The sequence below is a fragment of the Microvirgula sp. AG722 genome (genome assembly GCF_003269145.1).
Taxonomy (GTDB): domain Bacteria; phylum Pseudomonadota; class Gammaproteobacteria; order Burkholderiales; family Aquaspirillaceae; genus Microvirgula; species Microvirgula aerodenitrificans.
This window is the reverse complement of sequence record NZ_QLTJ01000001.1, coordinates 402,801-460,316: the sequence shown is the minus strand read 5'-3', so window position 1 is coordinate 460,316 and position 57,516 is coordinate 402,801. Positions and strand designations below refer to the sequence as shown.

At 64.6% G+C, this 57,516-nt stretch carries 52 protein-coding genes and 5 tRNA genes (1 of these 57 cut by a window edge); 44 read left to right on the top strand and 13 right to left on the bottom strand.

From position 1 onward, the window contains the following. The 17 genes from rsmH to moaC form a co-directional block, all read left to right on the top strand. Nucleotides 1-638: the 3' portion of a 16S rRNA (cytosine(1402)-N(4))-methyltransferase RsmH gene (rsmH, locus tag DFO50_RS02170; RefSeq protein ID WP_028498493.1), read on the top strand. 316 nt of this gene lie to the left of the window's left edge; only the last 638 of its 954 coding nucleotides appear in the window; its start codon lies off the left edge, out of view; it ends in the stop codon at nt 636-638. Further along, nucleotides 635-907 (top strand): cell division protein FtsL, encoded by a 273-nt coding sequence (ftsL, locus tag DFO50_RS02165; RefSeq protein WP_028498492.1) that lies wholly within the window; start codon nt 635-637, stop codon nt 905-907. Before rsmH ends, ftsL begins: the two co-directional genes overlap by 4 nt. Continuing rightward, complete coding sequence (locus DFO50_RS02160; RefSeq protein WP_112691954.1) at nt 904-2,667, top strand: penicillin-binding protein 2; 1,764 nt, start codon at nt 904-906, stop codon at nt 2,665-2,667. Before ftsL ends, DFO50_RS02160 begins: the two co-directional genes overlap by 4 nt. Then, the gene (locus tag DFO50_RS02155) at nt 2,664-4,136 is read left to right on the top strand and encodes a UDP-N-acetylmuramoyl-L-alanyl-D-glutamate--2,6-diaminopimelate ligase (protein WP_112691953.1); all 1,473 of its coding nucleotides are present in this window, start codon (nt 2,664-2,666) and stop codon (nt 4,134-4,136) included. Before DFO50_RS02160 ends, DFO50_RS02155 begins: the two co-directional genes overlap by 4 nt. Further along, complete coding sequence (murF, locus tag DFO50_RS02150) at nt 4,133-5,497, top strand: UDP-N-acetylmuramoyl-tripeptide--D-alanyl-D-alanine ligase (RefSeq protein WP_233495163.1); 1,365 nt, start codon at nt 4,133-4,135, stop codon at nt 5,495-5,497. Before DFO50_RS02155 ends, murF begins: the two co-directional genes overlap by 4 nt. 90 nt (nt 5,498-5,587) lie before the next feature. Next, a complete protein-coding gene (gene mraY, locus DFO50_RS02145) occupies nt 5,588-6,673 on the top strand; it encodes a phospho-N-acetylmuramoyl-pentapeptide-transferase (RefSeq protein WP_107888860.1) in 1,086 nt (361 codons plus the stop codon). Nucleotides 6,674-6,678: 5 nt separating this feature from the next. Further along, complete coding sequence (gene murD / locus DFO50_RS02140; RefSeq protein ID WP_112691951.1) at nt 6,679-8,049, top strand: UDP-N-acetylmuramoyl-L-alanine--D-glutamate ligase; 1,371 nt, start codon at nt 6,679-6,681, stop codon at nt 8,047-8,049. A gap of 2 nt (nt 8,050-8,051) precedes the next feature. After that, on the top strand, nt 8,052-9,218 hold the full coding sequence (ftsW, locus tag DFO50_RS02135) for a putative lipid II flippase FtsW (RefSeq protein ID WP_028498486.1): 1,167 nt from the start codon (nt 8,052-8,054) through the stop codon (nt 9,216-9,218). Beyond that, the gene (gene murG, locus DFO50_RS02130; protein ID WP_199489716.1) at nt 9,215-10,297 is read left to right on the top strand and encodes an undecaprenyldiphospho-muramoylpentapeptide beta-N-acetylglucosaminyltransferase; all 1,083 of its coding nucleotides are present in this window, start codon (nt 9,215-9,217) and stop codon (nt 10,295-10,297) included. Before ftsW ends, murG begins: the two co-directional genes overlap by 4 nt. A gap of 73 nt (nt 10,298-10,370) precedes the next feature. Continuing rightward, complete coding sequence (gene murC / locus DFO50_RS02125; protein WP_028498484.1) at nt 10,371-11,768, top strand: UDP-N-acetylmuramate--L-alanine ligase; 1,398 nt, start codon at nt 10,371-10,373, stop codon at nt 11,766-11,768. Continuing rightward, on the top strand, nt 11,768-12,694 hold the full coding sequence (locus DFO50_RS02120) for a D-alanine--D-alanine ligase (RefSeq protein ID WP_233495176.1): 927 nt from the start codon (nt 11,768-11,770) through the stop codon (nt 12,692-12,694). Before murC ends, DFO50_RS02120 begins: the two co-directional genes overlap by 1 nt. Further along, on the top strand, nt 12,684-13,418 hold the full coding sequence (locus DFO50_RS02115; protein ID WP_028498482.1) for a cell division protein FtsQ/DivIB: 735 nt from the start codon (nt 12,684-12,686) through the stop codon (nt 13,416-13,418). The genes DFO50_RS02120 and DFO50_RS02115 overlap by 11 nt, the downstream gene beginning before the upstream one ends. Before the next feature lie 62 nt (nt 13,419-13,480). Next, on the top strand, nt 13,481-14,692 hold the full coding sequence (gene ftsA / locus DFO50_RS02110; RefSeq protein WP_233495175.1) for a cell division protein FtsA: 1,212 nt from the start codon (nt 13,481-13,483) through the stop codon (nt 14,690-14,692). Nucleotides 14,693-14,813: 121 nt separating this feature from the next. Further along, complete coding sequence (gene ftsZ / locus DFO50_RS02105; protein ID WP_028498480.1) at nt 14,814-16,010, top strand: cell division protein FtsZ; 1,197 nt, start codon at nt 14,814-14,816, stop codon at nt 16,008-16,010. Between the two features lie 105 nt (nt 16,011-16,115). Beyond that, complete coding sequence (gene lpxC, locus DFO50_RS02100; protein ID WP_028498479.1) at nt 16,116-17,027, top strand: UDP-3-O-acyl-N-acetylglucosamine deacetylase; 912 nt, start codon at nt 16,116-16,118, stop codon at nt 17,025-17,027. A 49-nt stretch (nt 17,028-17,076) separates the two neighbouring features. Beyond that, on the top strand, nt 17,077-17,259 hold the full coding sequence (locus DFO50_RS02095; protein WP_028498478.1) for a hypothetical protein: 183 nt from the start codon (nt 17,077-17,079) through the stop codon (nt 17,257-17,259). Between the two features lie 20 nt (nt 17,260-17,279). After that, the gene (gene moaC / locus DFO50_RS02090) at nt 17,280-17,762 is read left to right on the top strand and encodes a cyclic pyranopterin monophosphate synthase MoaC (protein WP_028498477.1); all 483 of its coding nucleotides are present in this window, start codon (nt 17,280-17,282) and stop codon (nt 17,760-17,762) included. Here the strand turns inward: moaC and DFO50_RS02085 are convergent. After that, entirely contained in the window at nt 17,759-18,199 is a 441-nt protein-coding gene (locus DFO50_RS02085) for a DciA family protein (RefSeq protein WP_028498476.1), read from the bottom strand. The genes moaC and DFO50_RS02085 overlap by 4 nt on opposite strands. A 249-nt stretch (nt 18,200-18,448) precedes the next feature. Between DFO50_RS02085 and secA the strand changes: the two genes are divergently transcribed. Next, nucleotides 18,449-21,169: a preprotein translocase subunit SecA gene (gene secA / locus DFO50_RS02080; RefSeq protein WP_028498475.1), complete on the top strand. Its 2,721-nt coding sequence runs from the start codon at nt 18,449-18,451 to the stop codon at nt 21,167-21,169. A 68-nt stretch (nt 21,170-21,237) separates the two neighbouring features. On the opposite strand, the gene DFO50_RS19070 is transcribed toward secA, so the two are convergent. After that, nucleotides 21,238-21,687: a pilin gene (locus tag DFO50_RS19070; protein ID WP_036385453.1), complete on the bottom strand. Its 450-nt coding sequence runs from the start codon at nt 21,685-21,687 to the stop codon at nt 21,238-21,240. Between the two features lie 166 nt (nt 21,688-21,853). Between DFO50_RS19070 and DFO50_RS02070 the strand changes: the two genes are divergently transcribed. From DFO50_RS02070 to DFO50_RS02055, 4 genes are all read left to right on the top strand, one after another. After that, nucleotides 21,854-23,197 carry an adenosylmethionine--8-amino-7-oxononanoate transaminase gene (locus DFO50_RS02070; RefSeq protein WP_112692031.1) on the top strand — a complete coding sequence of 448 codons (1,344 nt, stop codon included), beginning with the start codon at nt 21,854-21,856 and terminating at the stop codon, nt 23,195-23,197. Nucleotides 23,198-23,263: 66 nt separating this feature from the next. After that, entirely contained in the window at nt 23,264-23,677 is a 414-nt protein-coding gene (locus tag DFO50_RS02065; RefSeq protein ID WP_028498473.1) for a hypothetical protein, read from the top strand. Then, on the top strand, nt 23,674-24,645 hold the full coding sequence (pdxA, locus tag DFO50_RS02060) for a 4-hydroxythreonine-4-phosphate dehydrogenase PdxA (RefSeq protein ID WP_112691950.1): 972 nt from the start codon (nt 23,674-23,676) through the stop codon (nt 24,643-24,645). The genes DFO50_RS02065 and pdxA overlap by 4 nt, the downstream gene beginning before the upstream one ends. A gap of 35 nt (nt 24,646-24,680) precedes the next feature. Then, nucleotides 24,681-25,391 (top strand): MgtC/SapB family protein, encoded by a 711-nt coding sequence (locus DFO50_RS02055; protein WP_107888855.1) that lies wholly within the window; start codon nt 24,681-24,683, stop codon nt 25,389-25,391. A gap of 22 nt (nt 25,392-25,413) precedes the next feature. Here DFO50_RS02055 and DFO50_RS02050 read toward each other — a convergent pair whose 3' ends face one another. The 7 genes from DFO50_RS02050 to DFO50_RS02020 all read right to left on the bottom strand — a co-directional run bounded on the left by DFO50_RS02050 (nt 25,414) and on the right by DFO50_RS02020 (nt 31,150). Then, entirely contained in the window at nt 25,414-25,968 is a 555-nt protein-coding gene (locus DFO50_RS02050) for an NADPH-dependent FMN reductase (protein WP_028498470.1), read from the bottom strand. Between the two features lie 73 nt (nt 25,969-26,041). Beyond that, nucleotides 26,042-26,875: a taurine dioxygenase gene (gene tauD / locus DFO50_RS02045; RefSeq protein ID WP_028498469.1), complete on the bottom strand. Its 834-nt coding sequence runs from the start codon at nt 26,873-26,875 to the stop codon at nt 26,042-26,044. A gap of 14 nt (nt 26,876-26,889) precedes the next feature. Then, the gene (gene tauC, locus DFO50_RS02040; RefSeq protein WP_112691949.1) at nt 26,890-27,735 is read right to left on the bottom strand and encodes a taurine ABC transporter permease TauC; all 846 of its coding nucleotides are present in this window, start codon (nt 27,733-27,735) and stop codon (nt 26,890-26,892) included. Continuing rightward, nucleotides 27,722-28,519 carry a taurine ABC transporter ATP-binding subunit gene (gene tauB, locus DFO50_RS02035; protein ID WP_028498467.1) on the bottom strand — a complete coding sequence of 266 codons (798 nt, stop codon included), beginning with the start codon at nt 28,517-28,519 and terminating at the stop codon, nt 27,722-27,724. Before tauB ends, tauC begins: the two co-directional genes overlap by 14 nt. A 9-nt stretch (nt 28,520-28,528) precedes the next feature. After that, nucleotides 28,529-29,530 (bottom strand): taurine ABC transporter substrate-binding protein, encoded by a 1,002-nt coding sequence (tauA, locus tag DFO50_RS02030; protein WP_112691948.1) that lies wholly within the window; start codon nt 29,528-29,530, stop codon nt 28,529-28,531. Nucleotides 29,531-29,641: 111 nt separating this feature from the next. Further along, nucleotides 29,642-30,904, bottom strand: a complete 1,263-nt coding sequence (locus DFO50_RS02025; protein ID WP_112691947.1) for an Hsp70 family protein — start codon at nt 30,902-30,904, stop codon at nt 29,642-29,644. Nucleotides 30,905-31,074: 170 nt separating this feature from the next. Next, nucleotides 31,075-31,150 (bottom strand) — tRNA-Ala (locus DFO50_RS02020). Between the two features lie 43 nt (nt 31,151-31,193). On the opposite strand from DFO50_RS02020, the gene DFO50_RS02015 reads away from it, so the two are divergent. Continuing rightward, a complete protein-coding gene (locus DFO50_RS02015; RefSeq protein WP_036385449.1) occupies nt 31,194-31,757 on the top strand; it encodes an O-acetyl-ADP-ribose deacetylase in 564 nt (187 codons plus the stop codon). 54 nt (nt 31,758-31,811) lie between these two features. Here DFO50_RS02015 and rpoH read toward each other — a convergent pair whose 3' ends face one another. From rpoH to ftsY, 4 genes are all read right to left on the bottom strand, one after another. Beyond that, the gene (rpoH, locus tag DFO50_RS02010) at nt 31,812-32,660 is read right to left on the bottom strand and encodes an RNA polymerase sigma factor RpoH (RefSeq protein WP_028498463.1); all 849 of its coding nucleotides are present in this window, start codon (nt 32,658-32,660) and stop codon (nt 31,812-31,814) included. A gap of 225 nt (nt 32,661-32,885) precedes the next feature. After that, entirely contained in the window at nt 32,886-33,794 is a 909-nt protein-coding gene (ftsX, locus tag DFO50_RS02005; protein ID WP_112691946.1) for a permease-like cell division protein FtsX, read from the bottom strand. Continuing rightward, nucleotides 33,791-34,444, bottom strand: a complete 654-nt coding sequence (ftsE, locus tag DFO50_RS02000) for a cell division ATP-binding protein FtsE (RefSeq protein WP_028498461.1) — start codon at nt 34,442-34,444, stop codon at nt 33,791-33,793. Before ftsE ends, ftsX begins: the two co-directional genes overlap by 4 nt. Before the next feature lie 11 nt (nt 34,445-34,455). Then, nucleotides 34,456-35,574: a signal recognition particle-docking protein FtsY gene (gene ftsY, locus DFO50_RS01995; protein WP_107888852.1), complete on the bottom strand. Its 1,119-nt coding sequence runs from the start codon at nt 35,572-35,574 to the stop codon at nt 34,456-34,458. A 100-nt stretch (nt 35,575-35,674) separates the two neighbouring features. On the opposite strand from ftsY, the gene DFO50_RS01990 reads away from it, so the two are divergent. From DFO50_RS01990 to tuf (DFO50_RS01890), 21 genes are all read left to right on the top strand, one after another. Next, entirely contained in the window at nt 35,675-37,057 is a 1,383-nt protein-coding gene (locus DFO50_RS01990; protein ID WP_028498459.1) for a pitrilysin family protein, read from the top strand. Then, nucleotides 37,047-38,378, top strand: coding sequence for a pitrilysin family protein (locus tag DFO50_RS01985; RefSeq protein ID WP_028498458.1), 1,332 nt, complete (start codon nt 37,047-37,049; stop codon nt 38,376-38,378). Before DFO50_RS01990 ends, DFO50_RS01985 begins: the two co-directional genes overlap by 11 nt. A gap of 6 nt (nt 38,379-38,384) precedes the next feature. Then, entirely contained in the window at nt 38,385-38,933 is a 549-nt protein-coding gene (gene rsmD, locus DFO50_RS01980) for a 16S rRNA (guanine(966)-N(2))-methyltransferase RsmD (protein WP_028498457.1), read from the top strand. Between the two features lie 92 nt (nt 38,934-39,025). Beyond that, on the top strand, nt 39,026-39,277 hold the full coding sequence (locus DFO50_RS01975; protein ID WP_028498456.1) for a YfhL family 4Fe-4S dicluster ferredoxin: 252 nt from the start codon (nt 39,026-39,028) through the stop codon (nt 39,275-39,277). A gap of 165 nt (nt 39,278-39,442) precedes the next feature. Then, nucleotides 39,443-39,527 (top strand) — tRNA-Tyr (locus tag DFO50_RS01970). A 53-nt stretch (nt 39,528-39,580) separates the two neighbouring features. Further along, nucleotides 39,581-39,654 (top strand) — tRNA-Gly (locus DFO50_RS01965). A 15-nt stretch (nt 39,655-39,669) separates the two neighbouring features. Next, nucleotides 39,670-39,744: transfer RNA gene (locus DFO50_RS01960), tRNA-Thr, on the top strand. A gap of 35 nt (nt 39,745-39,779) precedes the next feature. After that, nucleotides 39,780-40,970: an elongation factor Tu gene (gene tuf, locus DFO50_RS01955; protein ID WP_107888851.1), complete on the top strand. Its 1,191-nt coding sequence runs from the start codon at nt 39,780-39,782 to the stop codon at nt 40,968-40,970. Nucleotides 40,971-41,019: 49 nt separating this feature from the next. Further along, nucleotides 41,020-41,095 (top strand) — tRNA-Trp (locus DFO50_RS01950). Nucleotides 41,096-41,161: 66 nt separating this feature from the next. Beyond that, complete coding sequence (gene secE, locus DFO50_RS01945) at nt 41,162-41,515, top strand: preprotein translocase subunit SecE (RefSeq protein ID WP_028500397.1); 354 nt, start codon at nt 41,162-41,164, stop codon at nt 41,513-41,515. Between the two features lie 4 nt (nt 41,516-41,519). After that, nucleotides 41,520-42,047: a transcription termination/antitermination protein NusG gene (nusG, locus tag DFO50_RS01940; RefSeq protein WP_028500396.1), complete on the top strand. Its 528-nt coding sequence runs from the start codon at nt 41,520-41,522 to the stop codon at nt 42,045-42,047. A 92-nt stretch (nt 42,048-42,139) separates the two neighbouring features. Continuing rightward, nucleotides 42,140-42,571, top strand: a complete 432-nt coding sequence (gene rplK, locus DFO50_RS01935; RefSeq protein ID WP_028500395.1) for a 50S ribosomal protein L11 — start codon at nt 42,140-42,142, stop codon at nt 42,569-42,571. Further along, a complete protein-coding gene (rplA, locus tag DFO50_RS01930) occupies nt 42,571-43,272 on the top strand; it encodes a 50S ribosomal protein L1 (RefSeq protein ID WP_028500394.1) in 702 nt (233 codons plus the stop codon). Before rplK ends, rplA begins: the two co-directional genes overlap by 1 nt. A gap of 292 nt (nt 43,273-43,564) precedes the next feature. Then, entirely contained in the window at nt 43,565-44,068 is a 504-nt protein-coding gene (rplJ, locus tag DFO50_RS01925) for a 50S ribosomal protein L10 (RefSeq protein WP_028500393.1), read from the top strand. 45 nt (nt 44,069-44,113) lie between these two features. After that, a complete protein-coding gene (rplL, locus tag DFO50_RS01920; protein ID WP_028500392.1) occupies nt 44,114-44,485 on the top strand; it encodes a 50S ribosomal protein L7/L12 in 372 nt (123 codons plus the stop codon). A 199-nt stretch (nt 44,486-44,684) separates the two neighbouring features. Then, on the top strand, nt 44,685-48,857 hold the full coding sequence (rpoB, locus tag DFO50_RS01915; RefSeq protein WP_028500391.1) for a DNA-directed RNA polymerase subunit beta: 4,173 nt from the start codon (nt 44,685-44,687) through the stop codon (nt 48,855-48,857). Nucleotides 48,858-48,925: 68 nt separating this feature from the next. Then, nucleotides 48,926-53,131: a DNA-directed RNA polymerase subunit beta' gene (gene rpoC / locus DFO50_RS01910; protein ID WP_028500390.1), complete on the top strand. Its 4,206-nt coding sequence runs from the start codon at nt 48,926-48,928 to the stop codon at nt 53,129-53,131. Nucleotides 53,132-53,274: 143 nt separating this feature from the next. Then, a complete protein-coding gene (rpsL, locus tag DFO50_RS01905) occupies nt 53,275-53,646 on the top strand; it encodes a 30S ribosomal protein S12 (RefSeq protein ID WP_028500389.1) in 372 nt (123 codons plus the stop codon). A gap of 116 nt (nt 53,647-53,762) precedes the next feature. Next, on the top strand, nt 53,763-54,233 hold the full coding sequence (gene rpsG / locus DFO50_RS01900) for a 30S ribosomal protein S7 (RefSeq protein WP_028500388.1): 471 nt from the start codon (nt 53,763-53,765) through the stop codon (nt 54,231-54,233). A gap of 30 nt (nt 54,234-54,263) precedes the next feature. Further along, nucleotides 54,264-56,363, top strand: a complete 2,100-nt coding sequence (gene fusA, locus DFO50_RS01895) for an elongation factor G (protein ID WP_028500387.1) — start codon at nt 54,264-54,266, stop codon at nt 56,361-56,363. A 70-nt stretch (nt 56,364-56,433) separates the two neighbouring features. After that, the coding region (tuf, locus tag DFO50_RS01890) for an elongation factor Tu (protein WP_112691945.1) at nt 56,434-57,516 on the top strand (1,083 nt) is incomplete at its 3' end.

Sequence of the window (57,516 nt, the reverse complement as noted above, 5' to 3'; positions counted from 1 at the left end):
CGCAGATCGACGACGCGCAGCGTGGTTTCAGCTTCCGCTTCGACGCACCACTGGACATGCGCATGGATACCACGCGCGGCCAGACGGCGGCCGACTGGCTGAACAGCGCCAGCGAGGACGACATCCGTCGCGTGATCCGCGAATACGGCGAAGAACGCTTCGCCGCCTCCATTGCCCGCGCCATCGTGCAGAACCGCGCCGACGGCACGCTGCTTCACACCACCCGCGAACTGGCGGCGCTGTGCGCGCGCTGCGTGCGAACGCGCGAACCCGGGCAGGACCCGGCCACGCGAACGTTCCAGGCCATCCGCATCTTCATCAATCGCGAGCTGGACGAACTGGAAGCCGTGCTGCCGCAGGCCGCGGCGCGGCTGTTGCCGGCCGGCCGCCTGGTGGTCATCGCCTTCCATTCGCTGGAAGACCGCATCGTCAAGCAGTTCATGCGCGCCGCGTCGTCGCCGCCCGAACTGCCACGCGGCATGCCGATCCGCGCCGCCGACCTGCCACAGCCGCCGCTGGCGCTGCTTGGCAAACCGGTGCGCGAGGGCAGCGAACGGCTGGCGGCCAACCCGCGCGCGCGCAGCGCCATCATGCGCGTCGCGTCGCGCAACAATGTGCGCTGGGGACCGTCGACATGACCCGGAGCCACCTTCTGCTGCTGGTCGTGCTGATCGGTTGTGCCCTGTCGGTCATCACCTGCCGGTTCGAATCGCGCAAGCGGTATGGCGAACTGCAGAAGGAACAGCGTTTTGCCCACGAGCTTGACGTCGAATACGGCCGCCTGCGGCTGGAACAGGGTACCTGGGCGGCGCACGCGCTGATCGAGCGCCGCGCCACCGACGCGCTCGGCATGCACATGCCGGACACGCGTGAAATCCAGGTCATTACCCTCGGGAGCCGGCCATGACCCGCGTCGGGGCGATCCACACCCCGCGCGGCGGCATTCCGCGCCGGCAGAACCAGAGCCTGCGTCTGCCGACATCACGGGTCAAAATTGTTGGCTGCGTGCTGGGCGTGCTGTTTGGCGCGCTGCTGGCCCGCGCCATCTACCTGCAGGTGATCAAGCAGGACTTCCTGCAGGGGCAGGGCTCGGCCCGCTACAGCCGCACGCTGACGCTGGAAGCCACGCGCGGGATGATTACCGACCGCAACGGCGAACCGCTGGCCATCTCCACCCCGGTACAGTCGATCTGGGCCAGTCCGGCCGACATGGATGCGGTGCCGGTCGAGAAGATCAATGCGCTGGCGCGGCTGCTGGACCTGAAGCCCGAGGACATCGCGCGCAAGTTCGCGGACAAGCGGCGCGAGTTCGTCTACCTGAAACGCCAGATCCGCCCGGAACTGGCGGATGAAGTGGTCAAGCTCGCCATTCCCGGCGTGTCGACCCAGCGCGAATACCGCCGCTACTACCCGGCCGGCGAGATCATGGCCCAGGTGGTCGGCTACACCGGCATGGACGGGCGCGGCCAGGAAGGCATGGAGCTGTCGCGCGACAAGATGCTGGCCGGCCACGCCGGCAGCCGTCACGTGATCAAGGACCGTCGCGGTCATATCGTCGAGGACGTGGCCGCCATCGAGCGCCCGCGTGACGGCCAGACCCTGGCGCTGTCGCTGGACCGCCGCGTCCAGTACCTCGCCTATCGCGAACTGAAGGCCGGCATGGAAGCCAGCGGCGCCAAGGCCGGCGGCATCGTCGTGCTCGACGCGCAGACCGGCGAGACGCTGGCCCTGGTCAACCTGCCGACCTACAACCCGAACAACCGCTGGGACCTGAAACCGGCGGAGATGCGCAACCGCGTGCTCAGCGACCAGTACGAACCGGGCTCGATCATGAAGCCGCTGGTCATCGCCAAGGCTTTCGACGACCACCTGATCCGTGCCGAGCAGGTGTTCGATACCAGGAGCTATACCATCGGCCCGGCGCTGATCAAGGATACCCACCTGTATCCGGAGCTGGACATCGGCGGCATCCTGCAGAAATCGTCGAACGTCGGCGCCAGCAAGATCGCGCTGCTGCTGCAGCAGAAGACCATGTGGCAGTTCTTCAACGACATCGGCTTCGGCCGGCGGCCGCAGACCGGCTTCCCCGGTGAAGCCGCGGGCCACGTGCGGCCGTGGAAAACCTGGCGCCCGATCGAGCAGGCGACAATGGGCTACGGCCACGGCATTTCGGTCAGCCTGATCCAGATGGCGCGTGCCTACACCGTGTTTACCAACGACGGCGAAATGCTGCCGATCTCGTTTACCAAGCTGGATGCGCCGCTGCCGGGCAAGAGCATCATTTCGGCGCAGACGGCGCGCACCATCCGCCACATGATGATCAAGGTCACCGAGCCGGGCGGCACCGCGCCACGCGCGCAGGTGCTCGGCTACCACGTCGCCGGCAAGACCGGCACCGCGCTGAAGCTCGAAGGCGGGCGCTACGTGAAGAAATACGTGGCGTCCTTTGTCGGCTTTGCGCCGGCGACGCGGCCACGGCTGATCGTCGCCGTGATGTTCGATGAGCCCGGCAATGAAAGAGGCATGATTTACGGCGGCATTTCCGCCGCCCCGGTGTTCGCCAAGGTCATGGCGGACGGGTTGCGCATGCTGGGCGTCGAGCCCGATGCGCCGACCAACAACACGCTGTTCCCGGCCGATGTGCCGCTAGTGAAAGAAGAAACATGATTTCCCGCCTCATCAATCTGCCGGAATGGGACCCGGCGCAACTCGATTCGCTGGGACTGCGTCCCGATCGCGTCACGTCCGACAGCCGCCGCGTGCTGCCGGGCGACCTGTTTCTGGCCTTCCGTGGCGAATACGCCGACGGTCGCGACTACATTGCCCAGGCGATTGCCCAGGGCGCCGGCGGCGTGGCCTGGGACCCGGCCGACGGCTTCGCCTGGAACCCTGCATGGGATGTGCCCAACCTGGCCGTGCCCGACCTGCGCGCACGCGCGGGCGTGATCGCCAGCCACCGCCTCGGCGACCCGAGCCGGGCCATGACCGTCATCGGCGTGACCGGCACCAACGGCAAGACCTCGATCACTACCTGGCTGGCCCAGGCGCTGACCCTGAACAATCGCAAGACCGCGCTGATCGGCACGGTCGGCAACGGCTTCTTCGGTGAACTGGCCGACAGCACCCACACCACGCCGGACCCGGTCACCGTGCAGACCTCGCTGGCCGGTTTCCGCCGCCAGGGCGCCAGTGCGGTGGCGATGGAAGTGTCCAGCCACGGGCTGGACCAGCACCGCGTCAACGGCGTCGCCTTCACCACCGCCGTCTTCACCAACCTGACCCGCGACCACCTCGACTACCACGGCACGATGGAAGCGTACGGCGCGGCCAAGGAACGGCTGTTCCACTGGGTCGGGCTGCGCCACGCGATCATCAATGCCGACGATGCGTTCGGTCGCGAACTCGCCACCCGCGCCGAAGCCGGCCGCGTCATCACCTATGGCATCGACCAGGGCGATGTGCGCACGCGCAAGTTCATCGCCAGCCTGGACGGGCTGCACCTCGACGTGGTCACGCCGTGGGGCGAGGGCCATATCGATTCGCCGCTGCTCGGCCGCTTCAATGCCTCGAACCTGCTCGCCTGCCTGGCGGCGCTGTGCGCCAATGGCGTGGCGCTGGACGAAGCCTGCCGCATTCTCGGCCGCATCCAGCCGGCGCGCGGGCGCATGCAGCGCGTCGGCAGCGGTGACGAGCCGCGGGTGGTGGTCGATTACGCCCACTCGCCGGACGCACTGGAAAAGGCGCTGGGCGCGCTGGCCGTGCTGCGGCCGGCCGGTGGCCGCCTGTTCTGCGTGTTCGGCTGCGGCGGCGATCGCGACCGCGGCAAGCGGCCGATGATGGGGGCCATTGCCGAACAGCTGGCCGATATCACCGTCGTCACCAGCGACAACCCGCGCACCGAAGCCCCGCAGGCGATCATCGACGACATCGTTGCCGGCATGCGTGCGCCGGGCCATGTCGATGCCGACCGCCGCGCCGCCATCCGCTGGGCGGTCAGCAATGCCCGCCGCGGCGACATGATTCTGGTCGCCGGCAAGGGCCACGAGGAATACCAGGACATCAAGGGCGTCAAGCACACGTTCAGCGACGTGCGGGAAGCCGAGGACGCGCTGGCCAGCTGGGGGACGCGGCCATGAGCATGCTGAGCCTGTCCGCCGCCGCCGATGCACTGTATGCCGTGCACACCGGACCGGATGCGGACTTTGCCCGCGTGGTGACCGACAGTCGCCAGGTCCGGCCTGGCGACCTGTTCGTTGCGCTTAAGGGCGAACGTTTCGATGCGCATGATTTCGTCGCCGACGTGCTGGCGGCCGGCGCCGTGGGCGCCGTCGTGCGTTGCGATTTCGAACTCGACGGCGCCTCGCTGATCAAGGTGCCGGATACCCGCATCGCGCTCGGCCACCTGGCTGCCCGCTGGCGTCGTGGCTTCGACCTGCCGCTGGCCGGCATCACCGGCTCGAACGGCAAGACCACGGTCAAGGAAATGCTGCGCGCGATTCTGGTCGCGCAATATGGCGACGCCGCCGTGCTGGCTACTCATGGCAATCTGAACAACGACATCGGCCAGCCGCTGACCCTGCTGCAACTGTCCGCCGGCCATCGTGCGGCGGTGATCGAAATGGGCATGAACCACGCCGGCGAGCTCAGCTGGCTGTCCGGGCTGGCCCGGCCGCGCGTGGCGCTGGTCAACAACGCGATGCGCGCGCATATCGGCTACTTCGGCAGTGTCGAGGCGGTGGCGCGGGCCAAGGCGGAAATCTACGCCGGCCTGCCGGCGGACGGTGTCGCCGTGCTGAATGCCGACGATCCGCATGCAGATCTGTTCCGGGTTGCGGCCGCCGGCCGCCGCCGGGTCGAGTTCGGCCTGACGCGCGGCGACGTCCATGCCCGCGATCTGGTCGCGCAGGCCGACGGCAGCCGCTTCACGCTGGTGACGGCGCAGGGCGAGGCCGCCGTGACGCTGCACGTACCCGGTGACCACATGGTCGCCAATGCGCTGGCTGCCGCTGCGGTGGCGCTGGCCCTCGGTGCCTCGCTGGCCGATGTCGCGACCGGACTGGATGCCTTTGCCGGCGTCGCCGGCCGGCTGGCGCCGGCCACGGCACTGAACGGTGCCGCCGTGATCGACGACACCTACAACGCCAACCCCGACTCGGTCCATGCCGCGATCCGCGTGCTGGCCGGCTGTGGTGGCGATACCTGGCTGGTGTTCGGCGATATCGGCGAACTGGGGGCCGAAGCCCCTGCGCTGCATGCCGAAATCGGCCGCTACGCCCGCGAACACGGCATCCGTCACCTGGTCACCATCGGCGAGCACAGTGCCGGGGCGACGCAGGCGTTCGGTGCCGGTGCCGTGCATGGCGCGGACATCGACGCGGTGCTGCAGGCGCTGGCTGCGACCGGGCGCGGTTCGACCGTGCTGGTCAAGGGCTCACGCTTCATGAAGCTGGAACGGGTGGTCGCCGCGCTGACCGGAAAGTCCGCGACCGGCCACTGAGCCGGCGGCGGAGAACAAGCGGCGACCGGACCACCGGTCGCAAACAGAAAAACAGGGTTCGCCGTACGCGGCGGACACAGGGAGTACGAGTTGTTACTTTGGCTGGCCGACTGGCTCGGGGAATATGTCCGCGCCTTCAACGTTCTCAATTACATCACGCTGCGCGCGGTGCTGGCGAGCCTGACTGCGCTCGGCATCGGGCTGTTCTCCGGCCCCTGGGTCATCCGCAAGCTGACCGAGCTGAAGGTCGGCCAGGCAGTGCGCAGCGACGGTCCGCAGACCCATCTGGTCAAGGCCGGCACGCCGACCATGGGCGGCACGCTGATCCTGATGTCGATCGGCATCACCACCCTGCTGTGGGCGGACCTGTCGAACAAATATGTGTGGCTGCTGCTGGCGGTCATGTTCGGTACCGGCGCCATCGGCTTCTACGATGACTGGCGCAAGGTGGTCTACAAGGACCCGAAGGGCATTTCGGCCCGGGCCAAGATGTTCTGGCAGTCGCTGATCGCCATCGGCGCCGGCGTCTATCTGATTACCACCGCGACGCTGCCGACCTCGACCGAATTCATCGTGCCGTTCTTCAAGAACGTCGTCTATCCGTTCGGGGTGGTCGGCTTCTGCGTTCTCACCTATTTCGTCATCGTCGGCACCTCGAACGCGGTCAACCTGACCGACGGCCTCGACGGTCTGGCCGCCATGCCGGTGGTGATGGTGGCCTCGGCGCTGGCGGTGTTCGCCTATGTGGCCGGCCACAGCGGCTTCGCCCATTACCTCGGTCTGCCGCACATTCCGGGCGCGCATGAAGTGGTGGTGTTCTGCGCGGCCATGGCCGGCGCCTGCCTGGCCTTCCTCTGGTACAACGCCTACCCGGCCCAGGTGTTCATGGGCGACGTCGGCGCACTGGCGCTGGGCGCCTCGCTCGGCACGGTGGCGGTGATCGTGCGCCAGGAGATCGTGCTGTTCGTCATGGGCGGACTGTTCGTGATGGAAGCGCTGTCGGTAATGATCCAGGTCGCCAGTTTCAAGCTGACCCGCAAGCGCGTGTTCCTGATGGCGCCGCTGCATCACCACTTCGAACTGAAAGGCTGGAAGGAGACCCAGGTTGTGGTCCGCTTCTGGATCATCACCATGATGCTGGTGCTGGCCGGCCTTTCCACGCTGAAGCTGAGGTAACGGACATGTTTGCGGATCTCGGACTCAAGCAAAAGACAGTCGGTGTGGTCGGCTTCGGCGATACCGGGCTGGCGGCGGCGGCGTTCCTCGCCTCGCGCGTCGGCCGGCTGGTAGTGGCCGACAGCCGCGACGTGCTGCCGCATGCCGATGAGCTGCGCGCCGTGGCGCCGGACGCCGACGTGCGCACCGGCGCCTTTGACGCGGCCACGTTCGCCGGCTGCGACCTGCTGGTGGTCAGCCCCGGCGTGCCGGTGGCGACGCCGGCCATCGCCGCCTTCACCGGCGAAGTGGTCGGTGATGTCGAGCTGTTCGCCCGCGCCATCCGCCCGCTCGGCAAGCCGGTGATTGCCATCACCGGTTCCAATGGCAAGACCACCGTGACCTCGCTGGTCGGCCATCTGTGCCATGCCACCGGACTGCGGGCCGTGGTGGCCGGCAATATCGGCCTGCCGACCCTGGCGGCGCTGACCGGCATCGAGCGCGAAGGCCGGCTGCCGGACCTGTTCGTGCTCGAACTGTCGAGCTTCCAGCTGGAGACTACCCGTTCGCTGGATGCGGTCGCTGCCACGGTGCTGAACATTTCCGAAGACCACCTGAACCGCTATCGCGACCTGCTGGCCTATGCCGACAGCAAGGCTGCGGTTTTCAACGGGGCGGGCGTCCAGGTGCTGAATGCCGACGACGTGTTCGTCCGCGCCATGGCCCGCCCGGATCGCCGCCACGTCACCTTCTCGCTGCGCGACCCGTCCGCCGACTACGCACTGGTCGAACGCGATGGTCGTCACTGGCTGCAGGCCGGTGGCGTCCCGCTGCTGGCGGCCGACGAGATGCAACTGGTCGGCCTGCACAACGCGGCCAATGCGCTGGCGGCGCTGGCGCTGGCCGAAGCGGCCGGCATGCCGCGCGCCGGACTGGTCGCCGGACTGAAAACCTTCCGTGGCCTGCCGCACCGGGTCGAACACGTACTGGCCCATGGTGGCGTCGATTTCATCGATGACTCCAAGGGCACCAATGTCGGTGCGACCGAGGCCGCCCTCAACGGCATGACCCGGCCGGTGGTGCTGATCGCCGGCGGTGACGGCAAGGGACAGGACTTTGCGCCGCTGAAGCCGGCCATCGCCCGCATCGCCCGCGCCGTGGTGCTGATCGGTCGCGACGCGGCGCAGATCCGCGGCGCGCTGGATGGCATTGCGCAGCCGGTCATTGATTGCGCCACGCTGGAAGACGCCACCCGCGAGGCCTTTGCGCTGGCGCAGGCCGGCGACGTGGTGCTGCTGTCGCCGGCCTGCGCCAGTTTCGACATGTTCCGCGGCTATGCCCACCGTTCCGAGGTGTTCATCGATGCCGCCCGTGCCATTGCGGCAGGCAGGAGCTGACCGTGCGCTTTGCCTTCGACCGACCCACCCCCGGCGCGCCACGCTTCACCGCGTATGACGAGGCGCTGGTGTGGGTCATCGTCGCGCTGCTGGCCATCGGTCTGGTGATGGTGTATTCGGCGTCGATCGCGTATGCGGAAGCCGATGCCGACACCCACAACCGCTTCTACTACCTGGTCCGGCACAGCATTGCGCTGACGGTCGCGCTGGCCGTGGGCTGGGTCGCCTTCCAGGTGCCGACCGCGATGTGGCAACGCCATGCCAGCCGGCTGTTCATGCTGGCCTTCGTCATGCTGATCCTGGTGCTGGTGCCCGGCATCGGCAAGGTGGTGAACGGCTCGCGGCGCTGGGTATCGCTCGGCATCATGAACCTGCAGCCGTCCGAGATCATGAAACTGGCGGCCTGCCTGTATGCGGCCGACTTCACCACCCGCAAGGCCGACTACATGCACAGCATCACCAAGGGCTTCGTGCCGATGGCGGCGGCAGTGGCGGTGACCGGCATCCTGCTGCTGATGGAGCCCGACTTCGGCGCCTTCGCCGTGGTGGCAGTGATCTCGATGGGCACGCTGTTCCTCGGCGGCATCAACTGGCGCATCTTCGCCGCGCTGATCACCGTCGGCGGCCTCAGCGCCGTTGGCCTGGTGATGAGTTCGCCATACCGGATGGAGCGCGTGGTCGGCTTCCTCGACCCGTGGCAGGACCCGTACGGCAAGGGCTACCAGCTGTCGCACTCGCTGATTGCCTTCGGCCGCGGCGAGTGGTTCGGCGTCGGCCTCGGCAACAGCGTGGAAAAACTGTTTTATCTGCCGGAAGCGCATACCGACTTCCTGATGGCAGTGATTGCCGAGGAATTCGGCTTCGTCGGCATTGCCGTCGTCGTCGGCCTGTTCGCCTGGCTGGTCCGGCGCGCGTTCCACATCGGCATGGAATCGAAAAAACTCGAACGCTTCTTCCAGGCGCTGGTCGCCCAGGCCATCGGCATCTGGATCGGCTGGCAGGCGTTCATCAACGTGGGTGTGAACATGGGCTTGCTGCCGACCAAGGGTCTGACCCTGCCGCTGCTGTCATATGGCGGCAGCGCGATCCTGGCCAACTGCATCGCGCTGGCGATCCTGCTGCGCATCGACTGGGAAAACCGTTTGCTGATGCGGGGGTACAAGGTATGAGCATGCCGACCGCCCTGATCATGACCGGTGGCACCGGCGGGCATATCTTCCCGGCACTGGCCGTTGCGGACGAACTGAGCTCGCGCGGCTGGCAGGCGGTATTCCTTGGCGCCGACGGCGGCATGGAAACCCGGCTGGTGCCGTCGCGCGGCTATGCGCTGGAAACCCTGGCCATTCGCGGCGTGCGCGGCAACGGCATCGCGCGCTGGCTGGCGCTGCCGGCCGTACTCGGCCGCGCGGTCAGCCGTTCGGTGGCGATCCTGCGCCGGCTGCACCCGGACGTGGTGATCGGCTTTGGCGGCTATACCGGCGCGCCGGGCGGCCTGGCTGCCCGGCTGCTGGGCATTCCGCTGGTGGTGCACGAACAGAATTCGGTCGCCGGGCTGACCAACCGCATGCTGTCGAAGATTGCCAGTCGCACCCTGTTCGCCTTCCCCGGTGCCTTTGCCGGCGAGGCCGGACTGGTCGGCAATCCGGTACGGGCCGACATCGCCGCCGTTCCCGCTCCCGACACGCGCTTCGATGGCCGCGACGGCCCGCTGCGCCTGCTGGTGGTTGGCGGCAGCCTGGGTGCCCGGGTATTCAATGACACCCTGCCGGCCGCGCTGGCCAGCCTGCCCGTCGCCTCGCGGCCGCAGGTAGTCCACCAGGCCGGGCAGAAGCAGATCGAGGCGCTGCGCCAGAACTATGCGGACGCCGGCGTCGAGGCCGACTGCCGTGCCTTTATCGACGACATGGCCGGCGAGTATGCGCGGGCCGACCTGGTGCTGTGCCGTGCCGGCGCGCTGACCGTGGCCGAGCTGGCCGCCGTGGGTGCGGCCAGCGTGCTGGTGCCGTTTCCGAGCGCGGTCGACGACCACCAGACCGGCAATGCGCGCTTCCTCAGCGAGGCCGGCGCCGGCATCCTGCTGCCGCAGCCGCAGATGACGGTCGAACGGGTCGCCGCGCTGATTTCCGGCCTGACGCGCAGCCAGTGTCTGGACATGGCGCGGGTCGCGCGCGGCAAGGCGAAAACCGATGCTGCCGCCCGTGTGGCGGACATTTGTGCGCAACTGGCGGGCAAAGGATGTAACAAATGACGCCACGCAAAACAGTTTTGGTTCAAAAGCCAGTATCCTTGCGGGTTTTGTGCGGTCTACGCGGAATATCGGGATGAAACACAGAGTCAGACATATCCATTTCGTCGGAATCGGCGGGGTCGGCATGAGCGGCATCGCCGAGGTGCTGCTGACGCTCGGCTATACCGTGTCAGGCTCCGACGTCGCGGCGAATGCCACCACCGAGCGGCTGACGGCTGCCGGCGCGAGCGTGCAGTTCGGCCATGACGCCACCTATGTCGGCGGCGCGGATGTCGTCGTCACCTCCACGGCGGTCAAGGCGGACAACCCGGAAGTGCTGGCGGCGCGTGCCGCAGGCATCCCCATCGTGCCGCGCGCGCTGATGCTGGCCGAGCTGATGCGGATCAAGCAGGGCATCGCCATTGCCGGTACCCACGGCAAGACCACGACCACCAGCCTGGTGGCCAGCGTGCTGGGCCAGGCCGGCATGGACCCGACCTTCGTCATCGGCGGGCGGCTGACCGCCGCCGGCAGCAATGCGCGGCTGGGTTCCGGTGATTTTCTCGTTGCCGAAGCCGACGAGTCGGACGCCTCGTTCCTGTACCTGTCGCCGATCATGGCCGTCGTCACCAATATCGACGCCGACCACATGGACACCTATGGCCACGACTTCGACAAGCTGAAGCAGGCCTTCGTCGACTTTCTGCAGCGGCTGCCGTTCTACGGTCGTGCCGTGGTCTGCGTCGACGACCCGAACGTGCGCGAGATTCTGCCGCGCATCACCAAGCCGATCACCACCTACGGTTTCAGCGAGGACGCCCAGGTGCGGGCCGAGAACGTGGTGGCCGACGGCGGGCGCATGCGCTTTGACGTGCTGTGGGAAAACGGCGAACGCCACCGGCGCACGGTCACGGTCAATCTGCCCGGCCTGCACAATGTGCTCAATGCGCTGGCGGCCATCGCCATCGGGCTGGAGTGCGGCGCGAACATCGACGACATCGCCGACGGACTGGCCGGTTTCTCCGGCGTCGGCCGGCGCTTCCAGCGCTATGGCGAGCTGCGGCTGCCGGATGGCGGCCATGCCACGCTGGTCGACGACTATGGTCACCACCCGGTCGAAATGGCGGCCACGCTGGCCGCGGCGCGCGGTGCCTTCCCGGGTCGCCGGCTGGTGCTGGCGTTCCAGCCGCACCGCTATACGCGGACCCGTGACCTGTTCGAGGACTTCGTCCGCGTGCTGTCGTCGGTCGATGCGCTGCTGCTGGCCGATGTCTATCCGGCCGGTGAACAGCCGATCGTTGCCGCCGACGGGCGGGCGCTGAGCCGCGCGGTGCGCGTGGCCGGCAAGGTGGAACCGGTGTTCGTCGAGGCCATCGCCGACATGCCGGGCGCCGTGATGACGCATGTGCGTGATGGCGACGTGGTGATGACGATGGGCGCCGGCTCGATCGGCCAGGTGCCGGGCAAGCTGGCGGCGAAGCAGGAACAATGATGACGCGCGATATGAACAGGCATTTCGGCAAAGTGGCGGTGTTGCTCGGCGGGACCTCGTCCGAGCGTGAAGTGTCGCTGATGAGCGGCAGCGGGGTGCTGGCCGCGCTGCTGCACCACGGTGTGGACGCGCAGGCGTTCGACCCGGCGGAAAAACCGCTGCAGGCGCTGAAGGACGAAGGCTTCGACCGGGTGTTCATCGCCCTGCACGGCCCGTTCGGCGAGGATGGCACGCTGCAGGGCGCGCTGGAGACGCTGGGCATCCCGTATACCGGCTGTGGCGTGATGGCTTCGGCCATCGGCATGGACAAATGGCGCTCGAAGCTGGTCTGGAAGGCCGCCGGCCTGCCGATCCCGGCATTCGAATTGCTGGACGACGACAGCGACTTCGCCGCCATCGAACGCGAGCTGGGCCTGCCGCTGTTCGTCAAGCCGGCCTGTGAGGGGTCGAGCATCGGCGTGACCAAGGTGGTCGAGGCCGGCACGCTGGAAGCGGCCTACCGCGAAGCGCGCCAGTACGATCGCCTGGTGCTGGCGGAAAAATTCATTGGTGGCGGCGAGTACACCGTCTCCATTCTCAACGACAAGGCGTTGCCGGCGATCAAGATCGAGCCGGCGACCGAGTTTTACGACTACCAGGCCAAGTACTTCCGTGACGACACGGTGTACCGCTGCCCGGCCGGCCTCAGCGAGGCGCGCGAAGCGGAAATGCGCCGGCTGGCCGAGCAGGGTTTCGCCGTGCTGGGCGGACAGGGCTGGGGACGGATCGACTTCCTCGTCGACGAGGCCGGCGAGCCGTACCTGCTGGAAATCAATACCTCGCCGGGCATGACCACGCATTCGCTGGTGCCGATGGCGGCGCGGGTGGCCGGGCTGTCCTACGAGGACCTGTGTGTGCAGGTTCTGGATACGGCCCATGTGGGATAACCACAAGGCCCTCAACAGCTTCGCCAGTTTCCTGTTTGGCGCGGCGCTATTGATGAGCCTTGTGGCGGGCGGGTACTGGATCGCCCATTCGAGCTATTTTCCGGTGCGGAAGATCCGCATCGACGGGGCGCTGAAGCATGTGACCCCGGAGCAGTTGCGGTTGGTGGCCGAGTCGGAGCTGAAGGGCACGTTCTTTACCCTGAATCTCGATGCGACCCGGGAAGCGTTTGAAAAGCTGCCGTGGGTGCGGCGTGCGGTGGTGCGGCGGCAATGGCCCGATCAGCTGGAAATCGTGATCGACGAGCACCGCGCGGTGGCCCGCTGGGGCGAGAGCGGCCTGCTGTCGTCGCAGGGCGAGTGGTTCGATGCCGCATCGAGCGAGGCGCTGCCGATGGTCGAAGGACCGGCCGGCAGCGAGAAGGACCTGGTCAGGGCGCTGGCCGATGCCGGCCGGCTGCTGGCGCCGGCCTCGCTGCGGGTGGCCGGGCTGAAGCTGTCGGAGCGGCGGGCGTGGGATGTGATGCTGAGCAATGGCGTCCAGCTCCGGCTGGGGCACGATGATGTCGAGGGCCGGATGGCGAGGTTTGTCGCGGTGTGGCAGCAGGAGCTGGTCAAGCTGCCGTACCGCATTGAATACGTGGACTTGCGGTATCCGAACGGATTTGCGGTCCGGATGCCGGACTACAAGCCGGGAAATGTGCTGCCGAGAAAACCGGCGGCCTGAATGAAACCGAATACGCATACCGGGTGGAGCGATTGGTGAGCAAAACAAGGGACACGAAACAGATGCTGGTCGGCCTGGATATCGGCACGTCGAAGATCGTGGCCATCGTGGCCGAGGTCACCGACGAGGGCGGCATCAATATTGTCGGCATGGGCAATACGCCGTCGCGCGGTCTGCGCAAGGGCATGGTGGTCAATATCGAGGCGACGGTCAAAGCCATCGAGGCTGCCGTGCGCGAGGCCGAACTGATGGCCGACTGCAAGATCAACGAGGTGTACACCGGCATTGCCGGCAGTCACATCAAGAGCGTGAATTCGCACGGCATGGTGGCGATCCGCGAGCGCGAGGTCACCCAGGCCGATATCGACCGCGTGATCGAGACTGCCCGCGCCGTGACCATTCCGCCGGACCACCAGGTGCTGCACATCCTGACCCAGGAATTCTGCATCGACGGCCAGGAAGACGTGCGCGAACCGCTGGGCATGTCCGGCGTCCGGCTGGAGGCGCGGGTCCATATCGTGACCGGCGCGGTCAGCGCGGCGCAGAACATCGCCAAGTGCGTGCGCCGTTGCGGGCTGGAAGTCAGCGACCTGATCCTGCAGCCGCTGGCCAGTGCCCAGGCAGTGCTGACCGAGGACGAGAAGGATCTCGGCGTCTGCCTGATCGACATCGGCGGCGGCACGACCGACATCGCCGTGCTGCGGGGCGGCGCGATCCGTCACACGGCCGTCATTCCGATCGCCGGCGACCAGATCACCAACGACATCGCCATGGCGCTGCGCACGCCGACCAAGGACGCCGAGGACATCAAGATCCAGCACGGCGTCGGGCTGGCCCGCATGGCCGACGCGTCGCAGATGCTGGACGTGCCGGGCGTCGGCGAACGCGGACCGCGCCAGCTGTCGCGCGCGACGCTGGCCGAGGTCATCGAGCCGCGGGTCGAGGAGCTGTTCCAGCTGGTGCAGCAGGAACTCAAGCGCGCCGGTTTCGACGGCATGCTGAGCTCGGGCATCGTGCTGACCGGTGGCTCCAGCCAGATGCCGGGCGTCAGCGAGCTGGCCGAGGAAGTGTTCCACATGCCGGTGCGCGTCGGCGCGCCGCAGTACTATGCCGGCCTGGCCGAGGTCGTGCGCAAGCCGGCCTACTCGACCGCCGTCGGCCTGCTGCTGCTGGGCAAGGAGCGCGAGCACAAGGTATTGATGCCGAAGAACGACGGCGGTTCGATCACGTCGGTGTTCAGCAAGATGAAGGCGTGGTTCGGCAGCAACTTCTGACCGGACCCGAAACGGGATTGCGCCGTCCACCCGGGTGGACGGCCAAAGGAGTGCGACGGCAGGGCGTTGCCGTCGCGGATACAGGGCACATCGCCAGGGTGTTTTTTACGAGGAGAGAACCATGAGCGTTATGGTTTATGAAATGCTGCAGGACGCGCCGGCCCAACAGGCCGTCATCAAGGTGATCGGTGTCGGCGGCGGTGGCTGCAACGCGGTCAACAACATGATCGATGCCGGGATGAAGGGCGTCGAGTTCGTCGCTGCCAACACCGATGCCGATTCGCTGGCGCAGAACCGCGCCCCGACCCGCATCCAGCTCGGCCAGACGCTGACCAAGGGCCTTGGCGCCGGTTCCAAGCCGGAAGTCGGCCGCAATTCGGCGCTGGAAGACCGTGAGCGCATCGGCGACGTGCTGAAGGGTTGCGACATGGTGTTCATCGCCGCCGGCATGGGCGGCGGCACCGGTACCGGTGCCGCACCGGTGGTGGCCGAAGTCGCGCGCGAACTCGGCGTGCTGACCGTGGCGGTCGTCACCCGTCCGTTCGTGTTCGAAGGTGGCAAGCGCCTGGCGGTATCGGTGCAGGGCGTTGACGACCTGAAGAAGAACGTCGACTCGCTGATCGTGATCCCGAACCAGAAGCTGATGGAAGTGCTCGGCGACGACGTCACCATGCGTGAAGCGTTCCGTGCCGCCGACGACGTGCTGAAGGGCGCTGTCGCCGGTGTGGCCGAAGTGATCACCACCCCGGGCTTCGTCAACGTCGACTTTGCCGACGTGCGTACGGTGATGAGCCTCAACGGCATGGCCATGATGGGGACCGCCAGCGCATCCGGCATAGACCGCGCCCGCGTGGCCGCCGAACAGGCCGTGGCCAGCCCGCTGCTCGATGACGTGACCCTGATCGGCGCCAAGGGCCTGCTGGTCAACATCTCGACCGCGCCGGGTTGCCTGCGCATGCGCGAGTACAGCGAAATCATGGAAATCATCACCCAGCTCGCCGATGGCGACGCCGACATGAAGTTCGGCACTGCCGAAGTCGAAGGCATGCCGGATGACGAAATCCGCGTGACGCTGATCGCCACCGGCCTGTCGCCGAACAGCAAGAAGAATGCGGCCCGTGACGAACGTCCCGACTACCTGAAGGTCGTACGTACCGGTACCGATGACATGCCGTTCGAAGTGCCGGCTGCCGAAAACGACGTGTCCGGCTTCCTGAAGTCCGGCCGCCGCGCCGTGACCACCGGTGCCGATTTTGCCAACCCGGCAGTAATGGACAACTACGACATCCCGGCCTTCCTGCGCAAGCAGGCAGACTGATAGCAGTTTGCTATCGCCGGTATCAGTGCAAGTCATCAGCGCAATGAGTGCGCTGTGCTACGCTGACGCCGTCAATACGCAGTACAGGAAGTTTGGATAACCATGATCCACCAGCGCACGCTCAAGGAGCCTGTCAGCGCGAGCGGGGTCGGGTTGCACTCGGGCGACCGCATCAAGCTGACGCTACGCCCGGCGCCTCCCGATTCCGGCATCGTGTTTCGCCGCACCGATCTCCCCGGTAGCGACGATATCCGGCTTGCCCCGGAACTGGTGAACGACACGCGCCTCTCCTCGACGCTCGTCACGCCCGACGGCGTGCGTGTCGGCACCATCGAGCACCTCATGAGCGCGCTGGCCGGACTGGGTATCGACAACCTGATTGTGGAAATGACGGCGCAGGAAACGCCGATCATGGACGGCAGCGCCATGCCGTTCATCTATCTGCTGCAAAGTGCGGGCATCGTCGATCAGGCGAAGCCCAAGCGCTTTATCCGCGTGCTGGACACGGTGGAAGTGAGCGAAGGCGACAAGTGGGTCCGCCTGTCGCCGCACGACGGTTTCAAGGTCAGCCTGGAAATCGCCTTCAACCACCCGGTATTCCAGCGCGCGCCGCAGAAGGTCGAGATCGACTTTGCCGGCACCAGCTACATCGACGCGATCGCCCGTGCCCGTACCTTTGGCTTCATGCATGAAGTGGAAAGCATGGCCAAGGCCGGTCTGGGCCGTGGCGGCAGCCTCGACAACGCCATCGTCATCGATGATGAATACGTATTGAACAGCGATGGCCTGCGCTATCCGGACGAGTTCGTGCGCCACAAGATCCTCGATGCGATCGGCGACCTGTACGTGCTCGGACACCCGCTGATCGCAGCCTTCTCCGGCTACAAGTCCGGGCACGCGCTGAACAACCAGTTGCTGCGCAAGCTGCTGGCCTGTACCGATGCCTGGGAATACGTCAGCTTCGCTTCGGCCGACCAGGCACCATCCAGTTTCCATCGCCTGCCGGCCCCGGTCTGAACCGCGGCAGGCGCCGCCCCGGAAACCACCCTGACCGGAGGGCGCCGTCATGCTGTTTTTCCGCCTGTGGCTGCTGATCGTCATCTTTGGCGTCGGCTGGTCACTGTTCTGCTTTGCCTTTACCCGCCAGCGCCGCTTTCTGGGCTATATCCGCCGCATCGTCATCGGTTCGGCCGTGCTGGCGCTGGTATTGACCCTGGTCTGGGCGCTGGTGCGCCACCTGTACAACTGAGTGACTGAACGGAGCCCCGCATGTCCTCTCCGCTGACCCATTTCGATGCCGCCGGCCAGGCTCACATGGTCGATGTCGGCGCCAAGGCCGAAACCGCCCGCGTCGCCGTGGCCACCGGCTGGATCGCCATGCAGCCGGCGACCTTTGCCCTGGTGCGCGATGGTGGCCACAAGAAGGGCGACGTGCTCGGCATAGCCCGCGTGGCCGCCATCATGGCGTCCAAGCAGGCGTCGTCGCTGATCCCGCTGTGCCACCCGATCGCGCTGACGCGGGTCGCGGTCGAGTTCGCGCTCGATGAGGCCGCCAGCCGCGTCGGCTGCACCGTGACCGCTGAAACGGTCGGCAAGACCGGAGTGGAAATGGAAGCGCTGACCGCAGTCAGCGTCGCCCTGCTGACCGTCTACGACATGTGCAAGGCAGTCGACCGCGGCATGGAAATGGGCGGCATCCGGCTGCTGGAAAAAGCCGGCGGCAAATCGGGGCACTGGAAGGCGGAAGACTAGCGCTTCGCCCGTCGTGCCGCGATAAACCGTGACAGCGCCCGCGCGAGTTGCGGATGGCCGGCGACATTGCCGGCAGTGCGTTCCAGCGCGTCGAGTGCGGGGTCGTTGACCGAGAAATTCTTGGGCTTCTTGTTCGGCTTGATGTCGACCCGTACCCGGACCTTCAGCCGCGACACCGGCCAGCCATCGGCGGCCAGGGTGTTGCACAGTCGGGTTTCCAGCGAGCGCAGCTTGGTGACCACGCTGCCGCTGGCGGCGAACACCACCAGCTCGCCGTTTTCGCGCACGCAGGCGACCTCGACACTGCCGGCCAGGCCGGGCGTCAGCTGCCGTTTCAGTGCGGCGTCGAGCTCGCGGTAGCGGTGCGACAGCTCGGCGAGCGCGGCCAGTTTCGGTACGCGGGTCAGGTGCTTGGTAACGGGGTCGCTGGAGTCCATGCCGTGGATTGTGCCACGAGCCCGGCCTGTCGCCATCCCTGTAAATTCATGCCGTCGGGCTTGAGAAATGGCGGGATCGCCGCATCTGTCACCGCGCATGCAGGATTGATCTGGCACAGACAATACGCGATCGCAGCACCCGCAGGCCCGCGCGCCCGGTCGGGATCGTTGCGTGCCCAGCGTGGGCGCATGGCCGCTGTGCTAATATTCCCTCTATTTTTTTCGGCGCGCACCGCCTACTGACAACCCATGATCCAGAGTCTACTGAAAAAAGTCTTCGGCAGTCGCAACGACCGGCTGCTCAAGCAATACCGCGGTACGGTGACCCGCATCAATGCGATGGAACCGGAGATGCAGGCGCTGGATGATGCGGCGCTGGCTGCCAAGACCGACGAGTTCCGCGACCGCTTCCAGAAGGGTGCCACGCTCGATTCGCTGCTGCCCGAAGCCTTCGCCGTCTGCCGCGAGGCCAGCCGCCGCGTGATGGGCATGCGCCACTTCGACGTGCAGCTGATCGGCGGCATGGTGCTGCACAACGGCAAGATCGCCGAAATGCGCACTGGTGAAGGCAAGACGCTGGTCGCCACGCTGCCGGCCTACCTGAACGCGATCGCCGGCAAGGGCGTGCACGTCGTGACCGTCAACGACTACCTGGCCAGCCGTGACGCGAACACCATGGCCAAGCTGTACAACTTCCTCGGCCTCAGCGTCGGCGTGAACCTGTCGCAGATGGCCCATGGCGACAAGCAGACCGCCTACGCCGCCGACATCACCTACGGCACCAACAACGAATTCGGCTTCGACTACCTGCGCGACAACATGGTGTACAGCACCGGCGAGCGCGTGCAGCGCCCGCTGTCGTATGCCATCGTCGACGAAGTGGACTCGATCCTGATCGACGAAGCGCGCACGCCGCTGATCATCAGCGGCCCGGCTGACGACAATATCGACATGTACCAGCGCATGAACGCCATTCCGCCGCTGCTGGTCCGCCAGCAGGAAGAAGAAGGCGAAGGCGACTACTGGGTCGACGAGAAGGCGCACAGCGTCATGCTGTCCGAATCCGGTTTCGAGCATGCCGAAGTCCAGCTGATCAATGCCGGCCTGCTGCGCGAAGGCGACAGCCTGTACTCGGCCGCCAACATCACGCTGATGCACCATCTGATGGCCGCACTGCGCGCCCATGCGCTGTTCCATCGTGACCAGCACTATGTGGTGCAGGACGACGAAATCATCATCGTCGACGAGTTCACCGGCCGGCTGATGGCCGGTCGCCGCTGGAGCGAGGGTCTGCACCAGGCGGTCGAGGCCAAGGAAGGCGTGACCGTCAACCGCGAGAACCAGACGCTGGCGTCGATCACGTTCCAGAACTACTTCCGCATCTACAAGAAGCTGGCCGGCATGACCGGCACGGCCGATACCGAAGCCTACGAATTCCAGCAGATCTACGGTCTGGAAACCGTGGTGATCCCGACCAACCGGCCGATGATCCGCAAGGACAACCTCGACCTGGTCTACCGCACCGCCGACGAGAAGCATCACGCCATCGTCGCCGACATCCGCGACTGCCAGCAGCGCGGCCAGCCGGTGCTGGTCGGTACCACCTCGATCGAAAACTCCGAACTGCTGTCGGCCCTGCTCGACAAGGAAAAGCTGCCGCACGAAGTGCTGAACGCCAAGCAGCACGCGCGTGAAGCCGACATCGTGGTCCAGGCCGGTCGTCCGGGCGTCATCACCATCGCCACCAACATGGCCGGTCGCGGTACCGACATCGTGCTGGGCGGCAGCATTGCGCCGGACATTCTCGCCATCGAGAACGATGCGTCGCTGACTGCAGAACAGAAAACGGCAAAGATCGAAGCGCTGAAAGCCGACTGGCAGCCGCGCCACGATCAGGTGCTGGCCGCTGGCGGCCTGCACATCATCGGCACCGAACGCCATGAATCGCGCCGGATCGACAACCAGCTGCGTGGCCGTTCCGGCCGCCAGGGCGACCCGGGCAGCTCGCGCTTCTACCTGTCGCTGGAAGACCCGCTGCTGCGCATCTTCGCCTCCGACCGCGTCGGCGCGATCATGCAGCGACTGAAAATGCCGGAAGGCGAAGCGATCGAGCACCCGTGGGTGACCCGCGCCATCGAGAATGCCCAGCGCAAGGTGGAAGGCCGCAACTTCGACATCCGCAAGCAACTGCTCGAATACGACGACGTGTCGAACGACCAGCGCAAGGTCATCTACCAGCAGCGCAACGAGATCCTCGAATCGGAGAATGTCGCCGACATGATCGCCGCCATGCGCGACGACGTGCTGGCCGGCCTGTTCGATGCCTATATCCCGCCGCAGTCGATGGAAGAACAGTGGGACGTGGCCGGTCTGCGCAAGGTGCTGGCTGCCGACTACCAGATCGACGCACCGGTCGACGAATGGATGAAGGCCGAACCGTCGGTCGAGACCGAAACGTTCAAGCTGCGCATCCTTGACCAGGCTCGCGCCCAGTACGATGCCAAGGTCGAATCGGCCGGCGGCGACGTCATGCGCCAGTTCGAGCGTGCCGTGCTGCTGCAGCACTTCGACAGCGCCTGGCGCGAACACCTGTCCGCGCTCGACCACCTGCGCCAGGGCATCCATCTGCGCGGTTACGCGCAGAAGAACCCGAAGCAGGAATACAAGCGCGAAGCCTTCGAGCTGTTCGCCGCGATGCTGGAACGCATCAAGCGCGAAGTGACGCAGATCGTGGCCACGGTGCAGATCCGCAGCCCGGACGAAGCTGCCGCTGCCGAAGCATTCGAGCACGAACCGCTGCCGATGGAGTTCCGTCATGACGAGTTCACCGTCGACGGCGACGAAGCCGTCGACGGCAACCCGTACTCGCCGGATCGTCTGGCTGCCGCCGGCATCAAGGTCGGTCGCAACGATGCGTGCCCGTGCGGTTCCGGCAAGCGCTACAAGCAGTGCCACGGTCGTCTGGCCTAAGCTGACCGAAGCACGAAAAAACGCCGCGTTCTTGTGATCGCGGCGTTTTTTATGGGCGAATGCCGTCGTTATCCACAGCTTTCCGGCAGGTAGCGGGCCGGTGTCGGCGACGTGCTGCCGGGCTGACAGCGCCACTGCACCCGCCGCGTCGCGCTGTCGCCAGTGCCGATCAGTTCGAATGTGGTGTGGCGCAGCGTGCTGGCCAGCGCGTCGCTGGCGGACAGCGTGACCAGATAGCGGCGGCTGCCGGCGCCGGCCGGGGCGTCGGCAATTCGAGCAACCAGCGGCGATGGCGAGATCACGGCCTGTTCTGTCGCGGCCGGCATCCGGCCATGGGTCGCATAGTAGGCCGATACTGAAGCGCGGGTGGTTGCCAGCGCTTCCAGCGCCAGCGTCACCTGACTGCGGTTCGCGTGCTGCCAGTACAGTGGCAGGGCGATGGCCGAGCTGATGCCGACCACGGCGACCAGCAGCATGCGCTCGATCAGTGAAAAGCCCTGCGGCCGTGGTGCTGTCATCTCTTTCGTCTCCGGTTCGGTTCCCGCGATCATAGCAATGGCACCGTGGGTGCGGCCGGCCGATGGCGTCGTCGTTGCCGTCGGTGTCGCTTCGGTCGTCGGCAGCCTGCCCGGCGGGGGCCAGCCTGTTAAACTGGCGCCTGACCATCTTGCCCGGGAGCCCGTTATGACCTCCGCCAATGCCGACTGGCTGCAACGCAGTCGGCAAGCCGTCTGGCATCCATGCACGCAAATGAAGCGGCATGAAACCCTGCCCATCACTCCGATCGCTTCCGGCGACGGCATGTGGCTGGTGGATTTCGACGGCAAGCGCTATCTGGATGGCGTCAGCTCATGGTGGGTCAACCTGTTCGGGCACAATGAACCGCGCATCAAGGCGGCGATCACCCGGCAGATGGACAGTATCGAACACATCATGCTGGCCGGATTCACTCACCGGCCGGTGGTGGAACTGTCGGAACGGCTGGCGGCACTGACCGGCCTCGGTCATGCGTTCTACGGCTCGGATGGCGCCAGCGCCACCGAAATCGCGCTGAAGATGAGCTTCCACTACTGGAAGAACCGCGGCCTGCCGTGGAAAAACCGCTACCTGCACCTCGATGGCAGCTACCACGGCGAAACCGTCGGCGCGCTGGCAGTGACCGACGTCGCCATTTTCCGGGATACCTACGCACCGCTGGTGCGCTCCGGCCTGCAACTGCCGGCGCCGCTGCCCGAGCGCCAGGAAACGGCCGACGACGCCGTGCGCCGTGCGCTGGCAGCGCTGGAACATGCGCTGGAGCGTCATTCGGACGAAACCGCCGCGCTGATTCTGGAACCGCTGGTTCAGGGGGCGGCCGGCATGCGCATGTACCCGCCTGCCTATCTGAGCGGCGCGCGGCGGCTGTGCGACCTGTACCACATCCATCTGATCGCGGACGAAATCGCCGTCGGCTTCGGCCGCACCGGCACGCTGTTCGCCTGCGAACAGGCCGGCATCAAGCCGGACTTCCTGTGTCTGTCCAAGGGCATTACCGGCGGCTATCTGCCGCTGTCCTGCGTGCTGACCAGCGACACGGTCTACGATGCGTTCTATGACGATTCGGTGGCGCGCGCCTTTCTGCATTCGCATAGCTATACCGGCAATGCGCTGGCCTGCGCGGCGGCGCTGGCGGTGCTGGACATTTTCGAGCAGGACGACGTGCTGGCTGCCAACCGCGAGCGTGCTGCCCTGTTCACCCGGAAGCTCGCGCCGGTGGCGGCGCACGCCAAGGTGTCCGGCTTCCGCCAGCAGGGCATGATCTGGGCATTCGAAGTCACCAGCCGGCGCAATGACTTTTCGCCGGCGTTCTTCGCCGCGATGCTGGAACAGGGCTGCCTGTTGCGCCCCATCGGCAACACCGTATATTTCATGCCGCCGTACGTGATCGAGGCCGCGCACATGGACCAGCTGGTCGAGGCGACGCTGGCGACGCTGGAGCGCATCGATGAACTGCCGGTGCGCGCCGGCCCCGATGGCCGGATGGCCTGACCGCATTCGAGGACGGACGGTGGCTGTCCCGCCGCCCGCCGAACTTGTTCTGACCCTGGAGGTTCCATGTTTTTCATGCTGCTCGCCGCGACGTTCCTGATTTCCCTGGTGACGTCGGTGCTGGTGTCGCGCTTTTTCGATGGCGCGGTTGCGCGCATTCTTGGCCGTATCGTCGGTGACGACCTGACCGATCCGTGGCGCAAGTACCTGCGCTTCGCCATTGTCGTGGTCGGGGTATCCGGCGGGGTGCGGCTGTGGGAGCTGGAAAAGTACCTGGACGGCAAGAGCGTGGCGACCGAGCTGACCGGCGCGCGCTGGACGCTGGAAATCTACCGCACGCTGATCGAGACGCTGCAGTCGGTCGCCTGGCTGCTGCTGCTGTTCTTCCTGTGCACGATGATCGCCTACGTGGTGGTCCGCGCCATCGAGAGCAAGTCCGCGAGCCCGGCCCGGCGTGAAAAGCAGGACGACGCGCAATGAACACGCGCCCCCTCGCGCTGACCGCCGGCGAACCGGCCGGCATCGGCCCCGACCTGGTCTGCCAGCTGGCACTGCGGCCCCGCGACAGCCGGGTGGTGGTCATCGCCGACCGCGAACTGCTGGTCGCGCGGGCGGCACAACTGGGCCTGCCGGCGCAGTTCGTCGCTTTCGACCCTGCCGCGCCGGCACCGGACACGGCGCTGGAAGTGCTGCATGTGCCGCTGGCCGTACCGGCGCAGGCCGGCGTGCTGGATGCACGCAATGGCCACTATGTACTGGCGACGCTGGATGCCGCCATCGATGGCTGTCTCGACGGTACCTTCGCGGCGATGGTGACCGCGCCGGTGCACAAGGGCGTGATCAATGAAGCCGGCGTGCCGTTTACCGGCCATACCGAATACCTGGCCGAGCGCACCGGTACGCCACGGGTGGTGATGATGCTGGCCGGTGGCGGCATGCGTGTCGCCCTGGTTACCACCCATCTGCCGCTGCGCGAGGTGGCGGATGCCATTACCGGCGCGCTGCTGGATGAAGTGATCACCATCCTGCATGACGACCTGGTCGGCAAGTTCGGCATCCCGGCGCCGCGCATTCTGGTGGCCGGACTGAATCCGCATGCCGGCGAGGGCGGCCACATGGGGCGCGAGGAAATCGACATCATCGAACCGGCGCTGGCCGCGCTGCGCGCGCGCGGCATCGATCTGACCGGTCCGCTGCCGGCCGATACCCTGTTTAATCCCGACAAGCTGGCCCACTGCGATGCCGTTCTGGTGATGTACCACGACCAGGGGCTGCCGGTCCTGAAGCATGCCAGCTTCGGCCACGGCATCAACATTACCCTTGGCCTGCCGATCGTCCGCACCTCGGTCGACCATGGCACGGCGCTGGATCTGGCCGGCAGCGGTCGTGCCGACCCCGGCAGCCTGTACGCGGCGCTGGCGCTGGCCGACACCCTGGGTCGACCCTAGCCCGGGCGCAGACCTGACACCAAGGAAGGACCGCGATGGAGATTCCCCTGCTGTCGGCACAGACCGGTGATCTGGCGCTGCGACTGCTGGCGGCGCTGTTTGCCGGCGCGATCATCGGCGTCGAGCGTCATTACCATGGGCGTCCGGCCGGCTTTCGCACTCACGGACTGGTCTGCCTGTCGTCCTGCCTGCTGATGCTGATGACGGTCTATCCGGCCGACTGGGTGCCGGTCGGCATGCAGGCTCATCTGCAGATGGACCCGACCCGGATGGCGCAGGGGATCATGACCGGCATCGGTTTTCTCGGTGCCGGGACCATTCTGCGTGAAGGGTTCTCGATACGCGGGCTGACCACGGCCGCGTCGATCTGGGCCACGGCTGCGATCGGCGTACTGATCGGCATCGGCTTCGTGTGGCCGGCGGCACTGTCCACCGTACTGGCGATTGGCACGCTGTCGGTGTTCCGCTGGGTTGAAAAGCGGATGCCGGCGCTGTTCTATGCCCACCTGACGCTGCGCTTCTCGCTGCGCGAGGTCATGTCCGAGCCGGAACTGGCCAGCCTGCTGGCCGGCCAGGGCTTCACCCTGACCGGACTCAGCTACAAGTACGATGCCGACGATGACTACTTCGAGTACCGGATGGTGATCCGGGCGTCGCATGCTGATGCCGGCACCCGGCTGTCGGACCATCTGCGCGGGCTGGGCCAGCTCAAGGGCTTCCGCATCGCCCCCAGCGGCGAGGCCTGAAGCAGCCCGTCAGCCGCCGGCCTCAACGCGGGCTGTGCTGTCTGACCCAGGCCGCGTAGCGGTCGGCAAAGCCCTGCAGATAGGCGCGGGTGTCGTCGTTGCCGATATGGCCATCGGCGTCGATCAGCCCGTCCTTGTACTGCAGGAAGATCTCCGGCTGGCCCAGCACCTGTACATCGAGATAGGCGAGGATGTTGCGCAGGTGCTGCTGTGCCAGTGCGGTGCCGATTGCCCCGGGCGAAGTGCCGGCCACGGCCGCCGGCTTGCCACCCCAGGCACTCTTTCCCCAGGGACGCGAGCCCCAGTCCAGCGCATTCTTCAGCACCCCGGGCACCGAGCGGTTGTATTCAGGCGTCACGAACAGCAGGGCATCGGCAGCTTCGATCTGCTGCTTGAAGTGCACGGCGGCGGCGGGAAACTGGCTGTCCAGATCCTGGTTGTACAGCGGCAGCACGCCGATATCGACGAACTCGAAGCGGAAGTCGGCCGGCAGCAGCCGGGACAAGGCCAGCGCGAAGCGGCGGTTGTACGACTCCTTGCGCAGGCTGCCAACCAGAACGGCGACGGTATGGCTCATGAACGATCTCCTTGCGGGTGGGGGAAAACGACAATGACGCTTAACGCTAGACGAAAAAACCCTGACTGTCCGCTCAGAACGGCCGATCGCCGAGAATGGTGGCGCGGTGCATCACGCGCCGGTGCGGCAGATAGTCGGCCACTGCATAGTGCTGGGTGACCCGGTTGTCCCAGAAGGCCACGTCATTTTCCTTCCAGCGCCAGCGCAGGCTGAATTCCGGCCGGCTGGCGTGGGCGAACAGGAAAGCCAGCAGCGCCTCGTTTTCGCGCGGCTGCAGTTCGACGATGCGTGAGGTAAAGCCCTCGTTGACGAACAGTGCCTTGCGACCGGTCTCGGGATGGGTGCGCACGACCGGGTGCACGCGCGGCGGATGATCGTCGCGCGCCTGGCGCCAGCGTGCGTACTGCGGTGTGTCGCGGAAACGTGCTTCCGGGAACGAGCGGGTGAAATCGTGCACGGCGCTGAGGCCGCCGAGCCACTGCTGCAGCGGGGCTGACAGCGCGTCGAAGGCGGCGGTGCCGCTGCTCCACAGCGTGTCGCCGCCACTCGGCGGCAGCGATTTGGCTGCCAGCACCGCCCCCAGCGGCGGCGTGTCGATAAAGGTGACGTCGGTATGCCAGTTGTCGTTGTCCGGCAGATTGTCGGCATCGGTATCCAGCACCATGATTTCCGGCTGCTCACGGACATTCGGGTACACCGGATGGATATGCAGGTCGCCGAACGCCGCCGCGAAATCGCGCTGCTGGCGCGGTGTCAGCGGCTGGTTCTCGAAAAACAGCACCTGATGGCGCAGCAGTGCGGCACGCAATGCCTCACGATGAGGGGGGTCGAGCGGCGCGGCCAGCGACAGGCCGGCAACCCGGGCGCCGATGGCCGGACCGAGGGGTTCGATATGCAGGGTGGTCATGGGATCTCTCTTTGTCAGACGTGTTCGCGCCACGGCGTCAGCCGGTGCTGCAGGTAGCGCAGCCCGAGCTCCAGCGCCAGGGCGATCAGGGCAATCAGCAGGATGCCGGCGATCACCACATCGGTGACCAGGAACTGGGCCGCCGACTGGACCATGAAGCCGAGCCCGCGCGTGGCGGCAATCAGTTCGGCGGCGACCAGCGTCGACCAGCCGGCGCCCAGCGCAATGCGGGTGCCGGTCAGGATGTCGGGCAGGGCGCCGGGCAGGATGACAAAGCGCAGCTGCTGTATGCGGCTGGCACCGAGTGACTGCGCGGCCTGCAAGCGCGAGGGATCGAGGTGGCGCACACCGCTGGCGGTGGCGATGACCAGCGGCGCAAAGATCGCCAGGTAGATCAGCAGCACCTTCGAGGTTTCACCGATGCCGAACCAGATCACCATCAGCGGCAGATAGGCGAGCGGCGGAATCGGACGGTAGAACTCGATCAGCGGGTCGAGGGCGGCGCGTGCGGTCCGGTTCAGGCCGATCAGCATGCCGGTGGGGATGGCGGTCAGCAGCGCCGCCAGCAGGGCCAGCAGCACGCGCGACAGACTGGCGCCGAGATGCTGCGCCAGCGAGGCATCCATGAAACCGTCGATTGCCAGCCGGTACAGCCGCGCGGCCACCGCCTGCGGTGAGGGCAGGAACAGTGGGTCGATCCAGCCCAGGGTGGTGGTCAGCCACCACAGGGCGAGCAGTCCGCCGACACTGAATACGGTTGGTCGCTGGCGACGCCAGCGTGTCGCGAGGCGGGATGCGGGCACGGCCTGCGGCGGGGCGAGCGTCTCGGCTTCCAGCGTGGCGGCTTCAGGCGTGAACATGGTGTGTTTCCCCCTGACGATCAAAGACCTCGGCCAGCAGCAGCTCGCGGCAGGCAATAAAGTCGGGATCGGACTTGATCGAACGGGCCGGTTCGCCGGCCGCATAGCGGCGGGCGAAGTCCAGCGTATGGCGGGCGGAGATGCGGCCGGGACGCGGCGACAGCACGATCAGTTCGGTGGCGAGAAAGACCGCTTCCTCGATGCTGTGGGTGATGACGAACAGCCCCTTGCCGGTCGCCTGCCACAGATCGAGGATCAGGCTCTGCATCTGCTCGCGCGTCAGCGCGTCCAGCGCGCCGAGCGGCTCGTCCATCAGCAGGAAGTGCGGATCGGCAGCCAGCGCGCGAGCCAGCCCGACCCGCTGCCGCATGCCGCCGGACAATTCCCGGATCCGGTGCTGTTCGAAGCCGTCAAGCCCGACCAGCTTCAGCATGCGCCGCGCGGCGGCATCGCGCTCGGCGCGGCCGACCCGCTGCAGGCGCGGGCCGAGGCCGACATTGTCGAGCACGTTCAGCCACGGCAGCAGTGCATCGTCCTGAAACACCACGCCGCGCTCTGCGCCGGGGCCGCGGACGGGCTGCCCATCCAGCAGCACCCGGCCACGGTCCGGTGCCTGGAAACCGGCCATCAGGCCGAGCAGGGTCGATTTGCCGCACCCGGATGCGCCGAGCGCCACCACGATCTCGCCGCTGCGCAGTTCCAGCGAGACATCATGCAGAGCGGTCAGCGCACCGCGCGGCGTCCCGAACACCACGCTGGCCGACTGGACGGACAGGACAGACATGCGACCCCCTTACAGCCCGGCGGCCTGGCGCACGTAGCGGGTTTCGACAAAGGGCTGGTAGCTGGCCTGGACCTGATCGACCTTGTTCTGCGCCTTCAGAAAGCGCGAGGTATCGAGCAGGGCGCGGGCGGTGCCGCCACCGAGCAGGCCGGCCGACAGCTGCTCCCGCGCCAGCGGGAAGACGGTGCCGGCCAGCAGGCCGGGCACGTCGGCTGGCGAGGCACCGGTCAGCCGGGCGATTTTCTGTACCTGTGGCGAGGCGGCATCCCAGCGCGCCGGGTCCTTGCGGTAATCGGCATAGGCGTCAAGGGTGACCTTGACGAACTTGACCAGCACTTCGGGATGCCTGGCGGCAAAGTCCCTGCGCACGATCCAGGTATCGAAGGTCGGTGCGCCCCAGCGGCCGACGTCGGCCGACGTGGCCAGCACCTTGCCGCTTTCCCTCGCCTTGCTCAGCGCCGGATCCCAGACATAGGCGGCATCGATGTCACCGCGTTGCCAGGCCGCAGTGATTTCCGACGGACGCAGATTGATGACCTGCACCTGACGCGGATCGATCTGCCAGTGCTTCAGTGCCGACAGCAGGCTGTAATGAGCGGTCGACACGAAGGGCGTGGCCACCTTCTTGCCGGGCAGATCCTTCGGTGATTCGATCTTGCTGCCGTTGCGGGTGACCAGCGCCTCGGCGCTGCCGAGTTGCCCGGCAATAAAGAAAGTCTGGATCGGCAGGCCACGGCTGGCGGCAGCGGCCAGCGGGCTGGAACCGAGGAAACCGATCTGCACATCGCCGGAGGCCACGGCGGCAATGACCTCGGCGCCGGCCTCGAACTTGCGCCAGTTCAGTTTCTGGCCGATGGCTTTCTCATACAGCCCGTCGGCCTGCGGTACCTTGGACGGTTCGACCGAGGTCTGGTAGGCAATGGTGATGCCCTCGTCGGCCATGGCCGTGGCGGGCAGGCCGATAACCGCAGCGGCGGCGGCGAGCAGAAAATGGCGGCGGCTGAATGACATGACAGACTCCTGAGCGGCGGAATTGCGCGGTCAGGAGACTGTAGAAAAGGTCACAGGGAATGAAAAACAATAAAAACGGGAATGCATATTCCCGTTTCAGGCGTTGCGCCGTCAGCCGTAGCGCCGTGCCGCTTCCACCGCCAGGCCGGCGCCGATGCTGCCGTACAGATCGCCTTCGACCGCACGCGCACACGGCAACTCGGCGGCGATGCGGGCGCGCAGATGCGGCACGCCACTGCTGCCGCCGGTAAAGTAGATGGTCGATACCCGTTCGCGGGCGACGCCGGCATCCTTCAGCAACTGGCCGACCACCACGGCCACCCGGTCGACCAGCGACTGGGTCGCCGTGGTGAAGTCATCACGGGTGATGACGGGCGCCAGGCCGGCTTCCAGCCGCTCCAGCGACAGACTGGCGTGCTCCGCCGTCGACAGGTCGATCTTGGCCTGCTCGACCTGCAATGCCAGCCAGTGGCCCTCATGGCGGTTGACCACCCGCGACAGCCGGTCGAGCTCGGTCCGTGCCAGTGCGTCACGATAGATGCCCTGCAGATCGGCCCAGGCCTGGCGGGTGTAGGCGAGGTTGATCGTGTGCCAGGTCGCCAGATGGAAGAAGATGCCGGACGGAATCTCGGCGCCATTCTTCATCCGCGAGCGGTAACCGAGGTGCGGCATCATGCCGCCGAGACTGAGCGCACGGTCGAAGTCAGTGCCGCCGATATGCACGCCGGCATTGCCGAGCAGATCGTCCGCCCGTTCCGAACGGGCCGAGCGTTCCGGCGACAGCCGCACCAGCGAGAAGTCGGCCGTGCCACCGCCGATATCGGCGATCAATACCAGCTCCTCGTGGGCCAGCGTCGTTTCATAGTGCAGCGCGGCGCCGATTGGCTCGAACTGGAAACTGACGTCGCGGAAACCGACCTGGCGGGCGATGGCTTCCAGCGTGTCCTGTGCGCGCTGGTCCGCTTCCGGATTCTCGTCGACGAAAAACACCGGCCGGCCGAAGACCGCCTGGTCGAACGGTCGCCCGGCGGCGGTCTCGGCGCGGGACTTCAGTTCACCGATAAAGGTCGCCAGCAGCTCGCGGAACGGCAGGGCGCGGCCGAGCACCTCGGTATGACCGTCTATCAGGCTGCTGCCGAGCAGGCTTTTCAGTGCCCGCATCAGCCGGCCCTCATAGCCATCGATGTACTCCGCCATCGCCGCGCGGCCGACGCTCATGCTGTCTTCGTCGGCGTTGAAGAACACGGCCGACGGCAGCGTCGGCTTGCCGTCTTCCAGTGGCAGCAGCGTGGCGACGCCCGGACGCAGCCAGCCGGCGGTGGAGTTCGAGGTGCCGAAATCGATGCCGCAGGCGCGGGCGGGTGAGAGATTCATGGTGGGAACGTCGCCGTGAAAGGGGCATGGATGCTACGCGAGCAGGCGGCGTCAGGCCAGCCCCATCGGGAGGAAGTGTCGCCAAAGTCCTTCACCTGCTGCGCGCTGCATCCGCAAATAAAAAACGCATTACACTTTGCCGTGTAATGCGTTTTTTATCGGGTGTTCTCTGGTGGACCGGATGAGGATCGAACTCACGACCTTAGCATTGCGAACGCTACGCTCTCCCAACTGAGCTACCGGCCCAACGAGGCGCTATTATACGTTTTTTGAGGTGCCGGACAAGTCCATGGACAAAATCACACCTGCCGGTTTGCCGGCTGATCGGGTCCGCATTTGCGTGGGTGACCTGACGCAGATTGAAGTGGATGTCATCGTCAATGCCGCCAATTCGGGGCTGATGGGCGGTGGCGGGGTGGATGGCGCCATCCACCGGGCCGGCGGGCCGGCCATCCTTGCCGATTGCCGGCGCCTGCGCGAGACGGTGCTGCCGGACGGACTGCCGACCGGACAGGTGGTGGAAACGACCGGGGGCCGGCTGCCGGCGCGCTATGTGCTGCATACGGTCGGACCGGTCTGGGGCCGGCATGGCGGGGATGAAGCGGCGCTGCTGGCCGCCTGCTACCGCAATGCGCTTGCACGGGCGGCGGCACTGGAGTGCGCCAGCATTGCCTTCCCGGCCATCTCGACCGGCATCTACGGCTATCCGCATGTCGATGCGGCACAGGTCGTGGCCGGGGTGCTGGCTGACTGGTGCGCGAGCATGGCCCAGCCCGAGCGCATCGTGCTGGTGTTCTTCTCCCCCCGCGACGGTGAGATATTCAGCCGGGTCAGCGGATTGCCATGGCAGTGAGTGGAAAGAAAAAAGCCCGCGAATGTGCGGGCTTTTTCGTTGATGTGGCGGCGATCAGCCGGCAACCATCGTCATCTGCATCTTCTTCAGTGCCTTGGCCTCGATCTGGCGGATGCGCTCGGCGGACACGCCGAATTCGCCCGCCAGGTCGTGCAGCGTCAGGCCGCCATCGTCCTGCAGCCAGCGCGCCTCGATGATGCGGCGGCTGCGTGCGTCGAGGCTGGCCAGGGCTTCCTCGATGCCTTCGCGCTGCAGGCGGTCATAGGCCTTGCGTTCGATTTCGCGCGTCGGCTCGCTTTCGTGGTCGGCCAGCCAGTCGATCGGCGCGTAGCCGTCTTCGTCGCCATCATCGGCCAGCAGCGCGATGTCCTGACCGGACAGCCGCGTTTCCATTTCGCGGACTTCTTCCGGCTTGACGCCGAGGTCGTCGGCGATGCGCTGCGCTTCCTTGTCCGACAGTGCCGAGAAGCCCTGCTTCATCGAGCGCAGATTGAAGAACAGCTTGCGCTGCGGCTTGGTGGTCGCGATGCGCACCAGGCGCCAGTTGCGCAGGATGAATTCGTGTATTTCGGCCTTGATCCAGTGGACGGCGAACGAGAACAGGCGCACGCCGCGGGTCGGCTCGAAGCGTTTGACCGCTTTCATCAGGCCGATATTGCCTTCCTGGATCAGGTCGGCCTGCGGCAGGCCATAGCCGGCGTAGCCGCGCGAGATCGAGACCACCACGCGCAGGTGCGACAGCACCAGTTGCCGCGCGGCTTCAAGGTCTTCGTCCTGCTGGAAGCGGGTAGCGAGTTCGAGTTCTTCCTCTTGCGTCAGCATCGGAACGCTGTTCACGGCCGCAATGTACTGATCTAGGCTGCCATTGGCAGACGGTACCGGCAGGTTCATCGTGGCATTCATCAAGTGGATATCCTCCTTCAACGCTCGATTCTAGCACTCACATCGGGAGACTGCTAAAAGCATCCGGTTTCGCCGGCCAGTCATTTTTTATCGACAACATAGCTCAAGACTATGATTGGCCAGCGCAAAAATCCAGCAGGGCAGGTCGACGGCTGTCGTCCTGCCCGGGAAACCCAGTCTGCCCACCAGGGCTTAGCCCGGACTTAATCGTCGGCGGCCGGGATCTCAGTGCGGTGTCAGCTGCCGCAGGTGGTGGTTGACCGCCAGGCGGGCGCCGAGCATGGTCAGCAGCGCGCTGGCGGCGATCAGGATGGCGATCTCGTCGGCATCGAGTGGCGCCAGCCGGGCCTGCGACCCGTACAGCGTGGCGATCTGGCCCAGCGCCGGGCTGGCCATGCTGGCGAAACCGGCCGACAGCCCCCAGGCGATCAGCGCGGCGAAAATGCCCTGCCACAGCGCGTGATACATGAACGGACGACGGATAAAGCTGTTGGTCGCACCAATCAGCTTGGCGACTTCTATCTCGTCACGCCGCGCCAGAACCTGCAGGCGGATGGTGTTGTGGGTCACCAGCACCAGCGCGACCGCCAGCACGATGCCGAGCCCGAGCAGCAGTTGCCGGCCCAGGGTCAGGATGGCGTCCAGCTTGTGCGCCCACGACGCATCGAACTGGGCCAGTTCGACCAGCGGCAGCCCGGACAGTTCGCGCTGCAGATGCTCAAGCTGCGTGGCCGGCATGTCCTTCGGCGTCACGATAAACGCATCCGGCAGCGGATTGCCGCCGAGGCCGTCCTGCATGCCGTCCAGCCCGTTGCGCGCCAGCAGCCCTTTCAGCGCCGTATCGCGGCCGACGAACTCGATGCTGGCCACGCCGGGATGCTGCTTCAGCGCCGCCTCGACCGCCTTGACGTCGGCGGTGTCGGCCGACAGTTCCATGAACAGCGTCATTTGCGGGACCGAGGTCAGCTGGCCGGCCCAGGCCGACAGGCCCTTGACCGTCTGGTACAGACCGAGCGGCAGCGACAGGGCCACGGCGAGCAGCAACAGCGTCAGCAGATTGCCGAACGGCTGGCGGAAAAAGCCGGTCAGCGCGCGGCGGGCTGACTGCCAGTTCAGGATCAGCGAGTGTTTCATGCGGCGAACGCTCCATGGGCCAGGCGGATGATGCGACGGCCATAGTCGGCCATCAGGGTTTCGTCGTGGGCGGAAATGACCACGGTGGCGCCGACCTGGTGGAAGGACTTGAACAGTTCCATGATGTCGAGCGCATAGGCGCGGTCGAGGTTGGCCGACGGCTCGTCGGCCAGCAGGATGCTGGGGCGGTGGACCACGGCGCGGGCGATGCACAGCCGCTGCTGCTCGCCACCGGACAGGCGGATCGGATTGGTCTTTTCCTTGCCGAGCAGGCCGACCTTGTCCAGCGCCGCATGAACGCGGCGGGTCGATTCGCGACGGTCGAAGCCGATAATGTCCAGCGGCAGCATCACATTGTCGAACACGCTGCGGTCGTAGAGGATCTTGTGATCCTGGAACACCACGCCGATATGCTGGCGTACGTACGGCAGCTGGCTGGCGCGCAGCTTGGACAGGTTCTGGCCGTTGACCACCACATTGCCCATCGTCGCGCGCTCGATGCCGGAGATCAGCTTCAGCAGCGTGGACTTGCCGGCGCCGGAGTGGCCGGCGAGAAACACCATCTCGCCGCGATCGATCTGGAAGCTCAGACCCTTGATGGCGTCGATACTGCCGGGATAGCGCTTGGTGACTTGGTCGAATTTGATCATGGCTCTCGTGCTCAGTCGAACAGGGCGTCGACGTAGTCGCGTGCCGAGAACGGCCGCAAGTCGTCGAGGGTTTCGCCAACGCCGATAAAGTACATCGGGATCGGGCGCTCGCGGGCGATGGCGGCAATGGCGCCACCCTTGGCCGTGCCGTCCAGCTTGGTCAGGATCAGGCCGGTCAGGCCGAGCGCGTCGTCGAAGGCCTTGACCTGCTGCACGGCGTTCTGGCCGATATTGGCATCCAGCACCAGCAGGATTTCGTGCGGCGCGTCCGGCAGCGCCTTGTTGCAGACGCGCTTGACCTTCTTGATCTCTTCCATCAGGTGCAACTGCGTCGGCAGCCGGCCGGCCGTATCGGCCAGCACGATGTCGATCTTGCGCGCGATGGCGGCCTGGATCGCGTCGTAGCACACGGCGGCCGCGTCCCCGCCCTGCTGCGAGACCACGGTCACATTGTTGCGCGTCCCCCACTCCGCCAGCTGCTCGCGCGCGGCGGCACGGAAGGTGTCGCCGGCGGCAAGCAGCACGCGCTTGTCCAGGGTCTGGAAGTACTTGGCCAGCTTGCCGATCGACGTGGTTTTGCCGGCGCCGTTGACACCGGCCATCATGATGACCAGCGGGGCGGCGCGCTGCAGGTCGAGCGGCTTCTCCAGCGGGCCGATCAGATCGAGAAGGGCATCCTTCAGCGCGCCCTTCAGCTCGCTGGCATCCTTGAGCCCCCTCAGCGAGACCCGCTTGCGCACGTCGTCCAGCAGATGCTGGGTGGCGCTGACGCCCATGTCGGCGGTCAGCAGCACGGCTTCCAGTTCCTCGTACAGGTCCTCGTCGATCTTGCCGCCACCGAACAGGCCGGCAAACTGCTTGCCGAGCTTGTCGCGGGTTTTCGACAAGCCGGCCTTCAGGCGCTCGGTCCATGATGGGCGCCGGGCCGTTTCCGTGCCGGCCGGTTCCGGCTCCGGTTCTGCAGCAACAAGCGGGACCGGGGTGGATTCGACGACCGCAACCGGCTCGGGCACAGTGTTCACCGGTTCGGCTGCTGCCGGGACCGGTGTGTCGGGCGTGTCCGCGGCTTCGGGCGCGGTGTCGGGCGACGGGGTGACGGGAGTGGGTTTACGCTTGAAAAAACTGAACATGGAATAAGCTGACAGTCGTTGCGCGAGGATGACTCGCGACAAAATGATTAGGTATAAGCCCGGATTTTATTCTTTTTTCGACTTTCTACTAGGCAAGGGCATGAAAGCAATTCAACTTTCCGGTTTTTCCGGTGCCTTGCTGCTGCTGGCGGCCAGTGCGGGCGCGGCGGAAGCACCGACGGTCGAGGCGGTTCTCGACAATGGCATGAAAGTGGTCATCCGTCCCGATGACAGGGCACCGGTCGCCGTGTCGCAGGTATGGTACCGGGTTGGCGGCATCGACGAGATCGGCACCCTGACCGGGATCAGCCATGCACTGGAACACATCATGTTCAAGGGTACGCGCAGCGTCGGTCCGGGCGAGTTCGCCCGCCGTGTCGCCGCCCGCGGTGGCCAGGACAACGCGTTCACCAATCGCGACTACACCGCGTACTACCAGCAGATCGGCAGCGCGGCATTGCCGGAGATGTTCCGGCTCGAAGCCGACCGCATGGCCAATCTGGTCATCGACGCCGACACGCTGAAGAACGAACTGGAAGTCATCCGCGAAGAGCGGCGCATGCGCACCGACGACAGCCCGGCGGCCGTGCTGATGGAGAAGGTGAGGGCGACCGCGTTCAAGGGGCCGGCCCGGCAGCCGGTCATCGGCTGGGCCGACGACATCCCCCGCATCGACCGCGGCGTGCTGAACGACTGGTACCAGCGCTTCTACGCGCCGAACAACGCCACGCTGGTGGTGGTCGGTGGCGTCGATCCGGCCCAGGTGCTGGCCGCCGCCCGCGACACCTTCGGCAAGCTGCCGCGACGCGACGTGCGCCGGCCGGAAGCGCCGGTCGAGCCGCCGATGCAGGATGGTCCGCACCGCTTCGTGGTCGAGCAGCCGTCGCAACTGCCGTATCTGGTCATGGCCTGGCGGGTGCCGAAACTGAACAAGCTCGACGATGCCGATCCGTATGCGCTGAGCATGCTGGCGGCCACGCTGGACGGCATCGATGCGTCAAGACTGCCCAAGCGCGTGGTGCGCGAGGCGCGCATCGCCGACAGCATCAATGTCGACTACGACCCGGCATCGCGCGGTGACACGCTGTTCACCATCACTGCCGTGCCGGCCGCCGGCAAGACGGTGGCCGAGGTCGAAAAGGCCATTCGCACCGAACTGACCCGCCTGGCGCGCGACGGCGTCAGCCAGGACGAACTGAAACGCATCCGCCGGCAAATGATGGCTTCCCGCATCTACCAGCGCGATTCGCAGTTTGCCCAGGCCATGAATATCGGCGTACTGGAAACGCGCGGCTTCGGCTGGAAGGCCGAAGACGAAATGGATGCACGGCTGAACAAGGTCACCAGCGCCGACATCCAGCGCGTGGCTCGCGCCTGGCTGCGTGACTCGGCACTGACGGTCGGCGTGCTGAAGCCGCTGCCGCCGGACCCGAAGCACCCGCTGCCCGCGCAGAACCTCAAAGGAGACGGCAATGTCCATTAATCACGTTCCGGTCCTGAAGGCCGTGCTGGCGCTCGGCCTGCTCGGCACGGTGTGCAGCGCCAGTGCGGCGACCATCGAGCACTGGACCCAGCCCGATGGCGCCCGCGTCCTCTATGTGGAAGCGCGGCAGAATCCGATTGTTGACCTGCGCATCGATTTCGATGCCGGCAGCCGGCGTGATCCGGCCGACCGGCCCGGTGTGGCCGGCATGACGGCCGACATGCTGTCCGCCGGCACGACGACGCTGAGCGAAGACGCCATCTCCAATCGCTTCTCCGATCTGGCCAGCGAGTTTGGTGCCGGCGTCGACCGCGATCGCGCCTTTGTCCACCTGCGCAGCCTGTCGTCCATGGCGGAGCGCGAGGCTTCGGTGAAACTGGTCAACGAGATCCTGACCCGGCCGGCGTTTCCGGCCAGGGTGCTGACCCGGCTCAAGGCCCAGGCCATTGCCGCCTACCGGCAGCAACAGGACAGCCCGGAGGCCGTCGCCTACCGGCTGCTGAACCGCAGCATGTATGGAACGCATCCGTATGCCAGCGGCGCCCGTACCGACGAAGCGGCCATCAGCGCCCTGACCCGGGCCGACTTGCAGGCCTTCTGGCGGCATTACTACCGGCCGTCGACCATGACCATCTCCATCGTCGGTGATGTTGACCGGGCCAGTGCGGAACGGCTGGCCCGACAGCTGACGCGTGGTCTGTCCCCCGCGCAGGCTGCCCTGCCGGCCCTGCCGCCAGTACCGGCGGCGCAGGGCGACACGATCCGGAAGACGCACACCGCCACCCAGGCCAGCGTCATGTTCGGCATGCCGCTGATCACCCGGGACGATCCGGACTACTACGCGCTGGTGGTCGGCAACTACATCCTGGGCGGTGGTTCCTTCGACTCGCGTCTGATGAAGGAACTGCGTGACAAGCGCGGGCTGACCTACGGCGCATCGAGCTGGCTGGCGCCGTATGCGCAACCCGGCGACTTCGCCCTGTCGGTCAATACCCGGCGCGAACAGGCCGACGAGGCGCTGAAAGTCGCCCGGCAGACCCTGGCCGACTTTGTCGAGCACGGGCCGACCGAAGCGGAAATGGCCCAGGCGAAGGGGAATATCGTCGGCGGATTTCCGCTGCGCTATGCCAGCAATCGCAGTCTGATCGGATACGTGGCGGTCATTGGCTTCTATAATCTGCCCCTTTCCTGGCTGGACGATTACCCGAAGGCCATAGACAAGGTGACCGCCGCCGACGTGCGCGACGCTTACCGCCGTCGGGTCGATCCGGCGCGGATGAGCGTGGTCGTGGTCGGTGGCGAGCCGCAGCGCGTTCAATGAGGCAGCGTGAAATCCAACAGCAATAAAGTGCGGATCATCGGCGGCGACTATCGCCGCCGGCTGATTTCGTTTCCGGACCAGCAGGGGTTGCGGCCGACGCCGGACCGGGTGCGCGAGACCCTGTTCAACTGGCTGGGGCAGGCGCTCTACGGCCAGCGTGTGCTGGACCTGTTCGCCGGCAGCGGTGCCCTGGGCTTCGAGGCGGCCAGCCGCGGCGCCTCGCGCGTGGTCATGGTTGAAAAATCCAGGGCGGTGGCAGCCAGTCTGCATGACAATCGCCGCCTGCTTGAAGCCGGCACGGTCGAAGTGGTCAACGCCGACGCCATTGGCTGGCTGTCCGGCTGCACGGACACCTTCGATCTGATCCTGGTCGATCCGCCGTACGATTCGGACCTGCTGGCCCGCGTCCTGCCACTGCTGGCGGCACGACTTGCGCCGGGCGGAACGGTCTACGCAGAATGTCGCGACTGGCCGGAACTGAATGGCTGGAAACGGGTCAAGGAAGGCAGGGCGGGCGTGGTCCGCCATGGCTTGCTGATGCGCGAGCCGGCATGAACTTAGAACCCGCCGTTAGTTGCTCAGGCGGGACTTAGCTGACACAATTGTCAGCTTGCTTACTAACTTATTGAAACAAAGCGAGAATCAGCATGGCTCTGATGATTACCGACGAGTGCATCAATTGCGATGTCTGCGAGCCGGAATGCCCGAATAACGCCATTTCCCAAGGCGAAGAGATTTACCAGATCGATCCGAATCTCTGCACCCAGTGTGTCGGCCATTACGACGAACCGCAGTGCCAGCAAGTCTGCCCGGTCGACTGTATCCCGTTGGACCCGGGTCACGAAGAGACGCACGACCAGCTGTACCAGAAATTCGTGATCATCAGCGGCAAGGCCTGAGTCTTCCGCGTGCCATCGCCTAACTGGCTGATTGGCAAGGACAACGCCCCGGCATTTTCCGGGGCGTTGTTGCATCCGGCACATTTGGTCAGCAGAAATTGGGCTTTTTTCGCAAAAAGGTGTTGACGGGTTTCCGGGTGGTCTATATAGTTCGGGCTCTCTCACGGAGGGGTTCCCGAGCGGTCAAAGGGATCAGACTGTAAATCTGACGGCTCAGCCTTCGAAGGTTCGAATCCTTCCCCCTCCACCAGAATTCAAGATTTAAAGTCTTGGCGGCGTGACGTTGAATCGACGCGCAGCGAGGCGGGTGTAGCTCAATGGTAGAGCAGAAGCCTTCCAAGCTTATGACGAGGGTTCGATTCCCTTCACCCGCTCCAAGTCTCAGGTCAAGCGCCCATGTAGCTCAGGGGTAGAGCACTCCCTTGGTAAGGGAGAGGTCGGCAGTTCGAATCTGCCCATGGGCACCACTTACTTCTTTGTTTTTCTGACAGGAAAACTCATCATGGCTAAAGAGAAGTTCGAGCGGACGAAGCCGCACGTGAACGTCGGCACGATCGGCCACGTTGACCACGGCAAGACCACGCTGACCGCGGCGATCACCACCATCCTGTCGAAGAAGTTCGGCGGGGAGGCCAAGGACTACGCAGCAATCGACAGCGCACCGGAAGAACGCGCGCGCGGCATTACCATCAATACCGCTCACGTCGAGTACGAAACGGAAGCGCGTCACTACGCGCACGTTGACTGCCCGGGACACGCCGACTACGTGAAGAACATGATCACGGGTGCAGCGCAGATGGACGGCGCGATCCTGGTGTGCTCGGCCGCTGACGGCCCGATGCCGCAGACCCGCGAACACATCCTGCTGGCCCGTCAGGTTGGCGTGCCGTACATCATCGTGTTCCTGAACAAGGCCGACATGGTTGATGACGCCGAGCTGCTGGAACTGGTGGAAATGGAAGTCCGCGAACTGCTGAGCAGCTACGACTTCCCGGGCGACGATCTGCCGATCATCACCGGCTCGGCGCTGAAGGCGCTGGAAGGTGACCAGTCGGAAATCGGCGAACCGGCAATCTTCCGCCTGGCTGATGCACTGGACAGCTACATCCCGACGCCGGAACGCGCCGTTGACAAGCCGTTCCTGCTGCCGATCGAAGACGTGTTCTCGATCTCGGGTCGCGGCACGGTGGTGACGGGTCGCGTCGAACGCGGCATCGTCAAGGTTGGCGAAGAACTGGAAATCGTTGGCCTGAAGCCGACGGCGAAGACCATCTGCACCGGCGTGGAAATGTTCCGCAAGCTGCTGGATCAGGGTCAGGCCGGCGACAACGTTGGCGTGCTGCTGCGCGGCACCAAGCGTGAAGACGTGGAACGTGGCCAGGTGCTGGCAAAGCCGGGTTCGATCACGCCGCATACCGACTTCGGCGCTGAAGTGTACGTGCTGAGCAAGGAAGAAGGCGGCCGTCACACTCCGTTCTTCCAGGGCTACCGTCCGCAGTTCTACTTCCGTACCACGGACGTGACCGGTGCGGTGACGCTGCCGGAAGGCGTGGAAATGGTGATGCCGGGTGACAACGTGGCGATTACCGTCGCGCTGATCGCACCGATCGCCATGGAAGAAGGTCTGCGTTTCGCCATCCGTGAAGGCGGTCGTACCGTCGGCGCCGGCGTCGTTGCCAAGGTTATCAAGTAAGTAGTCATTGAGTCCCTACCGGTTTTCCGGTAGACTCAGTGCCCTCTTCAGGCCAGTAGCTCAATTGGTAGAGTATCGGTCTCCAAAACCGAGGGTTGGGGGTTCGAGACCCTCCTGGCCTGCCAAATAAGACTGACCGGCGCCCGGCGCCGGTTGGTCTTTTGCTGTATCAGCAAGCGAAAAGTATCTGCATGGAATTGCAAGACAAACTTAAGCTGGTGTTGGCGATGGCCCTTGTGGTCGCCGGCATTGCCGCTTACTACCTGATCCCCGAAGCGCAAGGCATTGCGCGGGTGGCCTCCGTGATTGCCGGCATCCTGCTGGCTGTCGGCGTTATCTGGCTGTCTCAGCCGGGCAAGGATTTCGTGGGCTATGCCCAGGATTCCGTCGCCGAAGCCAAGAAGGTGGTCTGGCCGACCCGCAAGGAAGTCACCCAGATGACCTTGCTGGTGTTCGTATTCGTACTGGTGTTGTCACTGTTCATGTGGCTGGTTGACTCCGGTTTGTCCTGGCTGTTCTACGACGTAATTCTCCACCGGGGTTGATGCGATGAAATGGTATGTGGTTCACGCCTACTCGGGCTTTGAGAAGAGTGTGCAAAAGGCGCTGAAAGAGCGCATCGAACGTGCTGCAATGCAGCACCTTTTCGGTCAGATCCTCGTTCCCGTGGAAGAGGTGATGGACGTGAAGAACGGCAAGCGCTCGCTGACCGAACGCAAGTTCTTCCCGGGCTACGTGCTGGTCGAGATGGAAATGAACGACGAGACGTGGCACCTGGTCAAGAGCACGCCGAAGGTGTCCGGCTTTATCGGCGGGACGGCCAATCGTCCGGCGCCGATCAAGCCGTCGGAAGTCGAAGCCATCATGCAGCAGATGCAGGAAGGCGTCGAAAAGCCGAAGCCGAAGGTGCTGTTCGAAGTCGGCCAGAAGGTGCGCGTCACCGAAGGCCCGTTCAACGACTTCACCGGTTTCGTCGACGAAGTGAACTACGAGCGCAACAAGCTGCGCGTGTCGGTTCAGATCTTCGGTCGCGATACGCCGGTCGAGCTCGAATTCAGTCAGGTCGAAAAGCAGTAATTCGGCCTGTGTGTGTCCGGACATCGTGTCGATGTCCGCAAACCGGGCAGCGGACCGAGCGGTCCGCGTTACGACCCATCAGGAGTTAAATCGTGGCAAAGAAGATTGTCGGCTATATCAAGCTGCAAGTGCCCGCTGGCAAAGCCAACCCGTCGCCCCCGATCGGTCCGGCTCTGGGTCAGCGTGGCCTGAACATCATGGAATTCTGCAAGGCGTTCAACGCCCAGACCCAGGGCGTCGAGCCGGGCCTGCCGATTCCGGTTGTGATCACCGCCTACGCGGACAAGTCCTTCACCTTCATCATGAAGACGCCGCCGGCGACCATTCTGATCAAGAAGGCCGCAGGGATTCAGAAGGGCAGCCCGAAGCCGCATACCGACAAGGTCGGCAAGCTGACGCGCGCCCAACTGGAAGAAATCGCCAAGACCAAGCAGCCTGACCTGACCGCCGCCAATATGGACGCCGCCGTCCGTATCATCGCCGGTTCGGCTCGCAGCATGGGTATCGACGTGGAGGGCGTGTAATGGCCAAGGTTTCCAAACGTCTGGCCGCGCTGAAGGCGACGGTAGACCGCAACAAGCTGTACACCGTTGACGAAGCCATCGCGCTGGTCAAGGGTGCCGCCACCGCCAAGTTCGACGAATCCGTCGACGTGGCCGTGAACCTCGGCGTCGATCCGCGCAAGTCCGACCAGGTCGTTCGCGGCTCGGTCGTGCTGCCGCGTGGTACCGGCAAGTCGGTTCGCGTTGCCGTGTTCACCCAGGGCGCGAATGCCGAGGCCGCCAAGGCCGCCGGCGCCGACATCGTCGGTTTCGAAGACCTGGCCGAACAGGTCAAGGCCGGCAATCTCGACTTTGACGTCGTGATCGCCTCGCCGGACGCGATGCGTATCGTCGGTCAACTGGGCCAGATCCTCGGCCCGCGTGGCCTGATGCCGAACCCGAAGGTCGGTACCGTGACCCCGAACGTTGCCGAAGCGGTCAAGAACGCCAAGGCCGGTCAGGTTCAGTACCGTACCGACAAGGCCGGTATCATCCACTCGACCATCGGCCGTGCGTCGTTCGACGCCGAAGCGCTGCGTGAAAACCTGAGCGCGCTGATCGAAGCGCTGCAAAAGGCCAAGCCGGCTGCCGCGAAGGGCGTGTACCTGAAGAAGGTTGCCGTCTCGAGCACGATGGGCGTTGGCGTTCGCGTTGACCAGACCACTCTGGTCGCGCAAGCGTAAAGAACACGGCGGGAGCAATCCCGCCATTTCGCGGCCAGCCGGTTTTCCGGCTGGTCACGAAGCTGGGCTTTGGGCCGGCACTTGTGCCGGATTGTCAAAGACCGTAGGAACCTCCGGGTTTAATCCTTGCCAAAAGCGGGGTCCTACGCAGATGGTGTACCCGAACACAGGTTTTACTCCTCCCCCCGTTCGCGGAGGGAACGAAATGTCTCCTGAATGAAGGTCGCCGTTGAAACGTGGAATGTCTGGCTTGCCGGATGTTCCGTTGTCCTCAATGCTAGGAGAGCAGACCTTGAGTCTCAATCTTGACGACAAAAAGGCGGTAGTGGCCGAGATCGCAGCGGAAGTTGCGAAAGCTCAGACCATTGTCATCGCCGAATACCGTGGCATCGAGGTTAGCAGCATGACCAAGCTCCGTGCGCAAGCACGCGAGAAGGGCGTGTTCCTGCGTGTTCTGAAGAACACGCTGGCACGTCGCGCCGTTGCCGGCACCCCGTTCGAGGGTCTTGCCGAGCAAATGGTCGGTCCGCTGGTCTACAGCATCTCTGAAGATGCCGTTGCTGCTGCCAAGGTGCTGAACGACTTCGCAAAGGTCGATCAGAAAATCTCGATCAAGGCTGGTGCGTACGATGGCAAGGTGCTTGACGCCGCCGCCGTGCAACAACTCGCTTCGATCCCGAGCCGCGAAGAACTTCTTGCAATGCTGCTGGGCGTCATGCAGGCACCGGTCTCGGGCATGGCCCGCGTCCTGGCCGCCGTCGCTGCACAGAAGCAGGGCGAAGAAGCCGCAGCCTGATTTTCCGCACTCAAAAAATCTACCCCATTTCAGGAGCTATTTGACATGGCTATCACCCAAGAAAACATCCTCGAAGCCGTTGGCGGCATGACCGTCATGGAACTGAACGACCTGGTCAAGGCGTTCGAAGAAAAGTTCGGCGTGTCCGCCGCTGCCATGGCCGTTGCCGCTCCGGCCGGCGCTGGCGCTGCTGCCGCTGAAGAAAAGACCGAGTTCGACGTCGTGCTGAACGCAGCCGGCGACAACAAGGTTGGCGTGATCAAGGTTGTCCGCGCCATCACCGGCCTGGGCCTGAAGGAAGCCAAGGACATGGTCGACGGCGCGCCGAAGACCGTGAAGGAAGCCGTTTCGAAGGCCGACGCCGAAGCACTGGTGAAGCAGCTGATCGAAGCCGGCGCGAAGGCCGAAATGAAGTAATCGTCGAATAATCGACGATTGGGAGGCTGGCGGAGAAATCCGCCGGCCTCATTGCGCTTGTGACCGGCGCGTGATCTTTGACAGGACCGGGCATCACGCTTGCCTCCAGCAAGCCGTCAAACGTCAGCATTCAAATGTGGCCGCTTGGCTGTTGACCTTTGACTTGATTCCTTGCGCCACCTACCTCGATGGAGACTCTATGAGTTATTCGTTTACTGAGAAAAAGCGGATTCGCAAGAGCTTTGCGAAGCGCGAAACCGTTCTCGACGTCCCCTTCCTGCTGGCGACGCAAATCGATTCGTACTCCGAGTTCCTGCAGCTCGGCGTGCAGTACGACAAGCGTGAAAACGGGGGCCTTGAAGCGGCATTCCGCTCGATCTTCCCGATCGTCAGTAACAACGGCTATGCACGGCTCGACTTCGCCCACTATGTGCTGGGCGATCCGCCGTTCGACGTGCCGGAATGCCAGCTGCGCGGCATTACCTACGCCGCACCGCTGCGTGCGCGCATCCGCCTGACCATTCTCGACAAAGAGTCCTCCAAGCCGGTGGTGAAGGAAGTCCGCGAGAATGACGTCTACATGGGCGAAATCCCGCTGATGACGCAGAACGGCTCGTTCATCATCAACGGTACCGAACGTGTCATCGTCTCCCAGCTGCACCGCAGCCCGGGCGTGTTCTTCGAGCACGACAAGGGCAAGACCCACAGCTCGGGCAAGCTGCTGTTCTCGGCCCGGATCATTCCGTACCGCGGCTCGTGGCTCGACTTTGAATTCGACCCGAAGGACCAGCTGTTCTTCCGTATCGACCGTCGTCGCAAGATGCCGGTGTCGACGCTGCTGAAGGCGCTCGGCTACAGCGAAGAACGGATCCTGAACGAATTCTACGATACCGACATCTTCTACCTGACCAAGAATGGCGTGTTCATCGAAGTGGTGCCGGAACGCCTGAAGGGCGAAGTGGCGAAGCTGGACATCGTCGGTCCGGACGGCAAGGTGCTGGCGCAAAAAGACAAGCGCATTACCGCCAAGACCATTCGCGACATCGCGCAGGCGGGCATCACACGGCTGGAAATGCCGGCCGACGTGCTGCTGGGCAAGTTCCTGGCCAAGAACGTGGTCAACACCGATACCGGTGAAGTGATCGCGCGCGCCAACGAGGAAATCACCGAAGAAATCCTCGCCAAGCTGGCCATGGCCGAAATCGAGCGGGTCGAAGTGCTGTTCGTCAACGAGCTGGATCATGGCGGCTACATCGCCCAGACCATGCGCACCGACGACATCCAGGACCAGCTGTCGGCTCGCGTCGCCATCTACCGCATGATGCGCCCGGGCGAACCGCCGACGGAAGAAGCCGTCGAAGCCCTGTTCCAGCGCCTGTTCTTCAACGAAGACAGCTATGACCTGTCGCGCGTCGGCCGGATGAAGTTCAACCGCCGCGCCTACAGCGACAAGCTGGACGAGAAGTCGCCGGGCTGGATCCGCAAGTTCTACGAACGCGTCGGCCCGCATGACGACACCGGCCCGGGCACGCTGGTCACCGACGACATCGTCGCCGTGATCATGCTGCTGACCGAGCTGCGCAACGGCCGCGGCGAAGTGGACGATATCGATCACCTCGGCAACCGTCGCGTGCGTTCGGTTGGCGAACTGGCGGAAAACCAGTTCCGTGCCGGTCTGGTGCGCGTCGAACGCGCGGTCAAGGAACGTCTGAATCAGGCCGAGAGCGACAACCTGATGCCGCACGACCTGATCAACGCCAAGCCGGTGTCGGCCGCGATCAAGGAATTCTTCGGTTCCTCGCAGCTGTCCCAGTTCATGGACCAGACCAACCCGCTGTCGGAAATCACCCACAAGCGGCGCGTGTCGGCCCTTGGCCCGGGCGGTCTGACCCGCGAACGCGCCGGCTTTGAAGTCCGCGACGTGCACCCGACCCACTACGGCCGTGTGTGCCCGATCGAAACGCCGGAAGGCCCGAACATCGGCCTGATCAACTCGCTGTCGATCTATGCCCGTACCAATGCGTACGGCTTCCTGGAAACCCCGTACCGCAAGGTCGTGGACGGCAAGGTTACCGACCAGATCGATTACCTGTCGGCCATCGAGGAAGGCCGCTACGTCATCGCCCAGGCCAACGCCACGCTGGACAGCGAAGGCAAGCTGATCGACGAACTGGTGACCAGCCGCGAAAAGGGTGAAACCATCCTGTCGACGCCGGACCGCGTCCAGTACATGGACGTGGCGACCAGCCAGGTCGTGTCCGTCGCCGCCTCGCTGATCCCGTTCCTCGAGCATGACGATGCGAACCGCGCATTGATGGGTGCCAACATGCAGCGGCAGGCCGTGCCTTGCCTGCGTGCCGAGAAGCCGTTCGTCGGCACCGGTATCGAACGCGCCGTGGCCGTCGACTCGGGCACCGCCATTGCTGCTGACCGCGGCGGTATCGTCGACTATGTCGATGCGACCCGCGTCGTGATCCGCGTGAATGACGAAGAAGCCGTCGCCGGTGAAGTTGGCGTCGACATCTACAACCTGGTCAAGTACACCCGTTCCAACCAGAACACCAACATCAACCAGCGTCCGCTGGTGAATGTGGGCGACATCGTGGCCCGTGGCGACGTGATCGCCGACGGTGCCTCGACCGACCTCGGCGAGCTGGCGCTCGGTCAGAACATGACCATCGCCTTCATGCCGTGGAACGGCTACAACTATGAAGACTCGGTGCTGATCAGCGAGCGCGTCGTGTCCGACGACCGCTACACGTCGATCCACATCGAAGAACTGTCGGTTGTCGCCCGCGACACCAAGCTCGGGCCGGAAGAAATCACCCGCGACATCCCGAACCTGAGCGAACGCATGCAGGGCCGTCTTGATGAAGCCGGCATCGTGTACATCGGTGCGGAAGTCGAAGCCGGCGACGTGCTGGTGGGCAAGGTCACGCCGAAGGGCGAAACCCAGCTGACGCCGGAAGAAAAGCTGCTGCGCGCGATCTTCGGCGAGAAGGCCAGCGACGTGAAGGACACCTCGCTGCGCGTGCCGACCGGCATGAGCGGTACCGTCATCGACGTGCAGGTGTTCACCCGCGAAGGCATCGAGCGTGACAAGCGCGCGCAGTCGATCATCGACGCCGAGCTGAAGCGCTATCGCCAGGACCTGAACGACCAGCTGCGCATTTTCGAGAACGACGCCTTCGATCGTATCGAACGCCTGATCATCGGCAAGGCTGCCAACGGCGGTCCGAAGCGTCTGGCCAAGGGCACCGTGATCGACCTCGAGTACCTGACCGGCCTGCTGAGCAAGCATGACTGGTTCGACATCCGCATGACGGACGAGGACGTGGCCAAGCAGCTCGAGCTGATGAAGGAATCGCTGTCGCAGAAGCGCGAAGAATTCGACCTCAAGTTCGAAGACAAGAAGCGCAAGCTGACCCAGGGCGACGAACTGCCGCCGGGCGTGCAGAAGATGGTCAAGGTGTACATCGCCGTCAAGCGCCGCCTGCAGCCGGGCGACAAGATGGCCGGCCGTCACGGTAACAAGGGTGTGGTGTCGAAGATCCTGCCGGTCGAAGACATGCCGTACATGGCGGATGGCACGCCGGTCGACATCGTGCTGAACCCGCTGGGCGTGCCGTCGCGCATGAACATCGGTCAGATTCTCGAAGTCCACCTCGGCTGGGCGGGCAAGGGTATCGGCCAGCAGTTCGACAAGATGCTGAAGGAAGAGCGCGCGGTGGCGGACATCCGTTCGTACATCGACAAGATCTACAACTCCAGCGGCAAGCCGGAAGACATCGCCAGCCTGACCGACAAGGAAATCCTGCATCTGGCGCACAACCTGCGTCGCGGCATGCCGTTCTCGACGCCGGTGTTCGACGGCGCCAAGGAAGCGGAAATCCGCGCGATGCTGGAACTGGCCTACCCGAACGACGATCCGCGTACCCAGCTGCTGGACTTCAACGGCTCGAAGACGCAGATGACGCTGTTCGACGGCCGCTCGGGCGAAGCCTTCGACCGCAAGGTCACCGTCGGCGTGATGCACTTCCTGAAGCTGCATCACCTGGTCGATGACAAGATGCACGCGCGTTCGACCGGTCCGTACAGCCTGGTGACCCAGCAGCCGCTGGGTGGTAAAGCCCAGTTCGGTGGCCAGCGCTTCGGTGAAATGGAAGTGTGGGCACTGGAAGCTTACGGCGCCGCCTACACGCTGCAGGAAATGCTGACCGTGAAGTCGGATGACGTGAACGGCCGTACCAAGGTTTACGAGAACATCGTCAAGGGCGAGCACAAGATCGATGCCGGCATGCCGGAATCCTTCAACGTGCTGGTGAAGGAAATTCGCTCGCTCGGTCTCGATATCGACCTCGAACGTTACTGACCCGTGAGTAGTGAGGGCGGGTGCGCTTCGCACCCCCGCCTCACGCCTCACTTCTCACCGGAGAAGACATGAAAGCTCTGCTCGACCTCTTCAAGCAAGTTACGCAGGAAGAAGAATTCGACGCGATCAAGATCGGCATCGCGTCGCCGGACAAAATCCGTTCCTGGTCGTTCGGCGAAGTTAAAAAGCCGGAAACGATCAACTACCGTACCTTCAAGCCGGAGCGCGATGGCCTGTTCTGCGCCCGCATCTTCGGCCCGATCAAGGACTACGAGTGCCTGTGCGGCAAGTACAAGCGCCTCAAGCATCGCGGCGTGATCTGCGAAAAATGCGGCGTTGAAGTCACGCTGAGCAAGGTGCGTCGCGAACGCATGGGCCACATCGAGCTGGCCAGCCCGGTCGCGCACATCTGGTTCCTGAAGTCGCTGCCGTCGCGTCTGGGCATGGTCCTCGACATGACGCTGCGCGACATCGAACGCGTGCTGTACTTCGAAGGCTTCGTCGTGACCGAACCGGGCATGACGCCGCTGCAGAAGAAGCAGCTGCTGACCGAAGAAGACTACCTCGACAAGGTCGAGGAGTACGGTGACGAATTCGAAGCCCTGATGGGCGCCGAAGGTATCCGCTCGCTGCTGAAGAGCCTCGACATCAATGCCGAGATCGAAACGCTGCGCGCCGACCTGGAAGCCACCGGCTCGGAAACCAAGATCAAGAAGATCGCCAAGCGCCTGAAGGTGCTTGAGGCGTTCCAGCGTACCGGCATCAAGCCGGAATGGATGATCCTGGAAGTGCTGCCGGTGCTGCCGCCGGAACTGCGCCCGCTGGTGCCGCTGGACGGCGGTCGTTTCGCGACCTCCGACCTGAACGACCTGTACCGCCGCGTGATCAACCGCAACAACCGCCTCAAGCGGCTGCTGGAGCTGCGCGCGCCGGAAATCATCGTGCGCAACGAAAAGCGCATGCTGCAGGAATCGGTCGACTCACTGCTGGACAACGGTCGTCGCGGCAAGGCCATGACCGGCGCCAACAAGCGCCCGCTGAAGTCGCTGGCCGACATGATCAAGGGCAAGGGCGGCCGCTTCCGTCAGAACCTGCTGGGCAAGCGCGTCGACTACTCGGGTCGTTCGGTGATTACCGTGGGCCCGACCCTGCGTCTGCATCAGTGCGGTCTGCCGAAGAAGATGGCGCTGGAACTGTTCAAGCCGTTCATCTTCCACAAACTGGAAGTCCTCGGCCTGGCCAGCACCATCAAGGCTGCCAAGAAGCTGGTCGAACAGGAAGTGCCGGAAGTCTGGGACATCCTCGAAGACGTGATCCGCGAGCATCCGGTCCTGCTGAACCGTGCGCCGACGCTGCACCGCCTGGGCATCCAGGCATTCGAGCCGGTGCTGATCGAAGGCAAGGCCATCCAGCTGCATCCGCTGGTATGTACTGCGTTCAACGCCGACTTCGACGGTGACCAGATGGCCGTTCACGTGCCGCTGTCGCTGGAAGCGCAGATGGAAGCCCGCACGCTGATGCTGGCTTCGAACAACGTGCTGTCGCCGGCCAACGGCGAGCCGATCATCGTGCCGTCGCAGGATATCGTGCTGGGTCTGTACTACCTGACCCGCGACAAGATCAACGGCCGTGGCGAAGGCATGTCGTTCTCCGGCATCAGCGAGCTGAGCCGCGCCTACGAAACCCGTCAGGTCGAACTCGGGACGCGCATTGCCGTGCGTCTGCGCGAGTGGGAAAAGGACGAACAGGGCGAATTCCAGCCGGTCATCCGTCGGGTGAACACCACCGTCGGTCGCGCGCTGCTGTCCGAAATCCTGCCGAAGGGCCTGCCGTTCGAGCACATCAACAAGGCGCTGAAGAAGAAGGAAATCTCCAAGCTCATCAACGTCTCGTTCCGTCGTTGCGGCATCAAGGACACGGTCGTGTTCGCCGACCAGCTGATGTACACCGGTTTCAGCTATTCGACCCGCGGCGGCATCTCGATCTGCGTGGACGACATGCTGGTACCGACGGCGAAGGAACGCCTGCTCGCCGGCGCGCAGCAGGAAGTCAAGGAAATCGAAGAACAGTACCGTCAGGGTCTGGTGACCCAGGGCGAGCGCTACAACAAGGTCGTGGACATCTGGGGTCGCTGCGGCGACCAGGTCGCCAAGGCCATGATGGACGAGCTCAAGACCCAGCGCGTGCTGGACCGCGAGGGCAAGGAAGTCGATCAGGAATCGTTCAACTCGATTTACATGATGGCCGACTCGGGCGCCCGGGGTTCCGCCGCGCAGATCCGCCAGCTGGCCGGTATGCGGGGCCTGATGGCCAAGCCTGACGGCTCGATCATCGAGACGCCGATTACGGCGAACTTCCGCGAAGGTCTGACCGTTCTGCAGTACTTCATCTCGACTCACGGTGCCCGCAAGGGTCTCGCGGATACGGCGCTGAAGACGGCAAACTCCGGTTACCTGACCCGTCGTCTGGTTGACGTGACCCAGGATCTGGTCGTGGTGCACGACGATTGCGGCACCACCAACGGTGCGGTGATGAAGGCCGTGGTGCAGGGTGGTGACGTGATCGAAGCGCTGCGTGACCGCATTCTCGGTCGCGTGGCAGCCATCGACGTGGTCAACCCGGCAACCGGCGAAACCGTCATCGAAGCCGGCACGCTGTTCGACGAATACACCGTGGATCTGGTCGACAGCCTCGGCATCGACGAAATCAAGGTGCGTACGCCGCTGACCTGCGAAACCCGCTATGGTCTGTGCGCCAAGTGCTACGGCCGCGACCTTGGCCGCGGCAAGCTGGTCAACACCGGTGAAGCTGTCGGCGTGATCGCCGCGCAGTCGATCGGTGAACCGGGCACGCAGCTGACGATGCGTACCTTCCACATCGGTGGTGCCGCGTCGCGAGCCGCAGCCGCCAGCCAGGTGGAAGCCAAGTCGAACGGTCTGGTCAGCTTCTCGAGCCAGATGCGCTACGTGAAGAACGACAAGGGCGAACTGGTGGTCATCGCGCGCTCCGGCGAAGTGGTGATTCACGAGGAACTGCCGGACGGCCGTCAGGGCCGCGAGCGCGAGCGCCACAACATTCCGTACGGCGCCACGCTGCTGGTCACCGACAGCCAGTCGATCAAGGCCGGCACGGTACTGGCTACCTGGGACCCGCACACCCGCCCGATCATTACCGAATACGCCGGTCACGTGCGGTTCGAGAACGTCGAGGAAGGCACCACCGTCGCCAAGCAGGTCGACGATGTGACCGGTCTGTCCACGCTGGTGGTCATTGACCCGAAGCGTCGCGCCAGCGCATCGAAGGTGCTGCGTCCGCAGGTGAAGCTGCTCGACGAAAGCGGCAACGAAGTGAAACTGGCCGGCTCGGATACGCCGGTGAACATCACCTTCCAGGTCGGCGCCATCATTACCGTGCGTGACGGCCAGGACGTGGGTGTCGGTGAAGTGCTGGCCCGCATCCCGCAGGAATCGTCGAAGACCCGCGACATTACCGGTGGTCTGCCGCGTGTGGCCGAGCTGTTCGAAGCGCGTTCGCCGAAGGACGCCGGCATGCTGGCCGACGTGACCGGCACCGTGTCGTTCGGCAAGGACACCAAGGGCAAGCAGCGCCTGGTGATCACCGATCTGGAAGGCGTGGCGCACGAAACCCTGATTCCGAAGGACAAGCATGTGCTGGTCCACGACGGTCAGGTGGTGAACCGCGGCGAACTGATCGTCGACGGTCCGGTCGATCCGCACGACATCCTGCGTCTGCAGGGTATCGAAGCGCTGGCCCGCTACATCGTCCAGGAAGTGCAGGAGGTGTATCGTCTGCAGGGCGTGAAGATCAACGACAAGCACATCGAGGTGATCATTCGCCAGATGCTGCGTCGCGTGGTCATCAGCGACTCGGGCAACACCGACTTCATCCAGGGTGAACAGGTCGAACGTTCCGAAGTGCTGGACGTCAACGACAAGATGGCGTCCGAGGACAAGGAACCGGCCCGCTACGACAACGTGCTGCTCGGTATCACCAAGGCGTCGCTGTCGACCGACTCGTTCATCTCGGCGGCATCGTTCCAGGAAACCACTCGCGTGCTGACCGAAGCCGCGATCATGGGCAAGAAGGACGATCTGCGCGGTTTGAAGGAAAACGTGATCGTTGGTCGCCTGATCCCTGCAGGTACGGGTCTGGCTTACCACAGCAATCGCCGTCGTCAGCCGTTTGGCAACGCCGAGCTGACTGGCGAAACCCTGGCCGAAAGCCCGGACGGTCAGGAACACTCCGCACTGTGATGAAGAAAAGTGCCGCCGATTCAACGCAGTACTGCGTTGGGTCGGCGGCATGTTTCATTGACGGTGCCCGGGGGGTTCTCTATAATCCGGCGCGTCTTCGTGGGCGGCATGTTGCCGCCTTTGACAATTTAGGAACCTGAGTAATGCCAACCATCAACCAACTCGTCCGTAAAGGACGTGCGGTCGCCAAAGTGGCGAGCAAGGTGCCGGCACTTGAAGCCTGCCCGCAAAAGCGCGGTGTCTGCACCCGTGTGTACACCACGACCCCGAAGAAGCCGAACTCGGCTCTGCGCAAGGTCTGCAAGGTGCGTCTGACCAACGGTTTCGAAGTGATTTCGTACATCGGCGGTGAAGGCCACAACCTGCAGGAACACTCGGTCGTGCTGATTCGCGGCGGTCGCGTAAAAGACTTGCCGGGTGTGCGCTACCACACCGTGCGCGGCTCGCTTGACACCGCTGGCGTCAAGGATCGCAGACAGTCCCGCTCCAAGTACGGTGCCAAGCGTCCGAAGTAATCCGGCGTTCGCACTGAGAGAGACGGCGGCACACGCTGCCGGAGTAAGTGGTCATCTTTCTGGATGGCCGAGGGTGGGTCGAACCCGCTCAACTGAACACAGCAATAGAGGTTGTTATGCCTAGACGTAGAGAAGTCCCCAAGCGCGACGTACTGCCGGACCCGAAGTTCGGTAACGTCGAGCTGTCCAAATTCATGAACGTCGTGATGATCGACGGCAAGAAGGCTGTTGCCGAACGCATCGTGTACGGCGCTCTGTCCCAGATCGAAAAGAAGAGCGGCAAGAACGCGGTTGAAGTGTTCGCGTCCGCTATCGCCAATGTGAAGCCGGTGGTGGAAGTCAAATCCCGCCGCGTGGGCGGTGCCAACTACCAGGTTCCGGTTGAAGTCCGTCCCGCCCGCCGTCTGGCACTGGCAATGCGCTGGCTGCGCGAAGCTGCGCGCAAGCGTGGTGAAAAGTCGATGGATCTGCGTCTCGCCGGCGAACTGCTGGATGCGGCCGAAGGTCGTGGCGGCGCGATGAAAAAGCGCGACGAAGTCCACCGCATGGCCGAAGCGAACAAGGCGTTCTCGCACTTCCGCTTCTAACGTTCTTTATTTGCTGAAAAGGTTTTGGCTGTGGCTAGAAAAACCCCCATCGAGCGGTACCGCAATATCGGTATTTCCGCTCACATCGACGCCGGCAAGACGACGACGACCGAACGCATCCTGTTCTACACCGGTGTGAACCACAAAATCGGTGAAGTGCATGATGGCGCAGCCACCATGGACTGGATGGAACAGGAGCAGGAGCGTGGCATCACCATCACCTCCGCTGCGACCACCACGTTCTGGAAGGGCATGGGTCTGCAGTTCCCGGAACACCGCTTCAACATCATCGACACCCCAGGACACGTCGACTTCACCGTCGAGGTGGAGCGTTCCATGCGCGTTCTGGACGGCGCCGTGATGGTGTACTGCGCGGTGGGTGGCGTTCAGCCGCAGTCCGAAACCGTGTGGCGTCAGGCGACCAAGTACAAGGTGCCGCGTCTGGCCTTCGTCAACAAGATGGACCGCCAGGGCGCGAACTTCTTCCGCGTTGTCGAACAGATGCAAACGCGTCTGCGCGCCAACCCGGTGCCGATCGTTGTGCCTATCGGTGCTGAAGAGCACTTCGAAGGCGTGGTCGATCTGCTGAAGATGAAAGCGATCATCTGGGACACCGCCAGCCAGGGCATGAAGTTCGAATACGGTGAAATCCCGGCCGAACTGGTGGCGGAAGCCGAAGAATGGCGCGAGAAGATGGTCGAGGCAGCCGCCGAAGCCAGCGAAGAGCTGATGAACAAGTACCTGGAAGAGGGCGCGCTCTCTGAAGAGGAAATTGTTTCCGGCCTGCGTACCCGTACCCTGAACTGCGAAATCCAGCCGATGCTGTGCGGTACCGCGTTCAAGAACAAGGGCGTGCAGCGCATGCTCGACGCCGTGATCGAACTGCTGCCGAGCCCGCTCGACGTGCCGCCGGTCTCCGGCGAACTGCCGAACGGCGAACCGGCTGTCCGTCACGCGTCGGACGACGAGAAGTTCTCGTCGCTGGCGTTCAAGCTGATGAACGACCCGTTCGTCGGTCAGCTGACGTTCTTCCGCGTGTACTCGGGTGTGGTCCAGTCGGGCGACACCGTGCTGAACTCGGTCAAGGACAAGAAGGAACGTATCGGCCGCATCGTGCAGATGATGGCGAACGACCGTATCGAACTGGAAGAAGTCCGCGCCGGCGACATCGCTGCGGCCATCGGCCTGAAGGACGTGACCACCGGGGAAACCCTGTGCGCGGTCGACTCGCCGATCATTCTGGAACGCATGGAATTCCCGGAGCCGGTGATTCACGTTGCCGTCGAACCGAAGACCAAGGTCGACCAGGAAAAAATGGGCGTGGCGCTGAACCGCCTGGCCAAGGAAGACCCGTCGTTCCGCGTGCGTACCGACGAAGAATCCGGCCAGACCATCATTTCGGGCATGGGCGAACTCCACCTGGAAATCATCGTCGACCGCATGAAGCGCGAATTCGGCGTGGAAGCCAACGTGGGTGCCCCGCAGGTTGCGTACCGCGAGACCATCACCAAGACGGTGACCGACGTTGACGGCAAGCACGTCAAGCAGTCCGGCGGCAAGGGCCAGTACGGCCACGCCGTGATCACGCTGGAACCGTCCGGCGAAGGCAAGGGCTACCAGTTCTTCGACGAAATCAAGGGTGGCGTGATTCCGCGCGAATTCATCCCGTCGGTGGACAAGGGTATCCGCAACACGCTGAACAACGGCGTGCTGGCCGGCTTCCCGGTGGTTGACGTGACCGTGCGCCTGACCTTCGGTTCGTACCACGATGTCGACTCGTCGCAGATCGCGTTCGAACTCGCCGGCTCGATGGCTTTCAAGGAAGCCATGCGCCGTGCCAGCCCGGTCATCCTCGAACCGATGATGGCTGTGGAAGTGGAAACGCCGGAAGAGTACATGGGCGACGTGATGGGCGACCTGAGTCGTCGTCGCGGTATCGTCCAGGGCATGGACGACGACGGCCTGGGCGGCAAGATTGTCCGCGCAGAAGTGCCGCTGTCGGAAATGTTCGGCTACTCGACCGACCTGCGTTCCGCTACCCAGGGTCGTGCCACGTACTCCATGGAGTTCAAGCACTACTCGGAAGCCCCGCGCAACGTCGCCGACGCCATCATGGCTGCGAAGAAATAAGTCTCTTGTGTGCCGGCGGGCTATCCGCCGGCCCTTTTAGCCTCGCTCTTTAATTAAGGATTTTTGCATCATGGCAAAAGAAAAGTTTGAACGTAACAAGCCGCACGTGAACGTCGGCACGATTGGCCACGTTGACCATGGCAAGACCACGCTGACTGCAGCAATCACCACCATCCTGTCGAAGAAGTTCGGCGGTGAGGCCAAGGATTACGCAGCCATCGACAGCGCACCGGAAGAACGCGCACGCGGCATCACCATCAACACCGCTCACGTCGAGTACGAAACGGAAGCACGTCACTACGCGCACGTTGACTGCCCGGGACACGCCGACTACGTGAAGAACATGATCACGGGTGCAGCGCAGATGGACGGCGCGATCCTGGTGTGCTCGGCCGCTGACGGCCCGATGCCGCAGACCCGCGAACACATCCTGCTGGCCCGTCAGGTTGGCGTGCCGTACATCATCGTGTTCCTGAACAAGGCCGACATGGTTGATGACGCCGAGCTGCTGGAACTGGTGGAAATGGAAGTCCGCGAACTGCTGAGCAGCTACGACTTCCCGGGCGACGATCTGCCGATCATCACCGGTTCGGCGCTGAAGGCGCTGGAAGGTGACCAGTCGGAAATCGGCGAACCGGCAATCTTCCGCCTGGCTGATGCACTGGACAGCTACATCCCGACGCCGGAACGCGCCGTTGACAAGCCGTTCCTGCTGCCGATCGAAGACGTGTTCTCGATCTCGGGTCGCGGCACGGTGGTGACGGGTCGCGTCGAACGCGGCATCGTCAAGGTTGGCGAAGAACTGGAAATCGTTGGCCTGAAGCCGACGGCGAAGACCATCTGCACCGGCGTGGAAATGTTCCGCAAGCTGCTGGATCAGGGTCAGGCCGGCGACAACGTTGGCGTGCTGCTGCGCGGCACCAAGCGTGAAGACGTGGAACGTGGCCAGGTGCTGGCAAAGCCGGGTTCGATCACGCCGCATACCGACTTCGGCGCTGAAGTGTACGTGCTGAGCAAGGAAGAAGGCGGCCGTCACACTCCGTTCTTCCAGGGCTACCGTCCGCAGTTCTACTTCCGTACCACGGACGTGACCGGTGCGGTGACGCTGCCGGAAGGCGTGGAAATGGTGATGCCGGGTGACAACGTGGCGATC

Excerpts from the sequence above, each read along its gene's own strand:
- DFO50_RS02055 (WP_107888855.1), top strand. The coding sequence starts at position 24,681 with ATGGAGATTCCCCTGCTGTCGGCACAGACCGGTGATCTGGCGCTGCGA.
- murC (WP_028498484.1), top strand. The coding sequence starts at position 10,371 with ATGAAACACAGAGTCAGACATATCCATTTCGTCGGAATCGGCGGGGTC.
- rpoH (WP_028498463.1), bottom strand. The coding sequence starts at position 32,660 with ATGAATGCCACGATGAACCTGCCGGTACCGTCTGCCAATGGCAGCCTA.
- ftsA (WP_233495175.1), top strand. The coding sequence starts at position 13,481 with ATGCTGGTCGGCCTGGATATCGGCACGTCGAAGATCGTGGCCATCGTG.
- DFO50_RS02050 (WP_028498470.1), bottom strand. The coding sequence starts at position 25,968 with ATGAGCCATACCGTCGCCGTTCTGGTTGGCAGCCTGCGCAAGGAGTCG.
- murF (WP_233495163.1), top strand. The coding sequence starts at position 4,133 with ATGAGCATGCTGAGCCTGTCCGCCGCCGCCGATGCACTGTATGCCGTG.
- DFO50_RS02065 (WP_028498473.1), top strand. The coding sequence starts at position 23,264 with ATGTTTTTCATGCTGCTCGCCGCGACGTTCCTGATTTCCCTGGTGACG.
- rpsL (WP_028500389.1), top strand. The coding sequence starts at position 53,275 with ATGCCAACCATCAACCAACTCGTCCGTAAAGGACGTGCGGTCGCCAAA.
- DFO50_RS02070 (WP_112692031.1), top strand. The coding sequence starts at position 21,854 with ATGACCTCCGCCAATGCCGACTGGCTGCAACGCAGTCGGCAAGCCGTC.
- ftsL (WP_028498492.1), top strand. The coding sequence starts at position 635 with ATGACCCGGAGCCACCTTCTGCTGCTGGTCGTGCTGATCGGTTGTGCC.
- DFO50_RS01975 (WP_028498456.1), top strand. The coding sequence starts at position 39,026 with ATGGCTCTGATGATTACCGACGAGTGCATCAATTGCGATGTCTGCGAG.
- rpsG (WP_028500388.1), top strand. The coding sequence starts at position 53,763 with ATGCCTAGACGTAGAGAAGTCCCCAAGCGCGACGTACTGCCGGACCCG.
- DFO50_RS02095 (WP_028498478.1), top strand. The coding sequence starts at position 17,077 with ATGCTGTTTTTCCGCCTGTGGCTGCTGATCGTCATCTTTGGCGTCGGC.
- rpoB (WP_028500391.1), top strand. The coding sequence starts at position 44,685 with ATGAGTTATTCGTTTACTGAGAAAAAGCGGATTCGCAAGAGCTTTGCG.
- murG (WP_199489716.1), top strand. The coding sequence starts at position 9,215 with ATGAGCATGCCGACCGCCCTGATCATGACCGGTGGCACCGGCGGGCAT.
- DFO50_RS02015 (WP_036385449.1), top strand. The coding sequence starts at position 31,194 with ATGGACAAAATCACACCTGCCGGTTTGCCGGCTGATCGGGTCCGCATT.
- secA (WP_028498475.1), top strand. The coding sequence starts at position 18,449 with ATGATCCAGAGTCTACTGAAAAAAGTCTTCGGCAGTCGCAACGACCGG.
- rpoC (WP_028500390.1), top strand. The coding sequence starts at position 48,926 with ATGAAAGCTCTGCTCGACCTCTTCAAGCAAGTTACGCAGGAAGAAGAA.
- DFO50_RS02120 (WP_233495176.1), top strand. The coding sequence starts at position 11,768 with ATGACGCGCGATATGAACAGGCATTTCGGCAAAGTGGCGGTGTTGCTC.
- DFO50_RS01985 (WP_028498458.1), top strand. The coding sequence starts at position 37,047 with ATGTCCATTAATCACGTTCCGGTCCTGAAGGCCGTGCTGGCGCTCGGC.
- tauD (WP_028498469.1), bottom strand. The coding sequence starts at position 26,875 with ATGACCACCCTGCATATCGAACCCCTCGGTCCGGCCATCGGCGCCCGG.
- ftsE (WP_028498461.1), bottom strand. The coding sequence starts at position 34,444 with ATGATCAAATTCGACCAAGTCACCAAGCGCTATCCCGGCAGTATCGAC.
- rplL (WP_028500392.1), top strand. The coding sequence starts at position 44,114 with ATGGCTATCACCCAAGAAAACATCCTCGAAGCCGTTGGCGGCATGACC.
- pdxA (WP_112691950.1), top strand. The coding sequence starts at position 23,674 with ATGAACACGCGCCCCCTCGCGCTGACCGCCGGCGAACCGGCCGGCATC.
- DFO50_RS02085 (WP_028498476.1), bottom strand. The coding sequence starts at position 18,199 with ATGGACTCCAGCGACCCCGTTACCAAGCACCTGACCCGCGTACCGAAA.
- ftsY (WP_107888852.1), bottom strand. The coding sequence starts at position 35,574 with ATGTTCAGTTTTTTCAAGCGTAAACCCACTCCCGTCACCCCGTCGCCC.
- tuf (WP_107888851.1), top strand. The coding sequence starts at position 39,780 with ATGGCTAAAGAGAAGTTCGAGCGGACGAAGCCGCACGTGAACGTCGGC.
- DFO50_RS02155 (WP_112691953.1), top strand. The coding sequence starts at position 2,664 with ATGATTTCCCGCCTCATCAATCTGCCGGAATGGGACCCGGCGCAACTC.
- tauB (WP_028498467.1), bottom strand. The coding sequence starts at position 28,519 with ATGTCTGTCCTGTCCGTCCAGTCGGCCAGCGTGGTGTTCGGGACGCCG.
- DFO50_RS01990 (WP_028498459.1), top strand. The coding sequence starts at position 35,675 with ATGAAAGCAATTCAACTTTCCGGTTTTTCCGGTGCCTTGCTGCTGCTG.
- tauC (WP_112691949.1), bottom strand. The coding sequence starts at position 27,735 with ATGTTCACGCCTGAAGCCGCCACGCTGGAAGCCGAGACGCTCGCCCCG.
- nusG (WP_028500396.1), top strand. The coding sequence starts at position 41,520 with ATGAAATGGTATGTGGTTCACGCCTACTCGGGCTTTGAGAAGAGTGTG.
- ftsX (WP_112691946.1), bottom strand. The coding sequence starts at position 33,794 with ATGAAACACTCGCTGATCCTGAACTGGCAGTCAGCCCGCCGCGCGCTG.
- rplA (WP_028500394.1), top strand. The coding sequence starts at position 42,571 with ATGGCCAAGGTTTCCAAACGTCTGGCCGCGCTGAAGGCGACGGTAGAC.
- DFO50_RS02115 (WP_028498482.1), top strand. The coding sequence starts at position 12,684 with ATGTGGGATAACCACAAGGCCCTCAACAGCTTCGCCAGTTTCCTGTTT.
- DFO50_RS02025 (WP_112691947.1), bottom strand. The coding sequence starts at position 30,904 with ATGAATCTCTCACCCGCCCGCGCCTGCGGCATCGATTTCGGCACCTCG.
- DFO50_RS02160 (WP_112691954.1), top strand. The coding sequence starts at position 904 with ATGACCCGCGTCGGGGCGATCCACACCCCGCGCGGCGGCATTCCGCGC.
- ftsZ (WP_028498480.1), top strand. The coding sequence starts at position 14,814 with ATGAGCGTTATGGTTTATGAAATGCTGCAGGACGCGCCGGCCCAACAG.
- tauA (WP_112691948.1), bottom strand. The coding sequence starts at position 29,530 with ATGTCATTCAGCCGCCGCCATTTTCTGCTCGCCGCCGCCGCTGCGGTT.
- murD (WP_112691951.1), top strand. The coding sequence starts at position 6,679 with ATGTTTGCGGATCTCGGACTCAAGCAAAAGACAGTCGGTGTGGTCGGC.
- DFO50_RS19070 (WP_036385453.1), bottom strand. The coding sequence starts at position 21,687 with ATGACAGCACCACGGCCGCAGGGCTTTTCACTGATCGAGCGCATGCTG.
- secE (WP_028500397.1), top strand. The coding sequence starts at position 41,162 with ATGGAATTGCAAGACAAACTTAAGCTGGTGTTGGCGATGGCCCTTGTG.
- moaC (WP_028498477.1), top strand. The coding sequence starts at position 17,280 with ATGTCCTCTCCGCTGACCCATTTCGATGCCGCCGGCCAGGCTCACATG.